The organism is Burkholderia sp. Bp9142, assembly GCF_003853415.1.
In the GTDB taxonomy this organism is placed as follows: Bacteria; Pseudomonadota; Gammaproteobacteria; order Burkholderiales; family Burkholderiaceae; genus Burkholderia.
Genome location: NZ_QTPP01000001.1, coordinates 287,782 through 343,618, shown reverse-complemented (window position 1 = coordinate 343,618; position 55,837 = coordinate 287,782). Strand labels below are relative to the sequence as shown.

Sequence of the window (55,837 nt, the reverse complement as noted above, 5' to 3'; positions counted from 1 at the left end):
GCTTCCTGCCGATGGCGTTCGCGACCGGCACCGGCGCCGAGGTGCAGCGCCCGCTCGCGACGGTCGTGATCGGCGGTATCCTGTCGTCCACGGCGCTGACGCTGCTGGTGCTGCCGGTGCTGTACCGTGTCAGCCATTCGGTATCGTGGCGCACGGCGCTGCGCGGCGGGTTCGGCGCGGGCGTGCTGCGCCGGCTGGGTTTCTTCAAGGGTAATGCGTGATGCGGATTCTGATTGTCGAGGATGAACCGAAAACCGGCGCCTATCTGCGCAAGGGCTTGACCGAGGCCGGCTATGTCATCGACTGGGTGGAGGATGGCATCACGGGGCAGCACCAGGCCGAGACCGAGGAGTACGACCTGCTCGTGCTCGACGTGATGCTGCCGGGCCAGGACGGCTGGACGCTGCTGCAGAACCTGCGCCGCAGCAAGTCGACGCCCGTGCTGTTCCTCACCGCGCGCGACGACGTCGGCGATCGCGTGAAAGGGCTGGAGCTCGGCGCCGACGATTACCTGGCCAAGCCGTTCGACTTCGTCGAGCTGACCGCGCGCATCAAGTCGATCCTGCGGCGCGGCCAGCCGCGCGATTCGAACACGCTGCGCGTGGCCGATCTCGAACTCGACCTGACGCGCCGCAAGGCCACGCGGCAGCGCGACACGATCCTGCTGACCGCGAAGGAGTTCGCGCTGCTGTGGTTGCTGATGCGTCGCGAGGGCGAGATCCTGCCGCGCGCGACGATCGCGTCGCAGGTGTGGGACATGAATTTCAACAGCGATACGAACGTCGTCGATTCCGCGATCCGGCGGCTGCGCTCGAAGATCGACGACGCGTACGAACCGAAGCTGATCCACACCGTGCGCGGGATGGGCTACGTGCTCGAGGCGCGCGACGGCGCGGCGAAATGATCGCGCGCCTGCTGCCGCGCACGCTGCGCGGACGCCTGACCGCGCTGATCATCCTGTCGACGTCGGTCATCCTCGCATCGAGCGGCGTCGCACTGTACGAAGCGCTGAGCAATCGCATCGAGACGACGGCGGCCGAGCAGATGGCCGGCATTTCCGCCGCGCTGGGCATGCATCTGGCCGAAGCGCGCTCGACGGCCGATGTCGCGCGCAACACCGATATCTGGGTCGACCAGTTGCATGGTCATCCGAACATGGATCTCGCGATCTACGATGCGGCCGGCACGCGCATCGTCGGCACGCCGGGGTTTCGCACCTATGCGCCGTTGCTGTCGACGGACGCGGGCCGCATTCCGGTGTTCGTCGCGCCGCCGCACGCGCGGCACCAGTATCTGGTGATGACCGTGCCGCTCGCTGGCGCCGGTGCGCCCGTCGTGCGCGTCGCGGTGCAGTACGACCGCAGCGCCGACGTGCTGCTGCTGCGCACGCATGCGTACACGATCGTCGTGATCGAGGTGTTCGGCGTCGTGCTCGCCACCGCGATCGCATACGGCATCGCGGCGCTCGGGTTGAGCCCGCTGCGGCGTTTCGCGGCGCGGGCCGAGCAGATGTCGACGAGCCGGCTGGCCCATCCGCTGCCGGAACTCGATACGTCCGGCGAGCTGAAGGAACTGGAACATGCGTTCAACGGGATGCTCGCGCGCCTGAACGACTCGTTTACGCGGCTGAGCCAGTTCTCGTCGAATCTCGCGCACGACATGCGCACGCCGCTCACGAACCTGCAGGCGGCCGCGCAAGTCGTGCTGTCGCAGCCGCGCAGCGCGGATGAATACCGGAACGTGATCGAGTCGAGCATCGACGAATATCAGCGCCTGTCGCGGATGATCGAGGACATGCTGTTTCTCGCGCGCTCGGAGCAGGCCGGCACGTCGATCGACGTGCGGCGGCTCGATGCGGCCGAGGAAGCCGCGCGCGTCGCCGGCTACTACGAGCCGCTCGCGGAGGATGCGGGCGTGTCGGTGAAGGTCGACGGGTATGCATGGGTCGATGCGGATCTCACGCTGTACCAGCGTGCGTTGAGCAACCTGCTGTCCAATGCACTGGCTTATGCGCCGCGCGGCAGCGTCGTGACGATCGATTGCTCGGAGCAGGGCGGCGCGACGACGATCGCCGTGTCGGATACGGGGCCGGGCATCGACGCGCAGCATGTCGCGCGGATTTTCGAGCGCTTCTATCGCGTCGATCCGTCGCGGCACAATTCGGCATCGGGGACGGGCCTCGGCCTCGCGATCGTCCGGTCGATCATGGACAACCACGGCGGCGAATGCGGCGTCGACAGCGATCCCGGCCGGCGCACGACATTCTGGCTGCGCTTCCCGCAGCGGGCGCCGGTCGCGCCGAAGGCCGTGCCGGCTGCCCACGCGTGAGATCGCGGCCATCAGGCACGGCCGCACGTTCGCTGCGATGACGTGGCGAGCGCCACGCTGCCCGCGATCGACGGGCAGCGCACGCGCCTGGCCGGCATCAGCGGGTCGCGAGGCTGTCGTGATTGTCCGCCCGCGGTGCCTTCTCGCCGGCATGCACCGTGATCCCGTGAAGCTCCTTGTTGCGCGCGACGATCTCGCCGGTCGGCGGGTACTGCGTCTTGCTCGTCGGCACGACGCCGTCGTGCTGCGCCTGCTTCAGTTCGTTGACGACTTCGGTGCGGGTCTTGCCCTGCGTTTGCGTTTGTGCGAATGCCGCTTGCGTGGCGATGCCGAGCGACAGCGTGGCGGTGACGAACAGGGCTGCGAATTTTGCTGTTTTCATGGAGCTCTCCTTGATGAGGCCGCCGGGTGGCGATCCATGAATCCAGTATGCGAAAGCAGCCGGGCGTGACCGTGATCGCAAGATGAAAAATGCGTCAGATTGCGGGGTGGCGCGTACGACGTGCGGGTCCGGTCCGCATGACGCAATCGTCATGTTCGGGTCATCGATGCGATGAGCGGGAAACGGAACATGCGATTTGCCGATGGCGACGTGGCCGACGGCAGTCGCTTCGTTTCGCCGTGGCAGCACGGAAGGCGGGACGATCTCGTTTCCACTTTCATTCCGGACCAAACAGTGCATCGTCCCGTCATTCGCCTGTCGTTGATCGCAGTTCTGATCGTCCCGTTGTTCGCCGGTTGCGTATCGACGCGCTCCGACACCGGCGCGGCCGTGCCGGCCGCCGCGCGCGAGCCGGCGCAGGCCGACCTGATGCCCGGCGAGCAGATCGATTACGCGGGGCATCGCTGCGGCAACCCCAACCTCTACGTGAAGACACATCCGTGTGTGTTCCCGAAGCGCAACGTCATGCCCTGATCGCCGTACGCACGAAAAAAAAGCCCGGCGCTGACAGCGTCCGGGCCCAACGCGTGGTCGTGTCATGCGACAGCGATACGCTTGCGTGGATTGCAACGGGCGTCGCCCGTCACGTGTTCAATCGTAGCGATACGATCCGCCGCGAACCTGATCGGAACATGAAATTTTCGTCATGTGCGTATCCGTATGCCGCCGCTGTCTCGATCAGAAGCGATGACGCAACCCGAGATTGACGATTCCCTGCGTACGCGTGCCGCCGTAGCCATAGGAGCCGATCGACGCCTGCGCCGTTTGCGTGCCGCCTTCGCGTGTGCGCTGTTTCCCGTTCGCACGTTGCCATGCACCGACCGCGTAGAGATCGGTCCGTTTCGACAGCGCGTAATCGGCGCCGGCGGACACCTGGTGATAGGTCGCGCTCGTATCGCCGCGGGCTTTCGTATAGCTGTAGCCGACGCCGACGAGCAGGCTCGGGCTCGCCTGATAGTTGAAGAAGCCGCGTGCGGTATCGTACTTCTGCGTCGCGCGGAACGATGACATCGCATCGGCCTTGTATTGCGCGTTGCTGTAGTCGACGCCGACCGCGAATGGCGCGAAGCTGTAGCGCAGCGCGCCGCGTGCAATGCCGATCGACTTCGCCGAGATGTAGCCGCCATTGACCAGCGATCCATCGAACGTACCGTCGGACGTGCCGTTCCATCCAGTGCGGATGCCGTTGGCGAGCGGCGATTTGTTGGCCGCGTGATAGTAGCCGCCCGCGACATCGACCGGACCGTTGCTGTATGAAAGCCCGGCCGACCAGGTTTGCCCGGCGCCGCGCTTGCCGGCCACGCCGCCGAGCGCATACATGCCGACGAACTGGAATCCGGCGATCACGGGCGACGTGTACTTCACCGCGTTGTCGGTTCGCGACGACGTGTCGTAATTGTCGACGTCGCCGGGCGTTGCATAAACGCTGCCGAAGTAGAAGTCGCCGGTCACCGGCCACGCGACGTCCGCGAGCGCGTCGTACTGGCGGCCGAGCGTCAACGAACCCCAGCGCGCGCTGTCGACACCGACGAACGCCTGCCGGCCGAACATCCGGTTGCCTTGCCCGAGCGCGCCGGTATTCGGATTGAAGCCGTTCTCCAGCGTGAAGATCGCCTTCAGCCCGCCGCCGAGATCCTCCGAGCCTTTCACGCCGAAGCGGTTGCCGAGCAGGTTGCCGTTGCCCAGGCCGACGAGATTCCCGCCGTCCGCATTGGCGTTCCATACATAGGTCAGCGACGTATCGAACAGGCCGTAGAGGCTGACTTCGGACGCGTGAGCCGCATGGGCGGTCGTGAGCAGCGCACCCGACAACATGACGAGCCGAACTGGAGTTTTCATGGTGTGTCCCTGAAGTTCAAGATGATCGTTTCGTGCGCCAGTCGATGCGCCGCGCCGCGTCTTCTGTGTGCGGGCGACGAATGTCGTGAGCGCGCTGGCGATTCTGGGAACCGTTCGAATCGTGGAGGTGAGGGACAAATGAGAAGCACGTCATCGGCGTGTCATGAATGCTGAAAAGCAACGCGCATCGATTCATGCGGCGATGCGGGCCCGCCCGGAGCGATGACGAAACCGTCATCCGTTGGTCACGCTTGCGCACCGCCACCGTATCAATCTTGAGGCTCGACTCTTCGATTTCGAACAAGGAGCCAACCACATGAACATTTCTCGGCCGCTGATTTCCATCGTCGTTGCCGTGCTGTCGATCGCAGCCTTCTCGCAGTCCGTCGCTTCGCAGGCCAGGACCCGACAGGAAGTGCGCCAGGAATTGCTGCGCGCCCGCCACGACGGCATGATCCCCAGTCCGAAGCACGACTACCCGCCGAGCCCGGCCACCATCGCACGCAATCAGGACATCCATCGTTCGACGGTGCATCGCGGCGAATCGGCACCGCTCGTCGATGCGCACGACAACCGCTTCGCGATGCGTTGATCTTTTCGAGGAGGGACGGGCGATGCGCAACAGGATGAAAGCGATCGTACTGGCTGCGTGCCTGACGTCGACGGCCGCGATGGCGGCCGGCTGGCCGGAGCGTGCGCTGTCGCATGCGCCGGAGCACGACGCCGGCCGCCGCGCGAGCGAACGGATGCGCTGCGAGTTCGCGGCCGTGCCGGCAGGCGCGTGGAGCGCGACGTTCACGCGCGGGCAATGCGAGGTCGGGAACGGACAGTTGACGTTCGTGCCTGCCGATGCGGCAGCCGCGTCGGAGCGCCTTGGCGGGCAGCACATCATGCTCCGCGAGGTCCGTACCGCGTCGCATCAGTCACGCAAGCTGAAGGAGCAACTGCAACTGACCACGCGCGACGAAGTGATCGCGCTGAACGTGCTGACCGACGACGGCAGCCGCAAGTCGCGCGAACATGCGATCGACCTGTGGGCCGCGTTGCGCGACGAGGGCGTGACCCCCGTGAACGGCACACGCATCGTCGATACTTATCCGACGGCCGCGACGACGTGGTGACAGTCGTGCGTCAACCGGCCTTCACCGAGCCTTCGATCAGGAAGAACGCGATGCCGCTGGTGAAATGCTGGATGACGCTCGAGGTTTTCGGGCACGGCGCGCACCGGCGAGCCGGCGCGCCCGTTCCGGTCACAGCCGCGCGAGCGCCTGGTCGAGATCGGCGAGCAGGTCGTCGATATGCTCGATGCCGATCGACAGCCGCACCGTTTCCTCCTTCACGCCGGCCTTCGCGAGTTCGGCCGGCGACAGTTGCCGGTGCGTCGTCGAGGCCGGATGCGTGACGAGCGACTTCGTGTCGCCGATGTTGACGAGCCGCGTGAACAGCTTCAGCGCGTCCTGGAACTTCGCGCCGCCGGCGCGGCCGCCCTTCACGCCGAACGTCAGGATGCCGGGCGCGCGGCCCGACAGGTAGCGCGCGACGAGCGGATGGTCCGGGTGATCGGGCAGTCCCGCGTAGTTCACCCATTCGACGTGTTCATGGCGTGCGAGATGCCGCGCGATCTTCAAGGCGTTGTCGCTGATGCGCTCGACGCGCAGCGCGAGCGTCTCGATGCCTTGCAGGATCTGGAACGCGTTGAACGGCGAGATTGCCGCGCCCATGTTGCGCAACGGCACGACGCGCGCGCGGCCGATATACGCGGCCGGCCCGAACGCTTCGGTGTAGACGACGCCGTGATAGCTGACGTCGGGCTCGTTGAGCCGCCTGAAGCGGTCCGCATGCTGCGCCCACGGGAACTTGCCCGAATCGACGATCGCGCCGCCGAGGCTCGTGCCGTGGCCGCCGAGATACTTCGTCAGCGAGTGCACGACGATGTCCGCGCCGTGCTCGAACGGGCGCAGCAGGTACGGCGACGGCACCGTGTTGTCGACGATCAGCGGGATCCCGTGGCGATGCGCGATGTCGGCGAGCGCGGCGATGTCGGTCACGTTGCCGAGCGGGTTGCCGACCGATTCCGCGAAGATCGCCTTCGTGCGCGCGTCGATCAGCGGCTCGAACGATGCGGGGTCGCGCGGATCGGCGAAGCGCGTCGTGATCCCGTATTGCGGCAGCGTATGCGCGAACAGGTTGTAGGTGCCGCCGTACAGCGAACTGGCGGACACGATGTTGTCGCCGGCTTCCGCGATCGTCTGGATCGCGTACGTGACGGCCGCCTGGCCCGACGCCAGCGCGAGCGCGCCGATGCCGCCCTCGAGCGCGGCGATCCGCTGCTCGAGCACGTCCGTCGTCGGGTTCATGATCCGCGTGTAGATGTTGCCCTGGACCTTCAGGTCGAACAGGTCCGCGCCGTGCTGCGTGTCGTCGAATGCGTACGCAACGGTCTGGTAGATCGGCACCGCGACCGCGCGCGTGGTCGGGTCGGGGCGATAGCCGCCGTGCACGGCGATGGTTTCGAGGCGCCAGTTCGAAGAGGCCTGATCGGTCATGGGTGCTCCGTCTGTTGTTGTGATGGTCGGCCGATTATAGGAGTACGTGCGCCGCTTTCTTTAGAACGAATGGTTTGTTGCTTATGGGGGCGCGGCGCATGGAATGCATTTTCCCGCAGGCGAAAGGTGCGTGATGGATCAGGACCAGTGGAACAAGGTGGATACGTATTTCTCCGCGACGCTCGTGCCGTCCGCCGCCGCGCTCGCGGCGAGCGCCGCCGCCGGGCGGCCGGCTCGTGACGCAGAACATCGCGCGCGCGACGCCTGCGGGCATCGCGCCGTTCGTTCGTCAGCGGGCGTCGATGGCTCGACTACGTGATGCCCGCTATCCTTTCACGCACACCACCTGACGCAGCGTGTGCACCACTTCGACGAGGCTGCGCTGCGCCGCCATCACCGCATCGATGTCCTTGTAGGCCATCGGGATCTCGTCGATGACGCCCGCGTCCTTCCGGCATTCGACGCCGCGCGTCGCTCGCACCTGGTCGTCGACCGTGAAGCGGCGCTTCGCCTCGGTCCGGCTCATCGATCTGCCGGCGCCGTGACTGCACGAACAGAAGCTCTCCGGATTGCCGAGCCCGCGCACGATGAAGCTCTTCGCGCCCATCGAGCCCGGAATGATCCCGAGCTGCCCCTTCTGCGCGGACACCGCGCCCTTGCGGGTCACGAGCACGTCCTCGCCGAAGTGGCGTTCGCGCTGCACGTAGTTGTGGTGGCAGTTCACCGCGTGCTCGTCGACCGAGAACGGCTGCGCGATCACGCCGCGCGCCGCGCCGATCACCGCGTCCATCATGGCCTGCCGGTTGCGGCGCGCGTAGTCCTGCGCCCAGCCGACCGCTTCGACGTAATCGTCGAAGTGCCGGCTGCCCTCGGTGAAGTACGCGAGGTTGCGATCCGGCAGGTTCGCGATGTGCTGCCGCATGTCGGCCTGCGCGAGTTCGATGAACAGGCTGCCGATCGCGTTGCCGACGCCGCGCGAGCCGCTGTGCAGCATGAACCACACGCGCTCCGCTTCGTCGATGCACACCTCGATGAAGTGGTTGCCCGTGCCCAGCGTGCCCAGATGCGCGTAGTGGTTCGTCCTTTCCAGCTTCGGATACTTGTCGACGATCCGCTGAAAACCCGGCAGCAGCGACTTCCACGACTCGGTCACGGCGGCCGGCGTGCGATTGCCCCATGCACCCGGATCGCGGTGGCCCGGCGCGCGGCCGTGCGGCACCGCGCGTTCGATCGCGCTGCGCAGCCCGCCGAGCGAGTCCGGCAGGTCCGCTGCCGTGAGCGTCGTGCGTGCTGCCATCATCCCGCAGCCGATGTCGACGCCGACCGCGGCCGGGATGATCGCGCCCTTCGTCGGGATCACGCTGCCGATCGTCGAGCCCTTGCCGAGGTGGACGTCCGGCATCACCGCGACGTGCCTGAAAATGAACGGCATCTGCGCCGTGTTGCGCAATTGCGTGCGCGCGTCGTCCTCGACCGCGACGCCTTGCGTCCACATCTTCACCGGCTTGCCGTTCGCCAGTTCCATTACCTGAAAATCGTCGTCGGTCATTTGCTTCACCTTCGTCCGCTCCTTCATTCGTTCGGCGCGATCCTTTGACTGCATGGTGCTTCCATCTATTGTTGTCCTTTTCTTCAATAGCCGCCGGGCGACCTGCGTCGTCCGAATCGGGGTGCGACTCGATCGCGTTCAGGCTCGATTGGCAGGGCGCTCGGCGCGCTGTAGTCACGCAGGCGCGGTGCTCTACCGCTCACGCGCGGCAGATCGCGATGATCTCCGCGCTGGCCGCGTCGTCGAACGGCGCGCCTTGCCAGTCGCCGCACCAGTCCGCCGACGAGAAGCCGGCGGCCGCCACGCGCGCTTGCAGGTCGGGCTGCGCGATGAAGTGCAGCCGGCTCGCGTTCTTCACCTGCGTAGCGTCACGGTGAAAGCGGTAGACCGTGTCGAACGACACGATCGGACCGTCGACGGCAGTCACCGCGTGGTGGAGTTCGACGATGCCGAATTCTGGCGAATCGATACGGGAGGTGGACGCTTGCGGCGTCCAGCCAAGCCACGGCTCGACGCGCGGATTGCGGGTCTCGAACAGGAAGCGGCCACCGTCCGCGAGCACGCGCCGCACGCCGCGCAGCGTCGCGTGGATGGCCGCGTCGGTCAGCAGGCACTGGAACGCGTGCCCGGTCATCACGACGGCGTCGAACGGCGCGCCGCGCGGCAGGCCGTCGAGATCGCACGCGAACCAGCGTACCGCGCCGGCGCCCGGCTGGCGCCGCGCATGGTCGATCATCGCGGGCGCGGGATCGATCGCGACGACGTCGTGCCCGGCCGCGGCGAGCCGGCGCGCGAACGTGCCGGTGCCGCAGCCGAGATCGAGGATCCGTTGCCGCGCGGCGCCGATGCGCGACGCGTAGAACGCGAAGTCGCGATCACCCACGTTGAACCGGTCGTAGACCGCGACGAGGCGCGGGTCGGCATAGAGGATTTCGCCGGCAGGCGCGGCGCCGGACGTCATGCGAAACGTGCGCGTCAGCGTTGCTGTACCGCGACGCGCAGCCCGAGCGCGATGAAGATCGAGCCGATGATCTTCCCCTGCCAGCGCGTGAGCCACGCGAGCCGCTTCACGACGCGGCCGAGCGGGCGGACCGAGCAGGCGATCAGCGTCGTGTAGAGCGAGCTGAGCACGACGAAGATCAGCCCGAGCACCGCGAACTGCACGAACGTCGAGCCGCGTTCCGGATGCACGAACTGCGGCATGAACGCGAGGAAGAACAGCGCGGTCTTCGGGTTCAGCACTTCGGCGGGAATCGCCTGCAAGTACGCCTTCAGCGGCGTGACGGGCGACACCGTCGGCAGCGACGGATCGGACGGCCGGTCGAGCAGCGCGCGCACGCCGAGGTAGATCAGGTACGCAGCGCCGACCAGCTTCACGACGTTGAACGCGAGGGCCGACGTCATCAGCAGTGCCGACAGCCCGACGGCCGCGAACAGCGTATGCACGAAATCGCCGCTCGCGACGCCGAGCCCGGTCACGATGCCGGTCTTGCGGCCGCCCTGCACGGTGCGGCTCAGCACGAGCAGCACGGCGGGGCCGGGGATCAGGAACAGGCCCAGGACGACGGCCGTGAAGGTGGTCAGCGTGGTCAGGTCGAACATGGCGGCTCCGGCAAGGTGGGCGCAGCGGCGGGGGATCGACGCATTGTATTCGGATCGGCGCGCGGCTGCCGGCGCGGGCCGGGAACCGCGCAGCCGCGCCGGCGCCTTTCTGGTATAAGCACGAAAGGCCGCACGGGCATGCCGTCGGCCGCCTCCAACGCCCTTGCTCCATGCGCAACCTGCCGCCCGTGACCGATCCCGCTGCCGACGCCGACGTGTATCACGTGCCGCGTCCGCTCGTCGTGTTCGGCGGCTCGGTCGTCGAGCCCGAATGGCGGCTCGAACGGCACAGCCATCCGCAGGCGCAACTGCTGTACACGTTGAGCGGCGTCATCTATTGCGAGATCGACGGCGGCGTGTGGAGCGCGCCGCCGCACTGCACGGTATGGATCCCGGGCGGCGTCACGCATTCGGCGCGCGGCTCGGCCGGCGCGACGTTCTACGCGGTGCTGGTCGAACCCGATGCGGCGCCCGACCTGCCGACGCGCTGCTGCACGCTCGGCATGTCGCCGCTGTTGCGCGAGCTGCTGCTGAAGGCCGCGAGCTTCCCGAGCCTGTACGACGTCGACGGCCCGCAGGGCCGGCTGATGGCGACGCTGCTCGACGAGCTCGTCGCGGCGCCGGTCGAGGACCTGTACCTGCCGATGCCGGCCGATCGCCGGCTGCGCAAGCTGATCGATCACCTGCTCGACGATCCGGCCGACAAGTCGCCGCTGTCCGAACTCGCGCGCCGTGCCGGCGTCAGCGAGCGCAGCCTCACGCGGCTCGCCGCGAAGGAACTCGGCATGAGCCTCGGCGACTGGCGCCGGCGGCTGCACGTCGCGCTGTCGCTGCGGATGCTGACGGCGGGCCGCCGCGTGCACCAGATCGCGATCGATCTCGGCTACGAGAGCGCGAGCAGCTTCGTGACGATGTTCCGCAAGGCGACCGGCAAGCCTCCGACCCAATACCTGACCGACCGGCAGCGCTGAGTGCGCGATCCCGTGCCGGACCGGCGCGCACGGTTGGCCGGATCGAACAAGCGGTTGGCCGGCACGACACATGACGCGACGGACGCCGACCTCTAACATGAGAATCATTCTCATCTGGAGGTCGACATGCAGATCGTCACGACTGAATTCCCGCTGGTGTGGTTGCGTTACGCGCGTTCGCCGTCGAGCGATCCCGCGCGCTTGCTGGCCGAACTCGACGCATTGCTCGCGCGCCGCGAACGTTTCGTGTTCCTGACCGATGATGCGCCGTCCGGCGACGATCGCGATGCGCAGGATCACGAGATGCGCAAGCAGCTCGCAAAGTGGAGCAAGGCGAATCGCGCGCAATCGCGCGCATGGATTCCCGCGATGATCGCGGTCGAGCCCGACGCGCAGCGGCGCGCGGCGCTCGATGCATTCTCGGCCGCGTTCGAGAAGGTCTGGGGTTATCCGCTGAACGCGGCGGCGAATCGCGACGAGGCGCTCGCGCTGGCACGGCGGCTGCTTGCCGCACCGGCCCGCGCGAGCGCGGCCTCGCACGACTGAACCGGTCGCCGCGCCGGCGGCGCGGCTTTCTCACTGACAGGCATGCACCGCATCGTGTTCGCGAGGGGCGTCATGCCGCATTCCGCGGGAGTTTCCGGTGGACAATCCGATTCGCGCGATGCGCATCTTCACGCGCATCGTCGAGATGAACAGCTTTACGCGCGCGGCGCAGTCGCTCGGCATTTCACGCGCAACCGCGACGCGCACCGTGCAGGAACTCGAGGCGGCGCTCGGCATGCCGTTGCTGGTGCGCACGACGCGCGCGCTTCGTGCGACGCCGGAAGGCGACGCGTATTACCGGCGGTGCCAGCGCATCACCGCGGACGTCGACGAGCTCGAGGCGAGCCTGCGCAATGCGGCGCGGCATCCGAGCGGGCCGCTGCGCGTCGAGTTGCCCGGATCGGTGGCGGGCGCGATCGTGCTGCCTGCACTTGGTGCGTTCCACGCGCGTCATCCCGAGCTCGTGCTGATGCTGGGTGTGTCCGGACGCGCGGCCAACCTGATCGGCGATGCGGTCGACTGCAGCATCCGGCTTGGCGCGCTGCCCGATTCGTCGCTGGTTGCGCGAGCGCTCGGCGCACTCGAACGCGTGACCTGCGCGAGCCCTGCGTATCTCGAGCGCTGCGGCGTGCCGGGTTCGCTCGACGCGCTCGCCGGGCACCGCGCGGTCAACGGAGCGTCCGCATCGAGCCAGCGCGCGGCCGAACTCGAATTCGCGATCGACGGCGCGGTGCGCAAGATCCGGCTCGACGGGATCGTCAGCGTGGACGACGAGCGTGCGTATCTGGCCTGCGGCGTGCATGGCCTGGGGCTGATCCAGCCGCCGCGCGTCATCGCGCAGCCGCTGATCGACGCAGGGCAGTTGCGGGAAGTGCTGCCGCGTTGGCGACCGGGCGCGGTGTCCGTATCGGCCGTCTATGCGAAGCGTCGGCACGTGTCGCCGGGTGTGCGCGCGTTCGTCGACTGGATCGCGGAGCGCTTCGCGGATGCGGCTCAGAACGGGGCGGGCGTGAGCGTGCCCGGGGCAGCGCTGCGGCAGGTGGCGGCGACGGCAATCGCTGCGTGCGAGCCCGACGGCAGGCTGGCGGCAGCGGCGTGACGGCGGCGCTTCGCAAGTGCGCGCCGTCGGCAGGCGATGCAGGGGAAGTCGTCGGTGTCTTGTGAAGGTGTGCAAATATTCTGGCGATTCTTGAGCCATTTTCGCCAGGATATTGGCATTCAGCCGGCCGATGCGTCGTCAGGTAGAATCAGCCAGCGGCCCGGGTCCTGCAATGTGCGCCGGCACCCGTCCGCCCGCACCCCGTCACCCGCCCAGTTCCCCCGCGAGAAACTCCACGAACGCCCGTATGCGCGCGGACATCTGATGCCGCTGCGCATACACCGCATAAATATCCGCGCTCGGCGTCTCGTACTCGGGCAGCACGACGACGAGTCGCCCGTCGGCCAGGTAGTCGCGGATATCCCACTCGGCGCGCATCAGGATCCCGTGTCCGTCGAGCGCCCACTTCACCGCGATCTCGCCGTCGTTCGTCGTCAGGTTGCCGTTGATCCGCACGGCTTCCGTGTTGCGCGCCGCGCCGCGTCCGCTCGTCAGGCGCCAGATCCCGTAGCCTTCGTCGCCCTGCCGGATGCCGATGCAGTTGTGCCGCGTCAGCTCGTGCGGCGTGCCCGGCGTCCCGTGCCGCGCGAGATACGCGGGCGCCGCGCACAGCAGCCGGCGGTTCGCCGCGAGCCGCCGCGCGACGACGCGCGTATCGGGCGGCTCGCCGAAGCGGATGCAGACGTCGAACGCGTCGTCGGTGAGCGGCGGCGGCATCACCGACAGCTGCAACTGCACCGACACCTCCGGATAGCGCGCGACGAAGCGCGAGATCGCCGGGCCGACGTGGCTGCGCCCGAAGCCGAGCGTCGCGTTCACGCGCAACAGGCCCTTCGGGCGCTGCTTCGCGCTGCCGAGCAGTTCGCCCAGCTCGTCCATCTGATCGAGGATCCGGCGTGCGTAGTCGAGATACACGTCGCCTTCGGGCGTCAGCATCATGCGGCGCGTCGTGCGGTTGACGAGCGTCACGCCCGCGCGCCGCTCCATCTGCGTGAGCCGCTTGCTGACGGCCGCCGCGGTCAGCCCGAGTTCGCGCGCGGCCGCGCTCAGGCTGCCCGACGCGGCCAGCGTCGAGAAGAAGCCGAGATCGGCCGGCTGGACGGTATCCGCCATGACGGGATTCATGAATCAAAGTTAAAGATGCTTTGAGTCTAGCACCGGTTCCTGCACTTCCGGTTCGGTAAAGTGCCTTCACGCTCACGATCAATCGAGGATGTCAGCATGAAGACCTACCGTATCGCGACCATTCCCGGCGACGGCATCGGCAAGGAAGTGGTGCCGGCCGGCAAGCAGGTGCTGGAAGCGCTGGCTCGCGGCAGCGACCGCTTTGCGTTCGAGTTCGAGGATTTCGACTGGGGCGCCGATTACTACCGCCGGCACGGCGCGATGATGCCGGCCGACGGCCTCGACGCGCTGCGCGGCAAGGACGCGATCCTGTTCGGCTCGGCGGGCGACCCCGACGTGCCCGACCACGTGACGCTGTGGGGCCTGCGCCTGAAGATCTGCCAGGGCTTCGACCAGTACGCGAACGTGCGCCCGACGCGCATCCTGCCCGGCATCGACGCGCCGCTGAAGCGCTGCGGGCCGGACGACCTGAACTGGGTGATCGTGCGCGAGAACTCGGAGGGCGAATACGCGGGCGTCGGCGGCCGCGTGCACCAGGGTCATCCGATCGAGGCCGCGACCGACGTGTCGATCCTCACGCGTGCCGGCGTCGAACGCATCATGCGCTTCGCGTTCCGGCTCGCGCAGTCGCGTCCGCGCAAGCTGCTGACCGTCATCACGAAGAGCAACGCGCAGCGTCACGCGATGGTGATGTGGGACGAGATCGCGAGGCAGGTCGCGCAGGAATTTCCCGACGTCACGTGGGACAAGGAACTCGTCGACGCCGCGACCGCGCGCATGGTGAACCGCCCGGCGTCGCTCGACACGATCGTCGCGACGAACCTGCACGCGGACATCCTCAGCGATCTCGCCGCCGCGCTCGCCGGCAGTCTCGGCATCGCGCCGACCGGCAACATCGATCCCGAGCGCCGCTATCCGTCGATGTTCGAGCCGATCCACGGCTCCGCGTTCGACATCATGGGCAAGGGCCTCGCGAATCCGGTCGGCACGTTCTGGTCGGTCGTGATGCTGCTCGAGCATCTCGGCGAGACGCAAGCGGCCGCGCGCGTGATGCAGGCGATCGAGGCCGTGACGGCCGATCCGTCGCTGCATACGCGCGACCTCGGCGGCAGCGCGACGACCGCGCAGGTGACGGCCGCCGTCTGCGAGCGCGTCGCGAACGCGGCGGTCGCGGCCTGACGGCAACGAGGACGGTGACGGCCGCGTGCGCAGCCGTTCGCCGTTGATTCACCGCCCTCGAATTTTCTGCCCGCGACTCGCGCATTCGATGCGAGCCGGGCGCCGGCGTACACGTTTCGCCGTGACGCCGGCCGGCACCCACCGAGCACGCGCGCACAGCGCACGGCTCGACCTCGAAGGAGGAGACACATGCAAGCGGATCTGGAAACCCGCGTCGCGCGGAAACTGATGTGGCGCATCATTCCGTTCGTGATGCTGCTTTACTTCGTCAGCTTTCTCGATCGCGTCAACGTCGGCTTCGCGGCGATGACGATGAACAAGGCGATCGGCCTGTCGCCGACCGCGTTCGGACTCGGCGGCGGCCTGTTCTTCATCGGCTATTTTCTGTTCGAAGTACCGAGCAATCTGATACTCCATCGCGTCGGCGCACGCATCTGGATCGCGCGCGTGATGGTCACGTGGGGCATCGTGTCGGCGGTGTCCGCGTTCGCGGCCGGGCCGACGAGCTTCTACGTGCTGCGCTTCCTGCTCGGCATGGCCGAAGCCGGATTCTTCCCCGGCATCATCCTGTACCTGAGTCTGTGGTTTCCCGCGAAGCAGCGCGCGGTGGCCGCCGCGTGGTTCATGGCGGCCGCGCCGATCTCGACCGCGATCGGTTCGCCGCTGTCGGGCGCGATCATGCAGATGCCGCCGATGTTCGGGCTCGCCGACTGGCAGATGCTGTACATCGTCGAGGCGCTGCCCGCGGTCGTGCTCGGCTTCGTCGTGCTGAAGTGCCTGACCGATGCGCCGTCGAAGGCCGCGTGGCTGCAACCGGACGAGCGCGACTGGCTGATCGCGAAGCTGAAGTCCGAGGCCGACGCGCGGCACACGCATGCCGGGCACACGGCCGGCGCGTGGCAGGCGCTGCGCGACCCGCGCGTGCTGGCGCTCGCGCTGATCTACTTCGGCACGTCGGCAGGGCTCTATACGCTCGGCCTGTGGGCGCCGCTGATGGTCAGGCAGTTCGGCTTCAGCGCGTTGCAGACGGGCTTGCTGACCGGCATCCCGAGCATTGCCGCGGTCGTCGCGATGATCGGATGGGCGCGGCATTCGGATCGCACCGGCGAGCGCACGTGGCACGTCGTGATGCCGTGCGTGCTGGCCTGCATCGGCTTCGTGTTCGCGGGGCAGGCGAGCACCGCGCTCCTGACTGTGCTCGCGCTGGTCGTCGTCAACATCGGGATCAGCGCCGCGAAGGCGCCGCTGTGGGCGATGCCGAGCGCGTTCCTGTCAGGCGCCGGCGCGGCCGCGGGGATCGCGATGATCAATTCGATCGGCAACCTCGGCGGCTTCGTCGGGCCGTTCGCGATCGGCTGGCTCAAGCATGTGACGGGCGGGTATGCGGCCGGGCTATACGTGGTGGCGGGCACGCTCGCGGTGTCGGCGGTCGTCACGCTGATGCTGAGCCGCAAGGGCGCGCGCGAGCGGGTCGCGTCGGGCGTGATGCGGTAGCGGGGGAAAGCAGGAAGGGGAGAAGCCGGGGGAGGAACGGCAGGCCGCGCATGCGACGTCGCATACACGGCCTGCCCGGCCGGGGCGCGTATCGGCTACGCGCCCCGGCTTCGAACGAAGCGGCTTACTGCTCGCCGTCGCCCTTGATCTGCGGCAGCGCCGACGATTCACCCGGCGTCAGCAGACCGACTTGCGTGTAGACGCGCAGCTTGTCGCGCGTGTCGGTGATGTCGAGGTTGCGCATCGTCAGCTGGCCGATCCGGTCGCGCGGCGAGAACGTCGACGCCACCTTCTCCATCGACAGGCGTTCCGGCTGGTACGTGAGGTTCGGCGACTTCGTGCTCAGGATCGAGTAGTCGTTGCCGCGGCGCAGTTCGATCTTCACTTCGCCGGTGATCGCCCGTGCGACCCAGCGTTGCGCGGTTTCGCGCAGCATGATCGCCTGCGGGTCGAACCAGCGGCCCTGGTACAGCAGGCGGCCGAGACGGCGGCCGTTCTCGCGGTACTGCTCGATCGTGTCTTCGTTGTGGATGCCGGTGACGAGGCGCTCGTAGGCGATGTACAGCAGCGCGAGGCCCGGGGCTTCATAGATGCCGCGGCTCTTCGCCTCGATGATGCGGTTCTCGATCTGGTCGCTCATGCCGAGGCCGTGGCGGCCGCCGATGCGGTTCGCTTCCAGCAGCAGCTCGACCGGGTCGTTGAACTCGACGCCGTTCAGCGCGACCGGCTGGCCGGCTTCGAAGCGCACCGTCACTTCCTCGGCGGCGATCTTCACGTCGTCGCGCCAGAACGCGACGCCCATGATCGGGTTCACGATCTTGATGCCGCTTTCGAGGCTTTCCAGGTCCTTCGCCTCGTGCGTCGCGCCGAGCAGGTTCGAGTCGGTCGAATACGCCTTCTCGGCCGACATCTTGTACGCGAAGCCGGCCTGGTTCATGAATTCGGACATTTCGGCACGGCCGCCGAGTTCGTCGATGAACGTCTGGTCGAGCCACGGCTTGTAGATCTTCAGGTCCGGGTTCACGAGCAGGCCGTAGCGGTAGAAGCGCTCGATGTCGTTGCCCTTGTACGTGCTGCCGTCGCCCCAGATGTTGACGCCGTCTTCCTTCATCGCGGCGACGAGCATCGTGCCCGTCACGGCGCGGCCGATCGGCGTCGTGTTGAAGTACGTGACGCCGGCGGTCGTGATGTGGAACGCGCCGCTTTGCAGCGCGGCGATGCCTTCGGCGACGAGCTGCGCGCGGCAGTCGACCAGGCGGGCGCCGGCTGCGCCGTATTCGATCGCGCGTTTCGGGATCGCGTCGTAATCGTCTTCGTCGGGCTGGCCGAGGTTCGCCGTGTAAGCGTACGGGACGGCGCCCTTCAGTTTCATCCAGTGCAGCGCGGCGCTGGTGTCCAGGCCGCCGGAGAAGGCGATACCGACCTTCTGGCCGGTCGGGAGGCTTTCGAGAATCGTGCTCATAGGAATTACCGTGGATTGAAGCCGGTGGGATCGTATTTCGCGGAATATGCGAGTATCGGCTGTCCGGGAAGTTGGGGCAAGACCTGATTTGCGCGCCAATGCGTCTTCAGGCCTGTCGCGGCGGGCCTGGCGGGCGGTTAACCGGCCGGAGAATCCGCCGCGAACCGGCCCCGCAAGGTGGTCGAAACCGGCGGGAACGCGCCGTCACGCAAGCCCGGTTGACAGGGCCGGATCGGCCGGAGGGTGCGGCCGATGTCGTCAGGATGCCGGCCTGCCTTGATGAAAGGGGTGTGAAAGATTTTCCGGCGCCATCCGGAACCCGCCGGCCTTCAGATATTCCACGCCTGCGCGGTATCGAGCAGTTTCTCGCGCAACTGGTCCACTTCGCCGGCCAGCTTGGCCGTGATCGACACGTAGCCCGACAACGGCGGCGGCGCGTCGTGCGGCGGATCGGCCGGCCGGCGGCGCGGCGCGAGCCGGCTCGGCGTGCCGAACTTGAGCGCGCGGCTCGCCCGGACGAGCGTGTCGCGGATGCGCCGGTTCACGGCCTTCATCCCGGTTCGCATGTATTCGCGGGCGGCGAGGTCGTCGCGGGCCGGCACCATGCTCGACAGGATCTCCAGGTAGCCGATGCACAGGCGCAGGCTGCGCTGGATCGCCTCGAGGTGCGTGACCGAGATCTCGCATTCCTTCGACACCGACGGCATCAGCGAACGCAGCTGCACCAGCAGCGCGCTCAGCGCGGCCATTTCCTTCAGGTGCGCGTCGTCGCTCACGTGGCGGTCGCCCGCGAGCCGCGCGTGCACGGCCGCGCACGCGCGCAGCGCGTCGGCGAGCTTGTAGCGCCACGAGTAGGTCGCATAGAGCGGCAGCGCGAACGAGAACGCCAGCGCGATCGCGATGCCGGCCAGCACGTTGACCGCACGCCACAGGCCGTCGACGATCTCGTTGTCGCCGTGTCCGGCGACGATCACCATCGTGATCGCCGACAGCAGCGCGATATAGCCGGCCTTGCCGATCGCGTGATACGCGCAGATCCCGCACGCGATCGCCATCAGCAGGTAGATCGCGAGCGGCGCGTGCAGGACGGAGTAGAGCAGGATCAGCCCGAGCCCCGCGAGCGCGCCGATCGACGTGCCGAGCGCGCGCTCGGCCGCCTTCTTGCGGATGTTGCCGTGATGCTGCAGCCCGCCGACGACGATCAGCACGGTGATCGTCGACCATTCGCCGTGCGGCACGCGCAGGCCGGTGGACAAGGCGATCGACACGAGGATCGCGAGCGCGACGCGCGCCGCATGGATCAGCTTCGCGTGCCGGTAGCGGCGGTACGGGTCCAGCAGTGGACGGAGCGCGTGACGCAGGAGCGGCGGCAGTCGGGCGGGGAGCGAGGCGGTCATGACGGAGCGGGGGTGGCAGGGACACGCGCGGGCGGCCCGCGCGGGCCGGCGCCGCGCCGCACGCGCAGCTGACGTAACGCTAGCCGAACGCGCGCGGGCTGTCCATGGCGCGGCAGCGCGGCGCGGCGCGGCCGGCCGCGGCGTCACGCGTCGGCCGTGTTCGCCGCGGCGTCCGACACGCGATTGCGGCCGCCCGACTTCGCGCGGTACAGCGCCTCGTCGGCCAGCCGCAGCAGCGTCGCGGCGTTCACGCGCCCGGTGGCGGTCGCGCTGCCGATGCTCGCCGTCACGTGCCCGTACGGGCTGCGGCCGTGCGCGATGTCGAGCCCGGCGATCGCGCGGCGGATCGCTTCGGCGACGGTCGCCGCGCCCCGCGCGTCGGTGTCGGGCAGCGTGACGACGAATTCCTCGCCGCCGTAGCGCGCGACGTGGTCGCTGTCGCGGCGCAGGCAGCGCGACGCGGATTGCGCGACGCGGCGCAGCACGTCGTCGCCGGCGAGGTGGCCGTAGTAGTCGTTGAACGCCTTGAAATGATCGACGTCGACGAACAGCACCGACAGCGGGCGGCCGCTGCGCGCCGCGCGCTGCGCTTCCTTCGCGAGCACCGCATCGAATGTGCCGCGGTTGTCGAGGCCGGTCAGCGAATCGGTGTGCGCGAGCCGGTACAGCTTCGACTCGGCGATCTGCCGGCGCGCGAGTTCGCGCGACAGCGCGAGCGAGCCCCCGGCGATGAACGCGGTAAACAGGCCCATCAGCACGACGGTCCAGATCGCGCGATGGCGCCACGATGCGTAGATGTCGATCTCGGCGGGCGCGACGTCGACGATGAGCGGGAGATGCGCGAGATGCTTGTAAACATAGACGCGGCGCACGCCGTCGATCGCGCCGACGCCCGTCAGCGCGCCTTCGCTGCGGCGCTGTGCCTCGATGAAGAGCGGGGCGCCGTGAAGGTCGAGGCCGACCACGCGCGCATCGTACGGCAGGCGGGACACGAGCGCGCCGTTCTCCTCCACGATCGCCGCGCTGCCGTGCTTGCCGACCGCGAGACCGTCGAGCAGCGCGCGGAAGTAGTCGATGCTGAGCGTGCCGACGACGATCCCGCCGAACGAGCCGTCGGCCAGCGTGATCCGGCGGCTGAGCGCGATCGTCAGCGCGCCGCCGCGCAGCCGGGACGCATACGGCCGGCTGATGTAGAGGCCCTGGGCAAGCCGGTCGCGATGCACGGTGAAATATTCGCGGTCGGCGAAATTGCCTTGCCGCGGCGGCGCCGAGCCCGAATCGATCACGATATTGCCGTGCGGATCCATCACGAAAATGGCGCCGAGATAGGCGCCGCTGGCCGCGCGGTCGAACAGCAGCCGGTGGCGCTGGTTCGGCGGCAATGCCGCCAGTTCCGGATCGGCGAGACCGTCGACCACGTTTTGCAGCGACAGATCATACAGTTCGATATTGCGGGAAATATCGCGCTCGATCAGCAGCATCAGGTTGCGCGCATTTTCGACCGCATGGTCATACGCGTCGTGGCGTGCCTCGATCAAAAGCGACGTGGAGAGTCCCCAACTGAACAGAAGCAGCACGATGCCCGCGACGAGCACGCCGCGGGGCGACAGAATGCGTGCCACGGCCGACGCGGTAGGGCGGCGCAGCGCAGCGAGCAGCGGGTGTGGCTTCATCCTCGGGGGCGATATTCACGTCGTCGACGGCTCCGACGCGCTGATTATTTCGAATTAATCGGTATTATCTCGCGAATTCCCGAATTTGGTCGCGAAGATGCAAAACATGCATGCGCATAAGGCGATGCGGAACGATTACGCATCGTTACCGGATATGTCCGATTTGATTTGAATCAATTATGGAGCGCGTTTCGTCTGATTATTGACGTAAATGGCGATCGATCTGTCGTTTTAAGGCGGCATTGCCGGAACGATTACGTATCGGTGAACCGGGTATCGCCGGATAACCGCTCCACATGCATGGTTTGGGGGCGCGGTGCACGGCCGCGCCGGCATGTCGTCGCCCCATGCCGCATCCAACTCGTTGATTCCGCGGCGTCCGGACGGGTTGGCACGGGCGCCCGGACCTGAGCTTGTCTGTCCGGCGAATCAGGTAGAATCCGCGCTTCGCCGCAGGCGCCCGGCGCGCAACGCGTATCGGGGCCGTATCGAATGCATCGCAGGCGGCGCGCCGCGCCCCGATCCCGCGTGCGCCGGCTCCGGATGCCGGCCCGTTCAACGTTCGTCTCGTTTATGTCCGTAATTCCGAATTCCGACCCACCCGGTTCGTCCGCGAACCCACCCAAGCTTCATCGCGCGCTGAAGGCGCGCCACCTGACGATGATCGCCATCGGCGGCTCGATCGGCACGGGCCTGTTCGTCGCGTCCGGCGCGTCGATCTCGCAGGCCGGCCCCGGCGGCGCGATGCTCGCGTACATGCTGATCGGCCTGATGGTCTACTTCCTGATGACGAGCCTCGGCGAAATGGCCGCGTTCATGCCGGTGTCGGGCTCGTTCGCGACCTACGGCGCGAAATACGTCGACGAAGGCTTCGGTTTCGCGCTCGGCTGGAACTACTGGTACAACTGGGCCGTGACGATCGCGGTCGAACTCGTCGCCGCGCAGCTCGTGATGCACTACTGGTTCCCGGACGTGCCGGGCGTCTGGTGGAGCGCCGCGTTCCTCGGCGTGATGTTCCTGCTCAACGCGCTGACCGTGCGCGGCTTCGGCGAAGCCGAATACTGGTTCGCGCTGATCAAGGTCGTCACGGTGGTCGCGTTCATCGGCGTCGGCCTGCTGATGATCTTCGGCATTCTGAAGGGGGCGCCGGGCAACGGCTGGGGCAACCTGACGATCGGCGACGCGCCGTTCGCGGGCGGCCTGCCGGCGCTGATGGGCGTCGCGATGATCGCGGGCTTCTCGTTCCAGGGCACCGAGCTGATCGGCATCGCGGCCGGCGAATCGGAGCACCCGCGCACGACGATCCCGCGCGCGGTGCGCCAGGTGTTCTGGCGGATCCTGCTGTTCTACGTGCTGGCGATCTTCGTGATCGGCGTGCTGATTCCGTACACCGACCCGAACCTGCTCAAGAGCGACGTGACCGACATCGGCGTGAGCCCGTTCACGCTCGTATTCCGCCACGCGGGCCTCGCGTTCGCGGCCGGCGTGATGAACGCGGTGATCCTGACGGCCGTGCTGTCGGCCGGCAACTCGGGCATGTACGCGTCGACGCGGATGCTCTACAACCTCGCGACGGAAGGCCGCGCGCCGAAGCTGTTCGCGAAGCTGTCGCCCGGCGGCGTGCCGCGCAACGCGCTGTACGCGACGACCGCCGTCGGCGCGCTGTGCTTCTTCACGTCGCTGTACGGCGACAAGACGGTGTACCTGTGGCTGCTGAACACGTCGGGCATGACCGGCTTCATCGCGTGGCTCGGCATCGCGATCAGCCACTACCGGTTCCGCAAGGGCTACGTGAAGCAGGGCTACGCGGTCGACCAGCTGCCGTACCAGTCGAAGTGGTTCCCGTTCGGCCCGATCTTCGCGTTCGTGCTGTGTCTCGTGATCGCGCTGGGGCAGGACTATCAGGCGTTCCTCGCGAACCGGATCGACTGGGCGGGCGTGACCGCGACCTACGTTGGCATCCCGCTGTTCCTCGTCGTGTGGCTCGGCTACCGGCTCCTGTACAAGAGCCGCTTGGTGCGCTACGAGGACATGGAGATCAAGCCGTGGGTCGCCGCGAACCGCGGCGCGCAGATGCCGCGCGTGACGAACCGCGAAACCGCGGGCTGATGCCGGTGCGGCCGGCTGCCGCGGGATGCGCAACGAAGACGGGAAGCCCGCGGGCTTCCCGTTTTTTTTGTCGGCTTTGCCCTGCACGGGGTCAAAGCCGGTTATATTTCCCGACCCTACCGGGCCACGGCCCGGCCGGCGCGACGCGCGCGGCGCGGATCGGGCATCCGGCGCGCGCCTGTTGCGGCGGCCGGCGGCGCCCGGCGTTTTCATCGTTCCGCCGGGGCCGGCACGGCCCCGCGCGCGGAGCGCGCAACCCAGAGGAATCCATGAGCGCATCACCCGCCGAGCGGAAGGCCGGACCCGTTTCCATCGTGCGAATCGAAGCCGCGATCAACGCGTGGCGCGAAGTGTATCCGCCGGCGCCGGACGGCGAGGACGGCTACGCGCTCGACGCCGGCAGCAACTGCCTGGCCGAGCTGTACGGCGCGATGATCTGCTATCGGCTGCCGGACGTGCCGCTCGATTCGCTGAGCGACGCGCAGCGCGATGCGCTGTACGCCACCGAGGCATGACGCGCGGGACGATGCCGCGACGCGGCGTCGATGAAGCAACGGGAAGCCTGGCGGCTTCCCGTTTTGCTTTGCGCGGTGCCGGACGCGGGTGCGAGCGCGACGCGGCTCGCACCGGTATCGGTGCGCCGTGAGGTATCGTCATGGCATCGGGAGCAGGCGATCACGGGACGACCGGCGAGGGACGTGTCCGCACGGGGCCGAATGAGCGTCCGTCGCCTGTCCGGGAGGGTTCGAAAATGGAGTTGAGACACCTCCGCTACTTCGTCGCGGTTGCCGAGGAGCGGAATTTCACGCGTGCGGCCGAGCGCCTGCACATCGCGCAGCCGCCACTCAGCCGGCAGATCCAGCAACTCGAGGAGGCGCTCGGCGTGCCGCTGTTCGAGCGCAACGCGCGGCCGTTGAAGCTGACCGACGCGGGGCGGTTCTTCTATTCGCATGCGGTGCAGCTGCTCGCGCAGACGACCGAGCTCGAATCCATGACGAAGCGGGTCGGCAAGATCGAGCGGAGCATGTCGGTCGGTTTCGTCGGCTCGACGCTGTACGGGATGCTGCCGAAGATCATCCGGCGCTTTCGCAGCGAGTATCCGGCCGTCGAGCTGAGCCTGCACGAGATGTCGACGATGGACCAGATCAAGGCGCTGAAGGAAGGGCGCATCGACGTCGGGTTCGGGCGCATCCGTCACGAGGATCCGAGCGTGCGGCGCGTCGTGCTGCGCGAGGAGCGGATGATCGTCGCGCTGCCGGTCGGTCATGTGCTCGACGGCGCGAAGCCCGTGCTGTCGCTGCACGATCTCGTGAACGACACGCTGATCATCTTTCCGAAGGCGCCGCGGCCGAGCTATGCGGACCAGGTCCTCGCGGCGTTCCACGATCGCGCGCTGCAGCCGCGGCGCATCTATGAAACGCGCGAGCTGCAGATCGCGCTCGGGCTCGTCGCGATGGGCGAGGGCGTGTCGGTCGTGCCGCACAGCGTGTACGGCCTGAAGCGCGACGACATCAGCTACAAGCCGCTCGACGATCCGAACCTCGTGTCGCCGATTATCATGAGCATGCGGATGCTCGACGAATCGGAGGACATCCGCGCGATGCAGGCGCTGATCTACCGGCTCTACGACGAGTCGCAGATGGAGTATCTGCCGCCGCAGCCCGAATGAACGCGCGGGCGGTGGGGGCTTGCTTGACGCCGCGCGCGTCGCCGGGCCACCATCGTCGGCATTCGCGGCGGCACGCGTGCATGCGGCCGCCTTCATGCAGACGACGACACACACATGACTGAAATCGTGACCGAGGAGACCTGGGTCGAGACGCCGCAAGGGCGCCTCTTCGCGAAGCGCTGGCGCGGCGCGTCCGCGCAGGCATTGACCGCGGATGAGCCGGCTGTGCGCGAGCCCGCGCCGATCGTGCTGCTGCACGATTCGCTTGGCTGCGTCGAGCTATGGCGCGACTTTCCCGCGGAACTCGCGCGCGCCACGCAATGCGACGTGATCGCCTACGACCGGCTGGGCTTCGGCCGGTCCGACCGTCATCCGGGGCAACTCGGCACGACGTTCGTGCGCGACGAGGCCGATCACGGATTCCGTGCGCTGCTCGAACGGTTCGGCATCGGTGCGTTCGTCGCGTTCGGGCACAGCGTCGGCGGCGGCATGGCGGTCGGATGCGCAGCCGCGTATCCGGCGCGTTGCCGCGCGCTGGTGACGGTCGCCGCGCAGGCGTTCGTCGAGGATCGCACCCTCGACGGCATTCGCGACGCGGGGCAGCAGTTCGACGCGCCCGGCCAGCTCGACCGGCTCGCGCGCTATCACGGCGACAAGGCCGAATGGGTGCTGCGTGCGTGGGTCGACACGTGGCTGTCGCCGGCGTTTCGCGGCTGGAGTCTCGACGACGGACTGCCGCGCGTGCGCTGCGCGACACTCGCGATTCACGGCGAGCAGGACGAATACGGATCGGACGTGCATCCGAAGCGGATCGCCGCGCGCGTCGCGGGGCCGTCGTCGTTCCTGCTGCTCGATGGATGCGGACACATGCCGCATCGCGAGCGGACCGGCGACGTACTCGCGGCGGTTGCCGCGATGTTGCGCGACGCGCACGCCTGAGCGCCCGGGTTCGATGCGGCCGGCGGGCCGAACCCGCCGGCGCTCAGAACGACAGCTGGATCGCGAGATCGATCGCGAGCAGCGCGATCGAGCAGCCGATCCCGAGGACCACGTTCGGCAGGCGGTGCTCGAAATCGCGATGGTCGCGGCGCATCGCGGCGCCGAGCAGGAAGATCGCCTCGACGATGATCTGCAGCCCGACGAACAGCAGCATCAGCAGATATTCGTAGCCCATCTGCTTGAACGCGGCGAATTGCATCCCGTGATCGCGGATCCACTGGCCGACGCGCAGCAGTTCGTATACGAACAGCAAGGCGGGAAACAGGTAGCTGATGAAGTACGTCGGCGCGGTGGCGTGCCGTAGTTCGAGGTGGAAGTGCTGATGTGTGGTAGCCATCACGAAGCCCTCCTTGCAACGCATGATTGCGGTCGCGACGGCCGCGCGACGACGTGCGGACTAAGGGATTGCCCGATGCGTCGGGGGCGGCCGTACGACACCAGCATACTGCTGCGCGGGAAATTTGGCATCCCGTCCGTGCGTTCGTTGTAAAAAACCCTGCGCATCGCGCGACGAAATCAGCGGTCGTCGCTCGCGCCACGCGATGCGTCGGCCGGCTGCGTGTCGCCCGCCGTGCCGGGCAGCAGCCATTCCGGATGGCGTTCCAGATCGCCGGCCAGCGCGCTCAGCGCGCGCGACGTGCGCGTGAATTGCGTCAGCGCGTGGTGCACGTTCGATGCGGACGCACCTTCCCCGAGCGTCGCCTGCGCGGCCGTGAACGCCTGTCGTGCGGCAACCAGCGCGTCGCGCGCATGCGGCGCGAGTTCGGTATCGAGCTGCGCGAACAGCCCGGCGGTGTGCGCGAGCGCTGCGTTCACGCGCATGCCCGCGCGATCGAGCGGCAATCGGGCCAGTGTTCCGGCGATATCGCCAATCTGTACCCGCAGCGCGTCGAGCGTACCGGGCACGGTCGGCAAGGCGATCGGCAACCGGTTGGTGTCGACCGATGCGGGCGGCGCGTTCGGGAACATGTCGAGCGCAACGTACGAGCGGTTCGCGATCACGTTGCCGACGCGCAGCTGGCCGCGCAGGCCGCGCGCGACGAGCGTGTGCAGCAGCGTCTTGCCGGCCTCGGAGTCGCCGTTGCCGAGCGCGTCGCGGTAGCGTTGTCCGAGGCGATCGGGATAGAGGGCCATCGTCACGCGCATCGTGACGTCGCCGCGTCGCGTGTCGTATTCGGTGTCGACCGCAGTCACGCGGCCGAGCTCGATGCCGCGAAAGTCCACCGGCGCGCCGACGTCGAGGCCGCGCAGCGAGCGGTCGAAGCGCATCACGACGGGTGCGGCGGGCGCGTTCGGCGTGCGCATCGCGTCGATCTCGTCGTCGGCCACGCGAAAGCGCGCGCCGTCCGGTGCCGCGACGATCGCCGTGCGTCCGGGCGGCGCCGCGAACGCGAGTCCGCCGGCGAGCATCGCGGCGAGCGACGGCGTGTCGAGTTTCATGCCGCCCGCATCGAGCCGCAGGCCGACGCCGCCCGCTTGCCACCAGCGTGCGTCGGCGTCGACGTAGCGATCGAACGGCGCGGCGACGAACACCGCGATCGACACGCCGCGCCCGTCCGGATCGAGCGCATAGCCGGTCACCTGGCCGACGCGCGCGCGCCGGTGGTAGACCGGCGAGCCGACCGCGACCGTGCCGAGCGCTGCCGCGCGCAGCGTGTAGCGGCGCCCGCGGCCGTCTTCGTCGGCCGGCGGCGCATCGAGCCCTGCGAAGGTCGTGCGCCGTTCGCCGGCGTTGCCGAGTGCGGCCGCGATATACGCGCCGGACAGCACGGTATCCAGCCCGGAGATGCCGGCGGGGCCGACGCGGGGCCGCACGATCCAGAAGCGTGTGCCGGCGCGCGCAAGCGCATGCGCGTCGGCGTTCAGCTGCACGTCGACGCGCACGCCTGCTTGCCCGCGCAACGCGCGAACCTGCGTGACGCGGCCGACCTCGACGTTGCGCAGCCGCAGCGTCGACCGGCCGGCTTCGAGCCAGTCGGCGCTCGCGAAGGTGATCGTGATGACCGGCCCGCGGTTGCCGAGCAGGGGGACGCCCCACGCGACGAAGCACGCCGCGGCCGCGAGCGGGACCAACCAGATCGCCGCGCGCGGCCAGCGGGCGCAGGCGCGTGCGACACGGGCGCGCGCGTCAGTCGAACTGCGCGACGAGCGCATCGGCGCCCTTGTCGATGCCGGTTTTCGCCGCGCTCAGCGCGCCGAAGCTCGCGCCGATGTTCATCGCGTTCGGATACTGCTTCGTCACGTACGCGTTGATCAGCCGGTTCGTCGCCGCGTCGCGGATTTCCACCGCATAGATGACGGAACCCGTGAATGCGCCTTCGCGCCCGCGTATCGCCTGCACGCCGTTGTAGAGGTTGCCCGCGAGGTCGAAATGCGCGAACGCGCCGGCGAAGGCCGTCGTCGTCACCGCGCCCGTCAGCGTCAGCTTCACGCGCAGCGTGTCGGGGGCGGGTGCGTTCGTCAGCTCGAAGCGCTTGCCGAGCTTTCTGGCGAACGTATCGCCCATGTAGGCGGCGAGCGTCGCCTTGTCCTGATCGCTCAGGTTGCCGAACTGATTGTCCGCGCCGCGGTACACGGCGACCGGATCGAGGATCAGCTTCCGGTAGCGATGCCAGTCGGCCGGCAGCGCGTAGCGATACGGGACGCGGCCGGACGTGTCCTGCGGATCGCCGCGCAGGTACGGGGAAGATTCGATGCCCGTATAGCGGGCGGGCTGGACGCCGGCGCATCCGGCGAGCGCGACGCAAAGCGCGATGTGGGTCAGGTGGCGGGAGGCGGTCGATCGGTTCATGCATATCTCCGGGTCGGGTTCGCGCCGGTGATCGGCGCGAAGGGGCAGCGTGTTTAAAAAAACCGGATAGGCGGTTTGTTTGTGGGGCGGAAATGCTCCATGAATTCGGGGCGCGACAGGGTATTGCGATGCCGGTCATCGGCCGGAAAGCCCTGCCACAGGCGGCGCTCGCGTGCCGATGGCCGGTCCGTGAAGCTGCCGCGTTGCGGCCACGGGCGACGCGGCAGCCGATCGTAGCACCGCCGTTTTAGGATGTAAACCGACCAGGCGGTTTGTTTGTGATAGACTCCGCGCACTTCCTGCATGCGGCCGCGCCGGTTCGGCGCCGCCGCATCGCGTCACTTCATAGCGGGGAAAGGTCATGGACAATCCGACGCGTTCCGGGCGAACGCGCACGGCCGCGATCCAGGCGGCGCTCGCGATTCTCGAGCGCGACGGCCCGGGCAAGCTCACGTTCGATGCGATCTCGCGCGAAAGCGGCATCAGCAAGGGCGGGCTGATGCATCAGTTCCGCACGAAAGGCGACGTGCTGAACGCGCTGATGGAGCATCAGCAGGACTACTACGAACGATTCCAGCGCGACTACCTGGCCGCGCGCGATCCGGACGAAGCGCAGCCGACGCTGTCCGCGCAGATCGCGACGATGCGCGAAGTGATCGACCAGCAGCCGTCGGCGGCGCTCGCGATCATGGCGGCACTCGTCGAGAATCCCGAGCCGTTGCAGAAGGTCCGCGACACCGATGCGAAGAATGTGCAGCGCATCGCCGCCGAATCCGACGATCCCGATCTGGCGCTGCTGCGCTGGAAGGCGGCGTGGGGCATCGCGCTGTCGGCGATGTTCGGGCTGTGCCCGCTGTCGGCCGACGAGCGCGCGCGCCTGTTCGACCGGCTGCTCGACGAGACGCAATGGCCGGCCCGCGGCGCGGAGACGGCGAAGCGCCGTGCATCGGCGGCCAGGACGTCGAGGAAGCCATGAAGCGCACGTTCGTTGCATGCGGCGTGGTGCTCGCCCGCTTCAGGCGCACGCTGCTTGCGGTCATACTCGGGCGGCTCTGAGCGCCGGACAGGCGCCAGCGGCCGTTCACGGCTTCGCTTGCGCGCCTTCGACGAACAGCCTTGCGACCGACTGGAACTCCCGCTTCAGCGACAATCCCGGCACGGTCAGCCAGCGCAGCATCGCCGCGAGATACAGGTGATGGAACCACGTGGCGAGCTGGTCGGCCGCCAGTGCCGGGTTCAGTTCGCCCGCCTGCTGGCCGGCCGCGATCAGCTGCTGCCACATGAGCGCGATGTCGCCGCCGTTTTCCTTTCCGCCTTCCGCTTGCACCGCGCCGATGCCCAGGAACCGATGCCGCAGGTACGCGAGCAGATGCACCGGATGCTGTTCGCACCACGCGGCCGACGCATCGAGCACGCAGGCGATCCGCGATGCGAAGGTTTTCCGTCGCGCGACGTCGCGCTGCAGATGGGCGAGATCGCGCGCGAGTTCCCCTTCGAGCCAGTGCGCAAGCACGGCTTCCTTTGTCGGGAAGTGGTTGTACAGCGTACGTTTCGCGACGTCGGCCTGCGCGGCGATCTGCTCCATCGTGACGGCATCGTAGCCGTGCGCATTGAACAGGCGTGCGCCGGTAGCGGCGAGATGCGCGAGCATCTGGATGCGCTTGCGCGCGCGGCGGCCCGGATCGTCGGTCGTCATCGGCATGCCCCGGGGATTGACGGAAAGTGTACGAATTGCATTAGTATACGACGTGCATTTTTTGGAATCCACTCGCTTGCATTGTGCACGAGGAGTCACGCATGAAGCTCGTCATCGCCACCTACGGCACCGAAGGCGACACGCGCCCGCTCGCGGCGCTCGGCCGCGCGCTGCGGGATGCCGGCCATGAAGTCCGGTTGCTGGCCGACGCCGCGACGCTCGCTTCGACCGCCGCGCTCGGCGTGCCGTCCGCGCCGTTGTCCGGCGATATCCGCGCGGCGATCGCCCCCGAGGGCGCGTTGTCCGATGCGGTGCGTGGGCGCGGGGGCTTCAACGACACGTCGAAGGCGCTCGCGGCGATCGCGAATGCGAACACGGCTGCGTGGATGCGCGAAGTCGCGGACGCGTCGGCCGGTTGCGATGCGATCCTCGTGTCGGGGCTGGCGTCGTTTGTCGGGTTGTCGGTTGCCGAGTATCGCGGCGTGCCGGCAATCGGCACGGGGATGATCCCGATCACGCCGACCGCCGCGTTCGCGTCGCCGTTCCTGCCGCCGGCCAAGGTGCCGCGCTGGCTGAATCGCGCCAGTCACCGGTTCGTGAACGCGCTGCTGTGGCACGCGTTCAGCAAGGCGACCAATGCGGCGCGCGCCGGCGTGTGCGGATTGCCGCCGCGCCGGCGCGTGTGGACCGATCATCCGATGCTGTACGGCGTGTCGCCGGTGCTGCTGGCCGATCCGGCCGACTGGCCGTCGAATGTGCTGGCATGCGGTCAGTGGCGCATCGACGCGCGGGCGTGGACGCCGCCGCCCGCGCTCTCGGCCTTTCTCGAGGCGGGCGATCCGCCCGTGTACATCGGTTTCGGCAGCATGGCCGGGTTCGACCGGGCCGCGCTGGCCGACGCGCTGGTGCAGGCGCTCGATGGCCGGCGTGCGTTGTTCCAGCCGGGCTGGAGCGGCATCGACGCGTCGATGCTGCCGGCGCACGTGTGCGTGATCGGCGAGGCGCCGCACGACCGGTTGTTTCCGCATACGTCGATGGCGATCCACCACGGCGGGTCGGGCACCACGCATTCAGCCGCGCGGGCGGGCATTCCGTCGGTCGTCGTGCCATTCGCGGGCGACCAGTTCTTCTGGGCGAACCGGCTGCAGCGGCTCGGTGTGGCCGATGCGCCGGTGGCGGGGCGCCGCGTGGACGCCGCCGCGCTGGCACGCGCGATCGCGTTCGCGGCGCGTGCCGACACGCAAGCGCGGGCCGCCGAACTCGGTGCGCGGATCGCGCGGGAGGACGGGTTGCGTCTCGCGGTCGACGCGATCGAGCGTTCAGGGCGCCCCGGCGTGCACTGAACGCGCCCGGCGCGTCAGAAATGGCCGGTGAACCGGTAGCGGCTGCCCGGGTGCCACAGATTGGCGACCGACGCGACCATCCCCTGCGACCACGTGCGCCGATGCAGCAGCAGGCAGGGCTCGCGTTCGTCCATCGTCAGGTGACGGCGCGTTTGCGCATCGGGCATCGCGGCCTCGATCCGGTATTCGACACGCTGCAGCGGTGCGACGCGCGTGAGGTACTGGTTCGGCGTCGTCGTCGTGAAGTCCTGCAAGGCGTATTCGGGCGCGCAGACCGGATTGACCCAGCGTTCCTCGAGCTGCACGGGCGTGTCGTTCTCGAAGTGCAGCACGCGCGAATGGAAGATCGGGCTGCCGGTGTCGAGCCGCAGCTCGTCGGCGAGCTGCGCGTCGGCGACGGCCGCGCCGACCTCCAGCACCTGCGCACGATACGCATGGCCGCGCGCGGCGACTTCATCCGAGATGCTGCGGATCGCGACCAGCGTCGATTCGTATTTCGGCGACGCGACATACGTGCCGGAGCCGCGCGTGCGCGTGAGCACCTGCTCGGCCGTCAGCTCGCGCAGCGCGCGGTTGACCGTCATCCGCGCGACGTTGAACTCGCGCGCGAGCTCGTTCTCCGACGGCACCTGGTCGCCTTCCGCCCACTCGCCCGCATGAATGCGCGCGAGGATGAAATCCTTGATTTCCTGATAGATCGGTGTGGTCATTGCATTGCTGTTCAAGAGACGGCGGCCGTGTGCCGTCGCAGGCCGGCCTTCGTGCGGTGTCCGGGCGGAGTGTACCGGGTTCGACGCCGCGCGGGCCCGGCTGTCGGCTGGCGATTCGGGTTATTCCCGCCTGGATCCGGACCGCGGCCGCCGCGCCGGCCGGCGCGGCAAACGAAAAAGTATAGACAAATGCATGCGCGACGATGGCGTGCCGAACCCACGCAGAAAGCTGGATTTCAACTGCATGTAATGGTTAGCGAATTGAAATATAAGGGAAATTCGCTCATGGAAACAATCCGCCGACAATTAGAGATAAACACGGATTGCTCGGGGTGCCCTGGAAAAGGCAAAGTTGTATGTACAACTTCGGGGTCGCCGGACGGGCGGCTTCCGGGTTGAAAGGGTCGCGGCGGCGACGCCCGACGGGACCCGCGCCCAGTTCGCCTATGACAGGAACGCCATGAAGAAACTCGCGCTCAGTATTGCCCTTGCCTGCATCGCGGTCGGTGCCCACGCCAAGGATTGGTCGACGATCCGGTTCGGCGTCGACGCCAGCTATCCGCCGTTCGAATCGAAGGACGCAAGCGGCAAGGTCGTCGGCTTCGACGTCGATCTCGGCAACGAGATCTGCGCGCGCCTGAAGGCGAAATGCGTGTGGATCGAGAACGACTTCGACGGGATGATCCCGGCCCTGAAGGCGAAGAAGTTCGACGGCGTGCTGTCGTCGATGTCGATGACGCCGGCGCGCGCCGAGCAGATCGCGTTCTCCGACAAGTTGTTCAACACGCCGACGCGTCTCGTCGCGAAGAAAGGCGCGAACCTCCAGCCGACGGCCGAGTCGCTGAAGGGCAAGTCGGTCGGCGTCGAGCAGGGCACGATCCAGGAAACCTACGCGAAGACCTACTGGGCGCCGAAGGGCGTGCAGGTCGTGCCTTACCAGAACCAGGACGGCGTGTACCAGGACCTGATGTCCGGCCGCCTCGACGCCGCGCTGCAGGACGCGGTGCAGGCCGAACTCGGCTTCCTGAAGACGCCGCGCGGCGCAACCTTCGAATTCGCGGGCAAGGACATCGACGATCCGAAGACCCTCGGCAACGGCGCCGGCATCGGGCTGCGCAAGGACGACGCCGACCTGAAGGCGAAGATCGACCACGCGATCGCCGACATCATCAAGGACGGCACGTACAAGAAGCTCGAGAAGAAGTACTTCGCATTCGACGTCTACGGTGGCTGACCGTCCATGCGGCGCGCATCGGCTGTGGCGCGCGCCGCGTCTGTTGCCGGGTGCAACCCGCTTCGCGTGATGCGTCTGGCTTGATGAGCAGGTTGCATCAAGTCGTGCGCAGATATCGTTTGATGCGCGGTTAATGGCTATTGACAATCCAGCCACATCGATCTGGATCCCTTATATGATCTTCCAAGGATTTGGCCCGCTGTTGTGGGCCGGCACGGTCGAGACCGTGAAGCTCGCGGTGCTGTCGCTCGCCGCGTCGCTCGTACTGGGCCTCGCGGGCGCGGCCGCGAAACTGTCGACCAACCGGGTGCTCAGGTCGACCGGCACGTTCTATACGACACTGATCCGCGCGGTGCCCGATCTCGTGCTGATGCTGCTGCTGTTCTACGGGATCCAGATCCTGCTGAACGACGTGACCGACGTGCTCGGCTGGGACCAGATCGACATCGACCCGTTCGTGGCCGGCGTGATCACGCTCGGCTTCATCTACGGCGCGTACTTCACCGAGACGTTCCGCGGCGCGTTCCTCGCGGTGCCGCGCGGCCAGCTCGAAGCGGGCTTCGCATACGGGATGAGCGGCTGGCGCGTGTTCCACCGGATCCTGTTCCCGCAGATGATGCGCTTCGCGCTGCCGGGCATCGGCAACAACTGGCAGGTGCTCGTGAAGGCCACCGCGCTGGTGTCGATCATCGGCCTCGCCGATGTCGTGAAGGCGTCGCAGGACGCCGGCAAGAGCACGCTCGATTTCTTCTTCTTCACGCTCGCGGCGGGCGCGATCTACCTCGCGATCACGACGGTGTCGAACGTCGTGCTGCACCACCTCGAGAAGCGTTATTCCGTCGGCGTCCGGAGGCTTGCACTGTGATCGAACTCATCGGCCAGTACTGGCAAAGCTATCTCTACACCGACGGCTACCGCTTCAGCGGCCTCGCGATCACGCTGTGGCTGCTGGTCGTGTCGATCGCGCTCGGTTTCGCGCTGGCCGTGCCGCTCGCGATCGCGCGCGCGTCGTCGAACCGCTGGATCTCCGGCCCGGTGTGGCTCTATACGTATGTGTTCCGCGGCACGCCGCTCTACGTGCAGCTGCTGATGTGCTACACCGGCATCTACAGCCTGCAGGTCGTGCACGACCACGTGCTGCTCGACACGTTCTTCCGAAACGCGATGAACTGCACGCTCCTCGCGTTCGTGCTGAACGAATGCGCGTATGCGACCGAGATCTTCGCGGGCGCGATCAAGGCGACGTCGGCCGGCGAGATCGAGGCCGGGATGGCGTACGGGATGTCGCGCTTCAAGCTCTATACGCGCATCATCCTGCCGTCCGCGCTGCGCCGCTCGCTGCCGAGCTACAGCAACGAAGTGATCCTGATGCTGCACGCGACGACGCTCGCATTCACCGCGACCGTGCCCGACGTCCTGAAGGTCACGCGCGACGTCAACTCCGCGACGTACATGTCGTTCCAGGCCTACGGCATCGCGGCCGTGCTGTACGCCATCGTCGTGTTCGCGCTCATCTGGGCGTTCCGCAAGCTCGAGACGCGCTGGCTCGCGTACCTCTCGCCGCGCAGCCACTAATTCGCAAGGAAGGACCAAGCATGTACAAGCTCACCGTTGAAAACCTCCACAAGAAATTCGGCGACAACGAGGTGTTGAAGGGCGTGTCGATGAAGGCGAAGGCCGGCGACGTGATCAGCATCATCGGCTCGAGCGGCTCCGGAAAGAGCACGTTCCTGCGCTGCATCAACTTCCTCGAGCAGCCGTGCTCGGGGCAGATCACGATCGGCAGCGAGCCGATCGAGACCACGCGCGAGCGCAACGGCTCGCTGCGCGTGGCCGACCAGAAGCAGTTGCAGCGGATGCGCACGAAGCTGTCGATGGTGTTCCAGCACTTCAACCTGTGGGCGCACATGACGGTGCTCGAGAACGTGATCGAGGCGCCGATGGCCGTGCTCGGGATCGGCAAGGAAGAGGCCATCGCGCGGGCGCGCAAGTATCTGGAGAAGGTCGGTCTCGCACCGCGTGTCGAAGGCATGTATCCGTCGCACCTGTCCGGTGGCCAGCAGCAGCGCGTCGCGATCGCGCGTGCGCTCGCGATGGAACCCGAGGTGATGCTGTTCGACGAGCCGACGTCGGCGCTCGATCCGGAACTCGTCGGCGAAGTGCTGAAGGTCATGCAGAAGCTCGCCGAGGAAGGGCGCACGATGGTCGTCGTCACGCACGAGATGGGTTTCGCGCGCAACGTGTCGAACCATGTGATCTTCCTGCACCAGGGGAAGATCGAGGAAGAGGGCGATCCGCAGGAGATTCTCGTCAATCCGAAGAGCGAGCGGCTCGGGCAGTTCCTGTCGGGGCGGTTGAAGTAAGCGGGCGCTGCTGCAACCTGGAACGCGAAATGCTTGTCCCGGACGACTCTTTCGATCGAGGAGCACCGCGATGAGCACGTCGACCCCTACCGCGTTTTCCCACGTGAAGCCGCAGGACACCGCGTATCAAGGCGAAGGCCTGCGCGACTTCTTCCTGTATCGCGATCTCGGCATCGCGGCCGCGACGAACGGCAAGGTCGTCGCGCAACTCGTCAGGGCGAATCATGCACCGACGGCGGGCACCGGCTGGCACCGTCACGAGGCCGAGTTCCACATCGTGATCATGCTGAAGGGCTGGGCGCGCTTCATGTACGGCGACCGCGAGACGCTCGTGAACGCCGGCGACTGCGTGCACCAGGCGCCGGGAATCGTGCATTACCTGTTCGACTACTCGCCCGACATGGAGTATCTGGAGATCGTCGGGCCGGCCGATTTCAAGTCGATCGACGTCGAAGGGCCATGCGAAGTGCCTGCGCCGACGCCGTGGGGCGACGCGGGCGCGTAGCCCCCGGTCGTTTCGGACGCGAGGCATCCGCGTGCCTCCGACAGACCGCCTTCGGGCGGTTTTTTTGTTGGTCCATCTCGGGCATCTTGTCCTGCTTCAGTCATTCGACATCCGAAGCATTTTCCGCGTAAGCAAATCGAAAAAACAGACGGCAGTTTGTCAGCCTCGCGTGACGTTTCGTTACACGGTGTCAAAGATCGTCAATTCGAGGCAGGTGCGGTGCACGGCGTGCCGGCGACCGGCGTTAAGGGGGGAACAGCCGGACCACCGGCTGACCTACCCAGGAGAATGTCATGACCCGCATCGCGAAGATCCTGACCGTGACGGCCGTCGCCTGCGCCGTGCTCGTACCGGCGCTGGCCGAAGCCCATTCGCACCGCGTGTGCCATTTCGATCACCACCATCACCGCGTGTGCCGCTGGGTACGTTGACCCGCGGCGCGGTATTCCCGGCGTATCGTCGGGACGCCTTCACCATTCAGGCCAATCAGGAGAGGACCATGAAAAAGACGATGTTGATCGCCGCGCTGGCTGCCGGCATGGGGTTGTCGATCGGTGCGTTCGCACAGGTTCCGGCCAGCGCGCCGGCGGGCACGACCGGGCTGTGCAAGGACGGGTCGTTCTATTCGGGCGCGTCGAAGAAGGGCGCCTGTGCGGGGCACAAGGGCGTGAAGACCTGGTACGGCGCGTCGGCTGCTGCCGCGGCCAGCGCACCGGCCGCGGCGCCGGCGACGGCGGCATCCGCCGGCGCAGCATCCGGCACCGCGCCCGCGAAGGGCGCGCCGTCGACGACCGCGGCTGCGGCGCCCGGCGGCGGCGCGGGCAAGGTGTGGGTCAACGACAGCACGAAGGTCTATCACTGCTCGACCGACAAGTACTACGGCAAGACAAAGCACGGCAGCTATATGCCGGAAGCCGATGCGAAGGCGAAGGGCTACCACGCGTCGCACGGCAAGGCCTGTCCGTAAGCCGGCGGAACGCGCGAGCCTTGCCGCTCGCGCACTGCCCGAAATCGCGCCCCGCCACCCAGGCGGGGCGAATTATTTGCAGCGCCGATCTGCCGCGCCGATCATTGCCCTGCCGCGCGGGTTCCGTGCACGTAATCGGATTACGTCGCGGTCGTCGCCGCATCGTGACAGGCCGCGCGCGCGTCGAGCAATGCCCGCAGCGTCACGTAGTGCGCGCCGTTCGCTCCGCCGTCCGTATCGGCGGTGCGATCGTATGGCTCGTTGTCATGGATCGTCGCACGGACGATCGGATAGATCTGTGTTTCCCAGCGGCTGCCGTTGAACACGCCGTAGTGGCCCGCGCCCGTCTGCACATGGTGCGTTTTCAGGTACGGCGGCAATCCCGAACACAGCTCCTGCGCGGCCACCGTCTGGCCCACGGCGCAGATGTCGTCCTTCTCGCCTTCGATCGTCAGCAGCGCGGTGCGGTGGATCGCGGCCGGTTCCACCAGCCGGTCGCCGATGGTCAGCTCGCCGCGCGCGAGCGCGTATTGCTGGAACACTTTCTCGACCGTTTCCAGATAGAACTCCGCGGTGAGATCGGCCGTCGCGAAGTATTCGTCGTAGAAGTGACGCAGCGCGTCGGCCTTCGCGGGATCGCCTTTCGCACGTTCGTAGTACAGGTCGGCAAACGAAGCGGCATGGCGGTCGGGATTCATCGACATGAACGCGCCGACCTGCACGAAGCCCGGATACACGCGACGCTGCGCCCCGACGAAGCCGGCCGGCACCACGCTGATCAGGTTGCGCGCGAACCATTCGATCGGCCGGCTCGTGGCGAGCGCGTTGACCTTCGTCGGATTCACGCGGCAGTCGATCGGCCCCGCCATCAGCGTCAGGCTCGCGGGTTGGGCCGGATCGCCGGCGGCGGCCATCAGCGCGACCGCCGAAAGCGCGGCGACGGTCGGCTGGCAGATCGCGAGCACATGCGCGTCCGGGCCGATCTGCCGAATGAAATCGATCACGTGCTCGACGTATTCGTCGAAGCCGAAGCGCCCGGCCGAGAGCGGGATGTCGCGTGGGTTGTGCCAGTCGGTGATGTACACGTCGTGATCGGCAAGCATCGTGCTGACCGTGCCGCGCAGCAGCGTCGCGAAATGCCCGGACATCGGCGCGACGATCAGCACGCGCGGCTGACGCGCGACCGGCCGCGCCTTGCGGAAATGCAGCAGCGTGCCGAACGGCGTGGCCTGCGCGGCTTCCTCGACGATCGGCACTGATTCGCCGTCGACGACGATCGACGCGATGCCGAACGGCGGGCGCCGGTGCGAGAACGCGCAGCATTCGAGCAGTTCGCACAGCGCGTCGACCGTGCGGCCCGTTGGCGTCGACGTGACGGGCGGCCACAGCGACATCGTCGCGCGTGTGGCGGCCGCCCATGCGCGCGCCGGGCGCAGGCATTCGGCAGACCATTGGTAGAACGGATAGGCAAGCAGGTTCATGGCCGTCACTCGTTGCGTCACGTTGTGTCGAACGAGGCAAACCGTGTGCCAGCATGCGGCTGGCACGCGCGTTGCACGCGGTTGGCAAACGCGGCGATACGCACGGCGGTTCATGTGGCACATGCAGCCGGACGACCGAACGCCATGCGCCGCCGCCGCGGCTCGGCGCACTGGCCGTGCCGAGGGTGCGACGCTGCGCCAGTTCGGCGAATACGTCGCACCGGCGCGGTGCGGTTCGCGTGGCGCCGCGTGCGCTTTCGGTGCAGGGGCACGAACGGCAATCAGCAGGGGAGCGACATGGAATCTACCGGACAAACGAAATTGACCATCAGCAGCCGCAATTACTCGTCGTGGTCGATGCGCGGCTGGCTGCTCGCGAGGCTGAGCGGGCTCGCGTTCGAGACGGTCAGCGTGCCGATCGATGCGGCATCGCGCGCGGAGCTGCTGCTGCTGTCGCCGTCGATTCTCGTGCCGTGCCTGACGCACGACGGCAGCACGGTGTGGGACACGCTCGCGATCGCCGAATACCTGAACGAAATCCGGCCGCAGGCGCGGCTGCTGCCCGACGACCGGCATGCGCGCGCGCATTGCCGGTCGATCTGCGGCGAGATGCATTCCGGTTTCAGCGCGCTGCGCTCGGCGCTGCCGATGAACCTGCGTGCGCACTTTCCCGGTTTCCGGATCTGGTCGCGTGCGCAGCACGACATCGAGCGCATCGTGACGATCTGGCGCGAGTGTCTGGCCGCGTACGGCGGCCCCTGGCTGTTCGGCGAGCAGATCGGCATCGCCGATGCGATGTACGCGCCGGTCGTCACGCGATTCCTGACCTACGACGTGAAACTCGAGCCCGAGATCGCCGAGTACTGCATGCGCGTGCTCGCGCATCCGTTCGTTGCGGAGTGGATCGATGCCGCGAAAGTGGAGCACGAAGACATCGACGAACTCGACATGGAGTTCTGACGCAAGGCCCCGCCGGGCTTTCAATCGGGCTACGGACACGCGCATCGAAACGAACCGCCGGTGCGACCGCGCAATCCGCAAACGTTTCACGTCGATTTTCGCTGGAAACGAGTACGAATTCCCTAAAGGATGCGGGTGCCGATGACGTTAAACGGGCACGGGGATGACTGTCGATCGCATGCATGCGACATGCGACGTGCAGTCCGCAACAACCAGCGCAGCAGGGGAATCGACTTGAACCGTCAGCAATCGTGGACGCGCACGGCCGCGCCCGGCGAAATCATCTATTCGGAGGGCTTCGCCGGCGAGCCCGTCATCTTTCTGATCGCCGACGGCAAGATCGAGCTGTCGACGCGCTGCGAAGACAAGCGCGTCGTCGTCGCGACGCTCGGGCGCGGCGAGTTCTTCGGCGAATCGGCACTGCTCGCATCCGAGCCGCGCGCGCATACCGCGAAGGCGCTGTCGTTCTGCCAGCTCACGGTCGTGCCGGCCGCGCTGCTCGACGAGGAAATCGAGCACGTGTCCGCGCTGCTCCGTCATATCGTGCGCACGATGATCCGGCGCGTGAAGCGCAAGGACGACCAGCTCGCGACCTATACGCACGCGGACTTCATGCCGGGCGTGCTGTCGTATGCGCATGTATTGTCGCTGATGGCGGGCACCGACACGCGCGGCGCGGACGACGCGTGGTCGCGGCGGCCGATGCAGACGCACGCGGCGGAGACGTCGGTGCCGCTTGCGGACGTGATTCGCCGCTGCCGCGCGATCGCAGGCCATTCGCGCCCGCACGTGCTCGCGATGCTGCGCCGCATGGAGAAGCTCAATCTCGTCACGATCGAAGCCGCGCAGGCCGACCATGCCGGCGGCGCGGCCGATTACGCGGCTTCGCCGGATGCGCGCCAGGTCGTCACGTTCGATGCGGCGCGCGTGATCGATCGCGCGCAGCAGGTCGCCGATCACGATCTCGACCTGTCGATCAACAGCGAGCTGGAGCTGATCGAGCTGGCCGATCTCGAGGCGCTGATCGGTGTCGACCGGAAGCTGCTGCTCAACAAGCTGTCGCACGGCGAGATCGCCGACGAGGTGTTCGCGTTCCGCAAGTCGAAGGTGCTCGGTTACGTCGAGCAGAAGGGCGTCGCGTATTTCTCGCGACGCAGCCCGCGCGCCGGCGGCGACGTGCGCGCGCTCGAGGATATCGTGTGGGTCGATCAGCGCACGCTGTTCGACGTGATCAGCGCATTCGATACGTACGACCTCGCGAAGCTGATCGCGAGCCTCGACGATCGCGCGGTGGCCGACAAGCTGTTCTCCGTGATGACGGAGGCGCGGCGCAACGAGGTGTCGTGGGTGATGCGTCGCGAGCTCAAGCCCGATCCGATCGAGATCGAGGAAATCGAGCGGCGCGTGCTCGATGCCGTGCGCATTGCCAAGGCGCCGGTGGCATCCGCGCCTTTGGCTTCATCCGACGCGTAACGCACGATCCGACGGAGACGCATATGGACCTGTTGACCCTGGTCGGCGCGATACTCGGCGGCGCGGCCATCGTGTTCGGTTTCGCGCTGGAAGGCGGGCATTTCTCGATGCTGTTCCAGTTCGAAGCGCTCGTCATCGTGCTCGGCGGCACGCTCGGCGCGGTGATGATCCAGAACACGTGGGCGCGGTTCTTCGATGCGGTGAAGCAGTTGCGGCTCGCGTTCGTACGGGCGCAGGAAGTCGATCGCAAGCACCTGGCCGACCTGCTGGAGTGGGGCGATCGCGCGAAGCTCGACGGATTGCTCGCCTTCGAATCGATGGACGTGAGCGGCATTCATCCATTCGCGCGACGTGGGCTCGAACTGCTCGCGAACGGCGTGTCGACCGCGGTGCTCGAGGATGCGCTGCAGCGAGATCTCGACGCATACGAGCGCAGCCGGCTCGCGGCCGCGCGCGTGTGGCACCAGGCCGGCGGCTATGCGCCGACGTTCGGCATTCTCGGCTCGGTGCTCGGGCTGGTCCAGGTGACGAGCCATATTCTCGAACCGGCGCAGCTCGGCCCGGGCATCGCGGTCGCGTTCATCGCGACGCTCTACGGCCTTGCGTTCGCGAACCTCGTGTTTCTGCCGCTCCACGGCAAGCTGCGCGCGCAGATCGACAGCGAGCTGCGCTTTCGCAAGCTGTATCTCGACGGCCTGCTCGCGATCTCGCGCAAGGAATCGCCGCATACGATCGAAACGCGGCTGACCGGCGACGTGCGCGGCCGCGCGGCGGAGTCGCTCGCATGACGTACCGGGAGCCTGGCCATGACGGCACGAACTGACGGCGCGCGAGCGGGCTCGTCCGCCGCCGGGCGCGACGACGATGATGCCGAAGGCACGCAGTCCGGACGCTGGCTGATTTCCTACGCGGACCTCATCACGACGCTGATGGTGCTGTTTCTCGCGCTGTACGTGCTGCAGCTCGCGAAGTACCACGCGCTCGACGCGCGGTATCAGACGCTCGCGCGGCGCGGCGCAGGCGCGGCAAGCGCGAGCGAAGCCGCGATGCCCGATCGCGCGCCGGCATGGCTGGCATCGCTCGATGCGCTGAAGACGAACGGTCGCATCTCGCTCGTGCGGGCGCCGCACGGCATCGAGATCGGCATCGACGCGAAGATCCTGTTCAACGTCGGCGACGCGCGTTTGCTGCCCGACGCGACGCCCGTGCTGAGCCAGATCGCGCGAGCGCTGAGCGAGCATGCGACCGGCGACATTCTCGTCGAAGGGCATACCGACAGCGTGCCGATCGCGAACGCGAAATACGAATCGAACTGGGAGCTGTCGTCCGCGCGGGCGGGCAGCGTCGTGCGCTATCTGGCCGATCGCGGCGTCGCGCCGCACCGGCTCGCGGCGATCGGCCGGGCCGACACGCAGCCGCTCGTCGCGGGCGACGATGCGGCCGCGCGGGCGCGCAACCGGCGGGTGACGATCTTCGTCGCGTATTGAGCGCGCGAACCTCGGCGGGCACGCGACGGCCGCCCGTCAACGACATGTCGGATCCCGCATGACGAACATGTGAAATCAGCGATGCGCTTCCGCGCGCGCCTGCCGATAACCCAAACTGGCTCAGACCGAGCGGTTATCGAGGGTTTCCCATGCATTTCTGGCGCAAGCTGTCCATTCAGAACAAGCTGATTCTCAGCATGACGAGTTGCCTGCTGGTGTTCGTCGCAATTTCGAGCGGGTTGAGCGTCCGCCTGATCGGCGACGCCGTACGCGATCGCGTCGTCCGCGAAGCGCTGCCGACCGCCGTGAACGGCATCCGCGCCGACGTGCAGCGGCAGATGGCCGGACCGATCGCCGCGTCGCGCATCCTCGCGCGCGATGCGTTCCTGCTGCAATGGGAAGCCGACGGCAAGCCCGATGCCGGCACGCGCAACTGGATCCGGCTTGCGAACAACGTGAAGGACGAGCAGAAGGCGGCGTCCGTGCAATGGGTGTCGGCGAAGAGCGGCAACTACTACAACGAAGCCGGCCTGCAGCGAAAGGTCAGCGACAAGGATCAGTGGCTGACGAACTTCCTCGCGTCGGGCAAGACCTACGACGTGAACATGGATCGCGAGGTCACGCTCGGCGGCTATATGATGTTCATCAACAGCCGGGTGGAGCTCGACGGCGCGCCGATCGGCGCGGCCGGCCTGAGCCTGTCCGTCGATGCGCTCGCGAAGGGCATCGCCGCGTACCGGATCGGCGACACCGGGTTCGCGTATCTCGTGCGCCCGGACGGCGCGATCATGATGCATCGCGATACGGCGCTGATCGACGGCAGGCATTTCCTGAAGGACGAGCCGGGCCTGCCTGGCGATGCATCGTCGACGCTGCTGGCCGGCAAGCCGTATGCGTACCTGAGCTACGCCGGCGACGGCGGCCCGCGCTTCATTGCGACGTCGTTCATTCCGGAACTGAACGCATACGTGGTCGTGGCAGTGCCGCAGGCCGAACTGCTCGGCCCGGTGACGCGCGCGATTCGCAGCGCGGCGCTGGTCGCCGCGGTGGTGGGCCTTGGCGTCGCGCTGATCGTGATCTGGCTGGTCGGGCGCGCGATCGCCGCGCCGATCCGCCGCGCCGCGCTGCTGCTGTCGGAAATCGCGAGCGGCCAGGGCGACCTGACGCGCCGGATGACGGTCGAGAGCCAGGACGAGATCGGCCAGTTGTCGGACGCGTTCAACCGCTTCGTGTCGTCGTTGTCGACGCTCGTCCGCCGGATCCGCGCGGCGTCCGCGTCGATCGCGACCGGGTCCGCACAGATCGCGACGGGCAATGCGGATCTCAGCGAGCGCACCGAAGGGCAGTCGGGCAACCTGGAGCGGACGGCTTCGTCGATGGAGGAAATCACGGCGGTCGTGCGCAACAACACTGAAACCGCGACGACGGCCGCGAAACTGATCACCGGCGCATCCGATACGGCGACGCGCGGCGGGCAGGTCGTCGGCGAAGTCGTGACCACGATGGAGCAGATCAGCGACGCGTCGCAACGGATCTCCGAGATCATCGTGATGATCGACAGCATCTCGTTCCAGACGAACATCCTCGCGCTGAATGCCGCGGTCGAAGCGGCACGGGCCGGCGAGCAGGGGCGCGGGTTTGCGGTCGTCGCTTCGGAAGTGCGGAACCTCGCGCAGCGCAGTGCGCAGGCGGCGAAGGAGATCAAGGCGCTGATCGAGCACAGCGCGGGCACGGTGCACACCGGGTCGCGGCTCGTCAGCGAGGCCGGGAAGGTGATGAGCGATGTCGTGTCGCGGGTGCAGGGCGTCAGCGCGATGATGAGCGAGATCGCCGAGGCCAGCCTGGAGCAGAGCGCGGGCATCGACCAGATCGGCGACGCGGTGCAGTCGCTGGATCAGATGACGCAGCAGAATGCGGCGCTGGTCGAGGAAAGCGCGGCGGCCGCGGAAAGCCTGAAGCAGCAGGCGGCGGAACTGACGCGACTGGTATCGGCGTTCAAGGTAGATGACTAATGCCTGCGCGACGTTAGAATGATGCGTCTCTGAGGGACGGCTGCCGTGGGGGCACGGCAGCCGTTTTCGCTGTCGGCGCGGGATTCGGTAACGTCATAAAAATGAAGCGCATATCAAAACTGAAGGTCGGGGTGGGGGCGGTGGTGGTCGCGGCGGTGCTCGCCGCGGTCGGGGCGACGGTGATCGCATCGCCGGCGGATTCGTATCTTGCGTATCGGAAAAAGGCCGCGGCGGCCCTGGCGGCGGCCCGGGTGGAGGATCAGGCGGGCCTCGACAAGCAGTACACGGCCGACGTGAACGCGCGGCTCGCGAAGCTGATCGGCCCGGTCCGGGCAAGAGGGTTCGTCGCGAAGGCGGAGGGCACCGTGCAGAGCGTCGGCCCCGTCGACGGGATGCCGCCGGGGCCGGACGGGGTGTCCTTCAAGTCGGACGACGGCAAGACGAATCTCGTCGTGACGACGGTGCCGTTGCTGAAGGCCTGGGCGAGTACGGCGGATGCGGGCATCAAGCCGACCGATGACGTCGCCGCGATGTTCGACAATGAAACGCTTTACACGAACGTGTTCAGCGACGATGCCGCGGCATTTCGCTTCGCCGAGTTGCCGGTCAAGCGGCAGCCGGCCGACGGCGTCGTGAAGGCGTGGCTGCTGGGCGAAAGCCAGGACGGCGTGCCGGACGGGCCGAACACGCTGGCCGTGTCGGTCCGGCAGGGCAAACGGGTCTACATCCTGTGGAAGAACGTGACGCTGCGCCCGATCGCGGCGTGCAGCGCGGCGCGCGTGCCCGAGGATGCGCGGCAGGCGTGTTTTGCCAGACAGGTCGTGTCCCAGCGGATCTACCCGCGGCTGGTCGCGCAGGCGCAATCGATGGCCGATGCCGTGGTCCGATAGCGGGCGGCGGCGGGCAGCGAGCAGCGACACCGCGCGTCGCCGCCCGTCGGGACACCGTCGGACGGATGGCCTTCAAGGCGAGCGCAACGCCTGCAGCCCCAGCGTGAGCGCGTTGAACGGCATCTCCGCGGCGCCCATCGAGAAGATCGTCGCATTCGCGGCCGCCCCCGGCGTATGCAACAGCGCGTGAACGATCCGCTCGCTCGCATGGCCGTCGCCGTACGGATTGCTCGCGCGCGACATTTCCTCATACGCGCTCTCGCTGTCGAACAGCCGCGACGCCTCCCAGATGATCCGCTCCGGGTCGGTGCCGACGAGCCGTGCGGTACCGGCCTGGATTGCTTCGGGCCGCTCGGTCGTCTCGCGCGTGACGAGCACCGGCTTGCCGAGCGCTGGCCCTTCCTCCTGGATGCCGCCCGAATCGGTGATGATGAAATGCGCGTGTGACATCAGGAATACGAATGAAAGATATTCCTGGGGTTCGATCAGGTAGATGTTCGGCACGCTGCAGAGCAGCGCGCGCGCCGGCTCGCGCACGTTCGGATTCAGGTGCAGCGGATAGATGAACTGCGCATCGCGATAGCGGTTCGCGAGCGTGCAGAGGGCCTCGCAGAAATGCCGGAACGGCTGGCCGAAGCTCTCGCGGCGATGGCCGGTGATCAGCACGATGCGGCGCGACGGTTCGATGAACGGAAAATGCGCGGCGACCTTGTCGTTGAGCGCGCTATCGTGGTCGAGCATCCGTTTGACGTCGTGCAGCGCATCGATCACGGTGTTGCCCGTCATCACGACCGCGCCGACCGGCACGCCCTCGCTGAACAGGTTGTCGCGCGCCTGGCCGGTCGGTGCGAAATGCCATGACGACACCGCGTCGGTCACGCGGCGATTCAGTTCCTCCGGCCACGGCGACCAGATGTCGCCGCTGCGCAAGCCCGCTTCCACGTGTCCGACCGGCAGATAGCGGTAGAACGCCGCGAGACTGACCGCCAGCGTCGTCGTCGTATCGCCGTGCACCAGGACGACGTCCGGACGCAAGTCGTCGAAGACCATCCCGATCGCCTGAAGAATGCCGGTCGTCACGTCGGTCAGCGTCTGGCTCTGACGCATCAGATTGAGATCGTAGTCGGGCTTGATGTCGAACAGCGTGAGGACCTGATCCAGCATTTCCCGATGCTGGGCGGTGACGCAGACCCTGGCGTCGACATCCTTGCACGCCTTCAGCGCGCGGACGAGCGGCGCCATCTTGATGGCTTCCGGCCGAGTACCGAACACAAGCAAGATCTTTTTCATCGTTGTCCTCGTTGAGCTTCTTCGTGCCGGCAGACCCGGCACCTGGCGCCAAGCATGGTTGCAGACGACCCGTCCCGTCCCCGCATGCGGCCACGCCGGCCGGCGCCGGCCGCGACATGCAGCGGTGTTGCGGAGCGCGCGCACCGTTTTTGTCCGCGCGGTCTCCGCCACGCAATCGTCGGACTACGGCCGTCCCCTTGCATCTGGTCAATCACGTCATGAGCGCTCCTCGATGTATCGATCGCCACGCCGTTCCGTCACACGGTTCGCATCGCGACGCGGCGGTGCACCCGGCAGGTGATCCCGTTCTCGATACAGCAATATTCAAACCAGCGTCCCTGCTGGCCGGGTCCGATTCGCGCGTCGCGCGCGGTTTGCTACGGAACGTTTCACAACTGCTACGGACGCCATATCGGCGGGTGGGCGCGATGCAGATAAACGTGCAGCCGTTCGCGCGATCGATCCGGTCGTGTCATTCGATGAGCGGCGATGCGGGTCGAGCATCGGTTGCCTGTCAATCGGCATGCATCTTTCGAAGTGCATTGAATCGCTTCGCTATGCGAATTTTGTCTGGGCAATGAACGACATGTCATTGCCCGTCCGGTTCCGGTCGCGCACGCATGATTTTCCCGCCGTGCCGCATCGCTCGTGTTGCCCGGGTCGACAGGCTCGAAACGTTGCGTATCTGTAACGCACGGCCGGAATGCGGTGCCAGTACCCGCATCATGGCCATCCGATGCATGCGGCAGCGGGCACTGTTCACGCTTGCCGGCCGCGGTCCATGCAGCGGCGATTCGCGATGGACCGCGTCCCGAAGTCGTGTCGTGCGGGGCGACACGTGCGCGATGAGCAGACGATTTGCCGCCCGATGCGAACGGGGCGCGAGGCCGGTCGCGCGAGTCGCGCCAAAGCTGATTCGTCGGTGAATCAAAAACACCCGGCCGCCACCCCGATCGCGCTCGCCGCGTGCTCACCGGCCCTTGCCGCACGAGGCGCGGCGGCCGATGGCTCGCCGCTTGCTTGTTCTGGCTAGACAGGCGAGCTCCGACATGTTCGAACGACAGCACACGGGGAGGGACGCCAAAGCAACGAATCCGGAAAGCGGCACGACATGCTCGTCCGGCGCGGAAGACGGCCGCGCTCGCACGACGAACGTGCGGCCGCTTCCCATTGACATCCGCGCGATCGACGGCCCGGGCTCAAGCGCTCCGCGGCCGCCGTCGCCGGCACCGGGGCCGGGACATGAAGAACCGTCGGTTGATGTCACTCTGCGTCGAAGGCATCCTGCTGCTGATCGTGCTGGCTTGCTCGCAGACCGTGCGCGACACCGCAACGCGGCCGGTCGCCGAAGCGGTGCGTGTCAGCATCCCGGCCGCCGATGCGGCGGAGCGCGACACAGCCTATCCCGGTGCCGCACCGCTCGCGGTGCGCGCGTCGACCGGCGCGGACGCGCCGTTCGAACCGGCGCCCGCCGACGCCGCGTGGGTCACGTTCGATCCCGACACGCTGGTGGTTCCGTGCGTCGCGTACCTGTGGCTGTTCACGCTGCTGACCTGCGTCTACGCCGCGCGGCATTACGTATTCAGTCTCGACCGCCTGTTCAAGCCGCAGCACGCGCCTTATCAGACGATTACCCACGGTGAATGGCCGCGGCTCACGGTGTTCGTCGCCGCGCACAACGAGGAGGCCGTCGTCGTCGATTGCCTGATGGCGCTGCTCTCGACGACCTATCCGCGCGACCGGCTGACGATCATTCCGGTCAACGACCGTTCGACCGACAACACGCGTGCGCTGATCGACGGAGTGCAGGCGCTGGCGCCCGAGCTCATCAAGCCGTTTCACCGCGAGAGCGGCAAACCGGGCAAGGCCGCCGCGCTGAAGGACGCGTTGCGCTTCATCCGCGGCGACATCATGGTGGTGTTCGACGCCGACTACCTGCCGCGCCCCGGGCTGCTGAAGGAACTCGTCGCGCCGTTCTTCGATCCGGAAGTCGGCGCGGTGATGGGCCGCGTCGTGCCGCAGAACGCCGACAGCAACCTGCTCGCGCGGCTGCTCGATCTCGAGCGCGCGGGCGGCTATCAGGTCAACCAGCAGGCGCGCAACAACCTGAACCTGGTGCCGCAGTACGGCGGCACCGTCGGCGGTATCCGCAAGGGTGCGCTCGACGCGGTCGGCGGCTGGTGCGACGACACGCTCGCCGAGGATACCGACATGACCTACCGCCTGTTGATGAGCGACTGGCGCACGGTCTACCTGAATCACGCCGAATGCTACGAGGAAGTGCCCGAGCGCTGGGCGGTGCGCGCGCGGCAGCTGACGCGCTGGGCGAAGGGCCATAACCAGACCCTGCTGCGCTATTTCGGCCCCGTGTTGCGCAATCCGCTGATCTCGCGGCGCTGCCGGCTGGACGGTGCGCTGCTGCTCGGCGTGTTCCTGATGCCCGCGCTGCTCGCGGTCGCATGGGGAACCGCGATCACGCTCTACCTGCTCAATGGCGTCAACTCGACGGCGCTCGGCTTGCTGGTGTCGCTGTTCGCGCTGTTCGCGTTCAGCACCTTCGGCAACTTCGGCGTGTTCTTCGAGATCGTCGTCGCCGCCCGGCTCGACGGTCGCGCGACACGACTGCGGCTCGTACCGGTCAACGTGGTCGGCTTTTGCGTGACGATCGCGGCAGTGGTCTCGGCGCTGTGGGGGCTCGCGCTCGACGCCGCGTTGCGCCGCGAACTGAAATGGGACAAGACCGAGCGCTTTCGCCGGCAACTGAAACCGGGGCGATGAACGATGACGACCTTCAATGTGATGGTGCCGGTGGCCGGGGTGCTCAGCCTGCCGTTCCTGCCGTTGCTGCATGAACTGATCCGGCGCAGCGACGTGGCGGCGCTGCCGATCGGCGACGGACCGTTCGTCGATCAGGCGCTGCTCGCCGCCCGCTGGCGCGATGCGCTGCGCATGCACGCCGGCGGTGTGGAGCCGGGCGATCCGTCCGCCGTGCCGCCGTGGCACGCGCTGGGGCTCCTGGTGCGGCACGACGACGAGATCCGCGTCGTGCGCGACGAGCATTGCGACGACGTGCTGTATGCGGATCGTGCGATCACGCTCGACCGCGGCGCGCGGGCAGCGTATGCGTTCGCCGAGCAGCGCATCGAGATTCACGCCGGCGCGACGATCGGCATGCTCGCGCACGCGTCGCACATCGACGTCGAAAGCGCGGTGCTGCGCGGCGTCGTGGTCGGCGGGACGATGCACCTGCACGGCGCCGGCGGCTTCGCGTGCCTGTACGGCGAGCCGATCGTGTTCGGCAAGGCAGCGAGCGTGCCGCCCGACCATGCGGCCGGTGCGCCGCGCCGCGCGGTCTCGCTGACGCGCCATTTCGCGAAGCTGCCGCATCGCTACGTGCACGGCCGCTACCTGCTGCCCTGCGACGTGCGTCTGCCCGCGCACACGGTCGTGCAGGGCAACCTCGTGGTGGACGGCACGCTGGTGCTCGGCGACGGCTGCGTGCTGCGCGGCAGCGTCAAGGCGCATCGCGTCGAGCTCGAACGCCACGCATTCCTGCACGGCGCCGTGTTCGCGCGGGACGACGTGCTGCTCGCCAGCGGCAGCTGCATCGACGGCGTCGTGTCTGCGGGCGGCCTGCTGCGCCTGAGCGGCGGGCGCATCGGCGTCGCCGGCCATCCTGTCAGCGCATGCGCACGCGACGTCTCGGTCATCGGCCACGCCTGCGTGTACGGCGACCTCGTCGCCTGCCGCAGCGGCTGGTTCCACGCATCCCGTTAAGGAGCGCCTTCATGTCCGATCGTTCCAGCCGTCGCGGCTCGCGCGCACCCGTCGCCGCACTGGCGGTGCTGTGCGGCGTCGCCGTCGGCCCGCTCCCGGCGCTCGCGGTGCAGCCTGATGATGCCGGCGTGCCGGCGCCCGCACAGTCGCCCGACGTCGCCGCGCCCGTCATCGTGCCGCGCGCGCTCGACGCGCCCGCGTTCGTGCGCGTATCCGCCGACGGCCTGCCGGACGGCACGCCGCTCGCCGAATTCTCGCCTGACGACACGAACCGGCCACCGTTGCCCGACGCGGTGATCGCGCACGTGCAGGCGCCGCGCGAACGGCATGCCGAGATGTCGCTCGGCGTGTCCAGCGCGCACCTGACGCACGGGTATGGCGACTGGTACGGCGTGCATTTGCGCGGCGTCTATCAGGACGGCGGCCGCACGATACTCGGCGAGCTGGCGCAGCTGCACCGTTTCGGCGAGAACACGCAGCTCGGCTCACTGACGTATGTGCAGGACATGGGACCGGACTGGTTCGGCGGCATCGGCTTTTCCGGCACCACGTCCGGCACGATCCTGCCGAGCGCGCGCGTCGACGTGTCGATCAACCGCAAGCTGCTGTCCAACCGTTCGCTGATCGTGTCGCTCGGCGCCGGCTACGCGTGGAACCGCAGCGGCCACAAGGATCAGCTGTATCACGGCGGCTTGATCTGGTATGCACTGCCGAAGTGGATCTTCGAGGCGGGCGCGAACTATACGGTCGATTCGCCGGGGTCGGTGAAGGCGCCCCAATACTACGGCGCCGTCACCTACGGCGAAGTCGGGAAGAGCGTGATCGTGCTGCGCGGCGGGTTCGGCCGCGAGGCGTACCAGGTCACCGGCTCCGGGTCGCAGATCGCCGACTTCCGCAGTCACGAAGTGATCGCGAAGTGGCGCTACTGGTTCACGCGCAAGTGGGGTACGCAAGTCGAGTTCGATTACTACCATAACCCTTACTACTCACGGATCGGCGGCGAGCTGAGCGTGTTCTATCGCTGGTAGCGGGGGCGGGTGCCATGCAGACGCATCCCGTCCGTCCCGGCGTCGACCGCTCGCTGCGGATCCACCCGCATCCGCAGCGCTGGCTGCTGTCGATCGTGCTGCTGACACCGACGCTCTATGCGTTGCTGTGGTTCGGCCTGCCGCTCGCCTGGCGCTACTGGCGCGCGGTCATGGAGTGGGGCGCGTACCAGATCGATCCGGCGCTGCACGTGATCGTGATCGGCTACCCGCCCGATGCGCCGCGCGTACCGCTGCTGTCGATCGATCTCGCGGCGCGGATGCCGAGCGGGACACTGCTCGCCGTGACCGCGGCGCTGTGCGCGGTTGGCTTCGCCGCGTCGTTCTTGCGGCGTACGAACTGGTTGCCCGTTGCATATCTGTTACGTATCTCGAGCTTCACGCAGCTGCTGATTTGCGCGTATTTCTGGCTGGCGCCGGGCGCGTTCCCGTATGTGCCGCTGCTGCATCTGCGCGACATGTTCGTGCTGCACGGCGCGGCGATCACGCTGATTCCGCTGGTGATGGCGGTGCTTTACTACCCGCTCGACTTCACGCTGCTGCAAAAGATTTTTGCATCGGTGCTCGTGGTCGGCTATTTCGTGTTCGCGCTGCCGTTCGTGATGCTGCTGCACGCGGTCGTCATCCATCACGGCTCGCTGCTGTTTTTGCCGTTCTGCTATTTCCTGCTCGGCGGCCCGCTGCTGATCGGTCTGCTGGTCACGCTCTACACGTACTGCGCGAGCTGGCCCGGCTCGCTGACGATTCCGTCTGATCAGTCGCGCTGAGTCGCGTTCAACCCCTGCCGTATCAACGATGAAACGATTCGGCCGCGCTTTTCGCCGAGCCGCCCGGCGCCCGGCGCATGGAGCGAGCACGACCGGGCCTCCGGGACCAATGGCACGTTGTTCGCTTCTCTCAATGCGTCGCATCGATTCGTTTTCAACGGGCAAAACGGCGCGGGATGCCGGGACAGGTTCGCTGGTCCCGGCCGTTCGATGCTCGACGAAACTGGGCAGCCTCACACATCCACCGGGCAAGGTTGGTTGACCTGGCGGCACGCGCATCGCTGCTGCCGCGCGCCAGCCATTCCTTAAGCGAGGAGCACACCATGTTGGCAAAGTCAGGCAAGTTCTTGCGGATTCTGTTCGCGTTGTTCGCACTCGCGATCGCATTCAGTCCGGGCGGGGTTCAGGCGGCCACCAACCAGCTCCTCCTGTTGGTGCCCGACACGCTGACGCTGCCCGATTCGCGTGTCTCCGCGTGGCTCGATACCGCGCAGGAGGAAGGGCTGCAGATCAAGGTGATGACCGACAGCGAGTTCATGGCCGCCGGTTCGTCGCTGTCGCAGTACCCGGGCCTGATCCTGCCGGACCAGGTTCATACGACGGCCGACGATACGCTCGTGACGGCGATCCAGAACTACGCGCTGAACGGCGGCAAGGTGATGCTCGTCTACGATTTCGGCGTGCTGAATTCGGCCGGCTTCTACGTGAGCCCGAAATCGCGCTTCAGCAACATGGCGGGTGTCGATTACGTGCTGTATGACCAATACGGCGGCAACATGATCGGTCTCGGCAACGTGACCGGCATGAGCAGCTGGCTGCGCACGCTGCAGGTGCCTCCGGGCAAGTCGATGGCATGGACCTCCACTTCGTCGACCACGACCACGACGACCGCGAGCTCGCTCGCGTCGACGAGCAGCGCCGGCACGTCGACGACGTCGGCATCGACGTCCGGCTCCGCGCTCTTCCTGTCCGCCAGCCCGTCGAACCCGGGCGGCCTCGCCAATTACAATCACCAGGCATGGTTCCAGTACGCGACGGCGCCCACGGGCAGCGGCGTGCTGAGCCAGACGCTCCCGAAGCTGACCGGCACCGTGACCGGCAAGCTGAAGAAGACGACCACGTACAGCGCCGGTTCGCTCCTGAGCACCGCGACCGGCACCACGGCCAATACGCTCGCTTCCACGCTGGCGACCACCACCGATACGCTCGAGGGGATCTCCGGCTATGTATACGGTTTCCTGACCTACCCGAGCTTCGTCACGCAGGGCACCTATGCCGGCACGACGATCCTGACCTCGCCGAATTTCGGGCTGGTGTCCGGCTACAACACGTACGGCAACGGCGGCGTGCTGTTCGTCAACCTGCCGCTGGCCTACCTCGACGGCCAGACCGACGGCATGCTGATCCACGGCTACCTGCATTACTTCGGCACCCAGATGCTGCACCTGGCGTCGCTGTCGCCGCTGCCGAAGGCGCAGGCCGGGCTCGTGTTCAACTGGCACTTCTGCGCGGGCGACCAGATCCAGCCGGCGCTTTACCTGAAGAGTCTCGGCGTATGGAACAACGGGCCGTTCTCGCTCGTGATGACCGCTGGCCCGGACGAGGCTACTTTCGGCGACGGCGACGGCATCAATCTCGCCAACAACCCGACGGCGCAGAATTTGCTCAAGTACTTCGTCACCAAGGGACATCGCGTCGGCAGCCACGGCGGCTGGATCCACGACTACTGGGGCGCGAATGCGAGCGAAACGAACGCGAGCACGTTCACGCAGTATCTGGTGATGAACCACCAGGCCGTCCAGGCCGCGACGGGCCTGCCCGATGTCGAATACGCGGCACCGGAAGGCAACACGCCGACCTGGTCGGTGAACTGGCTCGAAAGCAACGGCTTTAACGGGTACTACTTCACCGGTCATACCGGTTCGGCGCCGACCCGCGCATACCGCAACGGCGCGATGCTGAACCCCGGCCTGTGGGCTTACCCCGTGATGCCGTTCGGCAAGTACGCGACGTTCGAGGAGTTCCAGCAGTATGCGGTGCCGACGACCGACGTCAACAACTGGTACGCCGCGCTGATGAACTGGGTCGTCGCGAACCGCACGAGCCGGCTGATCTATGCGCACCCGTTCGGCGCGTCGTCCTATACGTCGACGCTGTCCGCGATCTTCTCGCAAGCGAATACGCTGAAATTGCTCGGTCAGTTCAGGTGGTACACGATGACCGACATCACGGCGTTCGACCGGTCGCGCCTGAACGTCACGTGGTCGGCCACCGATACGGGCAGTGGCTGGGCATTCTCCGCCAGTCACCCGGCCAGCCTGGCGAACATGACCTGGCTGCTGCCGAAGGCAGCGTATGCATTGCCGATCATCACGCAAGGCAGCGGCAGTGTGAACATCACCGACTCGACCTACTGGCTCGTGACAGCGAACAGCGGAACCAGCCTCAAGTTCACCAGCGCCAAGGTGCACTGAGCCATACCGTCGACACGTTCGCCGGGCGCGACGCGGCCAACGCCGCGTCCGGCGACGATTGCGCAGGACTACCGCGCAGGAGCCCCCGATCATGAACCGGCCCGCGCTTTTCCCGGCTGCACGCGCATGCGTGGCGGCCACCGTCAGGCGGTGCCACGCGTGGCGCGTTGCCTGCTGCGTCGCCGCGTGCTGCTCCGTGCTGCATGCGAGCGCCGCCGAACTCCAGCTCAACGGCTTGTACCAGCGTCCCGACGGAGCGATCACCGTGCGCCTGAACGGCGCCGGCATCGATCCTTATTTCGCGGCGAAGGCCCTGCTTGCCGCTGCCGATACCCAAATGAATGCCCGCCAGGCGGCACTTGCGTGGATCGCATGGGTGTTGCCGCGCCAGCGTCCCGACGGCGGTTTCGATCGTTACTGCGTGAAGGGCGGCCAGACCAGCCCGTGCGCGGAAGCCGACGCGGACGACGCAATGATGGCGACGTGGATCGAGCTGCTCGCGCGCTTCGCGCCGCCCGACGGGATGCCGGCCGCGTGGGAAC

The 55,837-nt window shown here is 67.4% G+C and carries 54 protein-coding genes and 1 pseudogene (2 of these 55 running past the window's edge); 37 read left to right on the top strand and 18 right to left on the bottom strand.

What is annotated here, in order from left to right; translation table 11 throughout:
- The 3 genes in view from DIE22_RS01575 to DIE22_RS01565 are tightly spaced (each overlapping or abutting the next) and all read left to right on the top strand, a layout consistent with a single transcriptional unit that may run on beyond the window.
- A protein-coding gene (locus DIE22_RS01575; RefSeq protein ID WP_124604210.1) for an efflux RND transporter permease subunit crosses the window boundary here: on the top strand, positions 1 to 221 show its end. Its footprint begins 2,992 nt before the window's first position; only the last 221 of its 3,213 coding nucleotides appear in the window; the start codon falls outside the window, past its left edge; its stop codon occupies positions 219 to 221.
- Positions 221 to 904 (top strand): heavy metal response regulator transcription factor IrlR, encoded by a 684-nt coding sequence (irlR, locus tag DIE22_RS01570; protein WP_124604208.1) that lies wholly within the window; start codon positions 221 to 223, stop codon positions 902 to 904. Before DIE22_RS01575 ends, irlR begins: the two co-directional genes overlap by 1 nt.
- On the top strand, positions 901 to 2,328 hold the full coding sequence (locus DIE22_RS01565) for a heavy metal sensor histidine kinase (protein ID WP_124495907.1): 1,428 nt from the start codon (positions 901 to 903) through the stop codon (positions 2,326 to 2,328). Before irlR ends, DIE22_RS01565 begins: the two co-directional genes overlap by 4 nt.
- Before the next feature lie 97 nt (positions 2,329 to 2,425).
- Here DIE22_RS01565 and DIE22_RS01560 read toward each other — a convergent pair whose 3' ends face one another.
- On the bottom strand, positions 2,426 to 2,710 hold the full coding sequence (locus DIE22_RS01560) for a DUF4148 domain-containing protein (RefSeq protein WP_124495905.1): 285 nt from the start codon (positions 2,708 to 2,710) through the stop codon (positions 2,426 to 2,428).
- A 210-nt stretch (positions 2,711 to 2,920) separates the two neighbouring features.
- Here DIE22_RS01560 and DIE22_RS01555 point away from each other — a divergent pair, with 210 nt between their 5' ends.
- Entirely contained in the window at positions 2,921 to 3,244 is a 324-nt protein-coding gene (locus tag DIE22_RS01555) for a hypothetical protein (protein WP_260426582.1), read from the top strand.
- A gap of 204 nt (positions 3,245 to 3,448) precedes the next feature.
- Here the strand turns inward: DIE22_RS01555 and DIE22_RS01550 are convergent, their stop codons facing one another.
- Entirely contained in the window at positions 3,449 to 4,609 is a 1,161-nt protein-coding gene (locus DIE22_RS01550) for a porin (protein WP_124604206.1), read from the bottom strand.
- Positions 4,610 to 4,850: 241 nt separating this feature from the next.
- Between DIE22_RS01550 and DIE22_RS01545 the strand changes: the two genes are divergently transcribed.
- Together DIE22_RS01545 and DIE22_RS01540 are read left to right on the top strand one after the other, a co-directional pair.
- Positions 4,851 to 5,201: a DUF4148 domain-containing protein gene (locus tag DIE22_RS01545; RefSeq protein WP_260426581.1), complete on the top strand. Its 351-nt coding sequence runs from the start codon at positions 4,851 to 4,853 to the stop codon at positions 5,199 to 5,201.
- A 34-nt stretch (positions 5,202 to 5,235) separates the two neighbouring features.
- Positions 5,236 to 5,730 carry a hypothetical protein gene (locus DIE22_RS01540; RefSeq protein ID WP_260426580.1) on the top strand — a complete coding sequence of 165 codons (495 nt, stop codon included), beginning with the start codon at positions 5,236 to 5,238 and terminating at the stop codon, positions 5,728 to 5,730.
- 129 nt (positions 5,731 to 5,859) lie between these two features.
- Here DIE22_RS01540 and DIE22_RS01535 read toward each other — a convergent pair whose 3' ends face one another.
- Positions 5,860 to 7,155: an O-acetylhomoserine aminocarboxypropyltransferase/cysteine synthase family protein gene (locus DIE22_RS01535; protein ID WP_124495900.1), complete on the bottom strand. Its 1,296-nt coding sequence runs from the start codon at positions 7,153 to 7,155 to the stop codon at positions 5,860 to 5,862.
- Positions 7,156 to 7,288: 133 nt separating this feature from the next.
- On the opposite strand from DIE22_RS01535, the pseudogene DIE22_RS39145 reads away from it, so the two are divergent.
- Positions 7,289 to 7,390, top strand: a pseudogene (locus tag DIE22_RS39145) (methyltransferase); the annotation flags it as partial.
- A gap of 90 nt (positions 7,391 to 7,480) precedes the next feature.
- Here DIE22_RS39145 and DIE22_RS01525 read toward each other — a convergent pair.
- The 3 genes from DIE22_RS01525 to DIE22_RS01515 form a co-directional block, all read right to left on the bottom strand.
- On the bottom strand, positions 7,481 to 8,704 hold the full coding sequence (locus tag DIE22_RS01525; RefSeq protein ID WP_124495898.1) for an RtcB family protein: 1,224 nt from the start codon (positions 8,702 to 8,704) through the stop codon (positions 7,481 to 7,483).
- A 199-nt stretch (positions 8,705 to 8,903) separates the two neighbouring features.
- Positions 8,904 to 9,665 carry a bifunctional 2-polyprenyl-6-hydroxyphenol methylase/3-demethylubiquinol 3-O-methyltransferase UbiG gene (locus DIE22_RS01520; protein ID WP_124604204.1) on the bottom strand — a complete coding sequence of 254 codons (762 nt, stop codon included), beginning with the start codon at positions 9,663 to 9,665 and terminating at the stop codon, positions 8,904 to 8,906.
- Positions 9,666 to 9,679: 14 nt separating this feature from the next.
- Positions 9,680 to 10,306 (bottom strand): LysE family translocator, encoded by a 627-nt coding sequence (locus tag DIE22_RS01515; RefSeq protein WP_124604202.1) that lies wholly within the window; start codon positions 10,304 to 10,306, stop codon positions 9,680 to 9,682.
- Between the two features lie 170 nt (positions 10,307 to 10,476).
- Here DIE22_RS01515 and DIE22_RS01510 point away from each other — a divergent pair, with 170 nt between their 5' ends.
- From DIE22_RS01510 to DIE22_RS01500, 3 genes are all read left to right on the top strand, one after another.
- Complete coding sequence (locus DIE22_RS01510; RefSeq protein WP_124495892.1) at positions 10,477 to 11,277, top strand: helix-turn-helix domain-containing protein; 801 nt, start codon at positions 10,477 to 10,479, stop codon at positions 11,275 to 11,277.
- 126 nt (positions 11,278 to 11,403) lie between these two features.
- Positions 11,404 to 11,823 carry an ATP--cob(I)alamin adenosyltransferase gene (locus DIE22_RS01505; RefSeq protein WP_124495890.1) on the top strand — a complete coding sequence of 140 codons (420 nt, stop codon included), beginning with the start codon at positions 11,404 to 11,406 and terminating at the stop codon, positions 11,821 to 11,823.
- A gap of 97 nt (positions 11,824 to 11,920) precedes the next feature.
- On the top strand, positions 11,921 to 12,922 hold the full coding sequence (locus DIE22_RS01500; protein WP_124604201.1) for a LysR family transcriptional regulator: 1,002 nt from the start codon (positions 11,921 to 11,923) through the stop codon (positions 12,920 to 12,922).
- Between the two features lie 204 nt (positions 12,923 to 13,126).
- Here DIE22_RS01500 and DIE22_RS01495 read toward each other — a convergent pair whose 3' ends face one another.
- Positions 13,127 to 14,035, bottom strand: coding sequence for a LysR substrate-binding domain-containing protein (locus DIE22_RS01495; RefSeq protein WP_124495886.1), 909 nt, complete (start codon positions 14,033 to 14,035; stop codon positions 13,127 to 13,129).
- Positions 14,036 to 14,143: 108 nt separating this feature from the next.
- Between DIE22_RS01495 and DIE22_RS01490 the strand changes: the two genes are divergently transcribed.
- Positions 14,144 to 15,226 (top strand): tartrate dehydrogenase, encoded by a 1,083-nt coding sequence (locus DIE22_RS01490; RefSeq protein WP_124495884.1) that lies wholly within the window; start codon positions 14,144 to 14,146, stop codon positions 15,224 to 15,226.
- 189 nt (positions 15,227 to 15,415) lie between these two features.
- Complete coding sequence (locus tag DIE22_RS01485) at positions 15,416 to 16,720, top strand: MFS transporter (RefSeq protein WP_124604199.1); 1,305 nt, start codon at positions 15,416 to 15,418, stop codon at positions 16,718 to 16,720.
- Positions 16,721 to 16,844: 124 nt separating this feature from the next.
- Here DIE22_RS01485 and argG read toward each other — a convergent pair whose 3' ends face one another.
- The 3 genes from argG to DIE22_RS01470 all read right to left on the bottom strand — a co-directional run bounded on the left by argG (position 16,845) and on the right by DIE22_RS01470 (position 21,252).
- The gene (argG, locus tag DIE22_RS01480) at positions 16,845 to 18,182 is read right to left on the bottom strand and encodes an argininosuccinate synthase (RefSeq protein WP_124604197.1); all 1,338 of its coding nucleotides are present in this window, start codon (positions 18,180 to 18,182) and stop codon (positions 16,845 to 16,847) included.
- Between the two features lie 329 nt (positions 18,183 to 18,511).
- On the bottom strand, positions 18,512 to 19,579 hold the full coding sequence (locus DIE22_RS01475; protein WP_124604195.1) for an FUSC family protein: 1,068 nt from the start codon (positions 19,577 to 19,579) through the stop codon (positions 18,512 to 18,514).
- Positions 19,580 to 19,722: 143 nt separating this feature from the next.
- Positions 19,723 to 21,252 (bottom strand): sensor domain-containing diguanylate cyclase, encoded by a 1,530-nt coding sequence (locus tag DIE22_RS01470; RefSeq protein WP_124495876.1) that lies wholly within the window; start codon positions 21,250 to 21,252, stop codon positions 19,723 to 19,725.
- Between the two features lie 573 nt (positions 21,253 to 21,825).
- Here DIE22_RS01470 and DIE22_RS01465 point away from each other — a divergent pair.
- The 4 genes from DIE22_RS01465 (at position 21,826) to DIE22_RS01450 (ending at position 25,969) form a co-directional block, all read left to right on the top strand.
- Entirely contained in the window at positions 21,826 to 23,361 is a 1,536-nt protein-coding gene (locus tag DIE22_RS01465) for an amino acid permease (protein ID WP_124604193.1), read from the top strand.
- Positions 23,362 to 23,630: 269 nt separating this feature from the next.
- Entirely contained in the window at positions 23,631 to 23,876 is a 246-nt protein-coding gene (locus DIE22_RS01460) for a DUF3717 domain-containing protein (protein WP_006761486.1), read from the top strand.
- 236 nt (positions 23,877 to 24,112) lie between these two features.
- A complete protein-coding gene (locus tag DIE22_RS01455) occupies positions 24,113 to 25,030 on the top strand; it encodes a LysR family transcriptional regulator (protein WP_012365478.1) in 918 nt (305 codons plus the stop codon).
- A 114-nt stretch (positions 25,031 to 25,144) separates the two neighbouring features.
- Positions 25,145 to 25,969, top strand: a complete 825-nt coding sequence (locus DIE22_RS01450) for an alpha/beta fold hydrolase (protein WP_124604191.1) — start codon at positions 25,145 to 25,147, stop codon at positions 25,967 to 25,969.
- A 43-nt stretch (positions 25,970 to 26,012) separates the two neighbouring features.
- Here the strand turns inward: DIE22_RS01450 and DIE22_RS01445 are convergent, their stop codons facing one another.
- The 4 genes from DIE22_RS01445 to DIE22_RS01430 form a co-directional block, all read right to left on the bottom strand.
- A complete protein-coding gene (locus DIE22_RS01445) occupies positions 26,013 to 26,366 on the bottom strand; it encodes a hypothetical protein (RefSeq protein ID WP_124495870.1) in 354 nt (117 codons plus the stop codon).
- Positions 26,367 to 26,545: 179 nt separating this feature from the next.
- The gene (locus DIE22_RS01440; protein WP_260426578.1) at positions 26,546 to 28,102 is read right to left on the bottom strand and encodes an intermembrane transport protein PqiB; all 1,557 of its coding nucleotides are present in this window, start codon (positions 28,100 to 28,102) and stop codon (positions 26,546 to 26,548) included.
- Positions 28,103 to 28,157: 55 nt separating this feature from the next.
- Entirely contained in the window at positions 28,158 to 28,820 is a 663-nt protein-coding gene (locus DIE22_RS01435; protein ID WP_124495866.1) for a DUF3313 domain-containing protein, read from the bottom strand.
- A gap of 53 nt (positions 28,821 to 28,873) precedes the next feature.
- A complete protein-coding gene (locus DIE22_RS01430; RefSeq protein ID WP_124604185.1) occupies positions 28,874 to 29,125 on the bottom strand; it encodes a hypothetical protein in 252 nt (83 codons plus the stop codon).
- Positions 29,126 to 29,181: 56 nt separating this feature from the next.
- Here DIE22_RS01430 and DIE22_RS01425 point away from each other — a divergent pair, with 56 nt between their 5' ends.
- Complete coding sequence (locus DIE22_RS01425) at positions 29,182 to 29,796, top strand: TetR family transcriptional regulator (RefSeq protein WP_124604182.1); 615 nt, start codon at positions 29,182 to 29,184, stop codon at positions 29,794 to 29,796.
- A 105-nt stretch (positions 29,797 to 29,901) separates the two neighbouring features.
- Here the strand turns inward: DIE22_RS01425 and DIE22_RS01420 are convergent, their stop codons facing one another.
- A complete protein-coding gene (locus DIE22_RS01420) occupies positions 29,902 to 30,522 on the bottom strand; it encodes a TetR/AcrR family transcriptional regulator (RefSeq protein ID WP_124604180.1) in 621 nt (206 codons plus the stop codon).
- Positions 30,523 to 30,617: 95 nt separating this feature from the next.
- Here DIE22_RS01420 and DIE22_RS01415 point away from each other — a divergent pair, with 95 nt between their 5' ends.
- A complete protein-coding gene (locus DIE22_RS01415; RefSeq protein WP_124604178.1) occupies positions 30,618 to 31,859 on the top strand; it encodes a glycosyltransferase in 1,242 nt (413 codons plus the stop codon).
- Positions 31,860 to 31,873: 14 nt separating this feature from the next.
- On the opposite strand, the gene hutC is transcribed toward DIE22_RS01415, so the two are convergent.
- Entirely contained in the window at positions 31,874 to 32,569 is a 696-nt protein-coding gene (gene hutC, locus DIE22_RS01410; protein WP_124495858.1) for a histidine utilization repressor, read from the bottom strand.
- 460 nt (positions 32,570 to 33,029) lie between these two features.
- Between hutC and DIE22_RS01405 the strand changes: the two genes are divergently transcribed.
- The 7 genes from DIE22_RS01405 to DIE22_RS01380 all read left to right on the top strand — a co-directional run bounded on the left by DIE22_RS01405 (position 33,030) and on the right by DIE22_RS01380 (position 37,638).
- On the top strand, positions 33,030 to 33,803 hold the full coding sequence (locus tag DIE22_RS01405) for an ABC transporter substrate-binding protein (protein WP_124495856.1): 774 nt from the start codon (positions 33,030 to 33,032) through the stop codon (positions 33,801 to 33,803).
- Positions 33,804 to 33,978: 175 nt separating this feature from the next.
- Complete coding sequence (locus tag DIE22_RS01400; RefSeq protein WP_124495854.1) at positions 33,979 to 34,668, top strand: ABC transporter permease; 690 nt, start codon at positions 33,979 to 33,981, stop codon at positions 34,666 to 34,668.
- On the top strand, positions 34,665 to 35,378 hold the full coding sequence (locus tag DIE22_RS01395) for an ABC transporter permease (protein ID WP_124495852.1): 714 nt from the start codon (positions 34,665 to 34,667) through the stop codon (positions 35,376 to 35,378). Before DIE22_RS01400 ends, DIE22_RS01395 begins: the two co-directional genes overlap by 4 nt.
- Positions 35,379 to 35,398: 20 nt before the next feature.
- Positions 35,399 to 36,166, top strand: a complete 768-nt coding sequence (locus DIE22_RS01390; RefSeq protein WP_124495850.1) for an ABC transporter ATP-binding protein — start codon at positions 35,399 to 35,401, stop codon at positions 36,164 to 36,166.
- Positions 36,167 to 36,236: 70 nt separating this feature from the next.
- On the top strand, positions 36,237 to 36,671 hold the full coding sequence (locus DIE22_RS01385) for a cupin domain-containing protein (protein WP_124495848.1): 435 nt from the start codon (positions 36,237 to 36,239) through the stop codon (positions 36,669 to 36,671).
- 293 nt (positions 36,672 to 36,964) lie between these two features.
- Positions 36,965 to 37,102, top strand: a complete 138-nt coding sequence (locus tag DIE22_RS38015) for an HHHH-motif protein (protein WP_174908495.1) — start codon at positions 36,965 to 36,967, stop codon at positions 37,100 to 37,102.
- A gap of 68 nt (positions 37,103 to 37,170) precedes the next feature.
- The gene (locus DIE22_RS01380; protein ID WP_124495846.1) at positions 37,171 to 37,638 is read left to right on the top strand and encodes a DUF3761 domain-containing protein; all 468 of its coding nucleotides are present in this window, start codon (positions 37,171 to 37,173) and stop codon (positions 37,636 to 37,638) included.
- 140 nt (positions 37,639 to 37,778) lie between these two features.
- On the opposite strand, the gene DIE22_RS01375 is transcribed toward DIE22_RS01380, so the two are convergent.
- Positions 37,779 to 39,119 carry a polyhydroxyalkanoate depolymerase gene (locus DIE22_RS01375; RefSeq protein WP_124604177.1) on the bottom strand — a complete coding sequence of 447 codons (1,341 nt, stop codon included), beginning with the start codon at positions 39,117 to 39,119 and terminating at the stop codon, positions 37,779 to 37,781.
- A gap of 297 nt (positions 39,120 to 39,416) precedes the next feature.
- Between DIE22_RS01375 and DIE22_RS01370 the strand changes: the two genes are divergently transcribed.
- From DIE22_RS01370 to DIE22_RS01345, 6 genes are all read left to right on the top strand, one after another.
- Positions 39,417 to 40,079, top strand: coding sequence for a glutathione S-transferase family protein (locus DIE22_RS01370; RefSeq protein ID WP_124495842.1), 663 nt, complete (start codon positions 39,417 to 39,419; stop codon positions 40,077 to 40,079).
- Between the two features lie 234 nt (positions 40,080 to 40,313).
- On the top strand, positions 40,314 to 41,552 hold the full coding sequence (locus DIE22_RS01365) for a Crp/Fnr family transcriptional regulator (protein WP_124604175.1): 1,239 nt from the start codon (positions 40,314 to 40,316) through the stop codon (positions 41,550 to 41,552).
- A 23-nt stretch (positions 41,553 to 41,575) separates the two neighbouring features.
- Positions 41,576 to 42,340, top strand: a complete 765-nt coding sequence (locus DIE22_RS01360; protein WP_124495838.1) for a flagellar motor protein — start codon at positions 41,576 to 41,578, stop codon at positions 42,338 to 42,340.
- 18 nt (positions 42,341 to 42,358) lie between these two features.
- A complete protein-coding gene (locus DIE22_RS01355; RefSeq protein ID WP_124604173.1) occupies positions 42,359 to 43,039 on the top strand; it encodes an OmpA family protein in 681 nt (226 codons plus the stop codon).
- Positions 43,040 to 43,188: 149 nt separating this feature from the next.
- Positions 43,189 to 45,051 (top strand): methyl-accepting chemotaxis protein, encoded by a 1,863-nt coding sequence (locus DIE22_RS01350; protein WP_124604171.1) that lies wholly within the window; start codon positions 43,189 to 43,191, stop codon positions 45,049 to 45,051.
- Between the two features lie 101 nt (positions 45,052 to 45,152).
- Positions 45,153 to 45,941: a hypothetical protein gene (locus DIE22_RS01345; RefSeq protein WP_124495832.1), complete on the top strand. Its 789-nt coding sequence runs from the start codon at positions 45,153 to 45,155 to the stop codon at positions 45,939 to 45,941.
- A 72-nt stretch (positions 45,942 to 46,013) separates the two neighbouring features.
- On the opposite strand, the gene wecB is transcribed toward DIE22_RS01345, so the two are convergent.
- Positions 46,014 to 47,231, bottom strand: a complete 1,218-nt coding sequence (gene wecB, locus DIE22_RS01340) for a non-hydrolyzing UDP-N-acetylglucosamine 2-epimerase (RefSeq protein WP_124495830.1) — start codon at positions 47,229 to 47,231, stop codon at positions 46,014 to 46,016.
- Between the two features lie 1,242 nt (positions 47,232 to 48,473).
- Between wecB and DIE22_RS01335 the strand changes: the two genes are divergently transcribed.
- From DIE22_RS01335 to DIE22_RS01310, 6 genes are all read left to right on the top strand, one after another.
- Entirely contained in the window at positions 48,474 to 50,009 is a 1,536-nt protein-coding gene (locus DIE22_RS01335; protein WP_124604169.1) for a glycosyltransferase family 2 protein, read from the top strand.
- 3 nt (positions 50,010 to 50,012) lie between these two features.
- Positions 50,013 to 51,008: a polymer-forming cytoskeletal protein gene (locus tag DIE22_RS01330; protein WP_124604167.1), complete on the top strand. Its 996-nt coding sequence runs from the start codon at positions 50,013 to 50,015 to the stop codon at positions 51,006 to 51,008.
- A gap of 11 nt (positions 51,009 to 51,019) precedes the next feature.
- Positions 51,020 to 52,036, top strand: coding sequence for a YaiO family outer membrane beta-barrel protein (locus DIE22_RS01325; protein ID WP_124495824.1), 1,017 nt, complete (start codon positions 51,020 to 51,022; stop codon positions 52,034 to 52,036).
- Positions 52,037 to 52,050: 14 nt separating this feature from the next.
- Positions 52,051 to 52,821, top strand: a complete 771-nt coding sequence (locus DIE22_RS01320; RefSeq protein WP_124495822.1) for a hypothetical protein — start codon at positions 52,051 to 52,053, stop codon at positions 52,819 to 52,821.
- 323 nt (positions 52,822 to 53,144) lie between these two features.
- Positions 53,145 to 55,295, top strand: coding sequence for a hypothetical protein (locus tag DIE22_RS01315; protein ID WP_124495820.1), 2,151 nt, complete (start codon positions 53,145 to 53,147; stop codon positions 55,293 to 55,295).
- A 91-nt stretch (positions 55,296 to 55,386) separates the two neighbouring features.
- Positions 55,387 to 55,837, top strand: partial view of a hypothetical protein gene (locus DIE22_RS01310; RefSeq protein ID WP_124495818.1) — the 5' end (the start) only. 638 nt of this gene lie beyond the right edge of the window; the window shows 451 of its 1,089 coding nt (coding positions 1-451); its start codon is at positions 55,387 to 55,389; its stop codon lies off the right edge, out of view.

Excerpts from the sequence above, each read along its gene's own strand:
- DIE22_RS01460 (WP_006761486.1), top strand. The coding sequence starts at position 23,631 with ATGAGCGCATCACCCGCCGAGCGGAAGGCCGGACCCGTTTCCATCGTG.
- DIE22_RS01435 (WP_124495866.1), bottom strand. The coding sequence starts at position 28,820 with ATGAACCGATCGACCGCCTCCCGCCACCTGACCCACATCGCGCTTTGC.
- DIE22_RS01430 (WP_124604185.1), bottom strand. The coding sequence starts at position 29,125 with ATGCAGGAAGTGCGCGGAGTCTATCACAAACAAACCGCCTGGTCGGTT.
- DIE22_RS01320 (WP_124495822.1), top strand. The coding sequence starts at position 52,051 with ATGCAGACGCATCCCGTCCGTCCCGGCGTCGACCGCTCGCTGCGGATC.
- DIE22_RS01390 (WP_124495850.1), top strand. The coding sequence starts at position 35,399 with ATGTACAAGCTCACCGTTGAAAACCTCCACAAGAAATTCGGCGACAAC.
- DIE22_RS01325 (WP_124495824.1), top strand. The coding sequence starts at position 51,020 with ATGTCCGATCGTTCCAGCCGTCGCGGCTCGCGCGCACCCGTCGCCGCA.
- DIE22_RS01330 (WP_124604167.1), top strand. The coding sequence starts at position 50,013 with ATGACGACCTTCAATGTGATGGTGCCGGTGGCCGGGGTGCTCAGCCTG.
- DIE22_RS01540 (WP_260426580.1), top strand. The coding sequence starts at position 5,236 with ATGAAAGCGATCGTACTGGCTGCGTGCCTGACGTCGACGGCCGCGATG.
- DIE22_RS01475 (WP_124604195.1), bottom strand. The coding sequence starts at position 19,579 with ATGACCGCCTCGCTCCCCGCCCGACTGCCGCCGCTCCTGCGTCACGCG.
- DIE22_RS01515 (WP_124604202.1), bottom strand. The coding sequence starts at position 10,306 with ATGTTCGACCTGACCACGCTGACCACCTTCACGGCCGTCGTCCTGGGC.
- DIE22_RS01370 (WP_124495842.1), top strand. The coding sequence starts at position 39,417 with ATGGAATCTACCGGACAAACGAAATTGACCATCAGCAGCCGCAATTAC.
- DIE22_RS01505 (WP_124495890.1), top strand. The coding sequence starts at position 11,404 with ATGCAGATCGTCACGACTGAATTCCCGCTGGTGTGGTTGCGTTACGCG.
- hutC (WP_124495858.1), bottom strand. The coding sequence starts at position 32,569 with ATGACCACACCGATCTATCAGGAAATCAAGGATTTCATCCTCGCGCGC.
- DIE22_RS01550 (WP_124604206.1), bottom strand. The coding sequence starts at position 4,609 with ATGAAAACTCCAGTTCGGCTCGTCATGTTGTCGGGTGCGCTGCTCACG.
- DIE22_RS01490 (WP_124495884.1), top strand. The coding sequence starts at position 14,144 with ATGAAGACCTACCGTATCGCGACCATTCCCGGCGACGGCATCGGCAAG.
- DIE22_RS38015 (WP_174908495.1), top strand. The coding sequence starts at position 36,965 with ATGACCCGCATCGCGAAGATCCTGACCGTGACGGCCGTCGCCTGCGCC.
- DIE22_RS01495 (WP_124495886.1), bottom strand. The coding sequence starts at position 14,035 with ATGGCGGATACCGTCCAGCCGGCCGATCTCGGCTTCTTCTCGACGCTG.
- DIE22_RS01525 (WP_124495898.1), bottom strand. The coding sequence starts at position 8,704 with ATGACCGACGACGATTTTCAGGTAATGGAACTGGCGAACGGCAAGCCG.
- DIE22_RS01445 (WP_124495870.1), bottom strand. The coding sequence starts at position 26,366 with ATGGCTACCACACATCAGCACTTCCACCTCGAACTACGGCACGCCACC.
- DIE22_RS01315 (WP_124495820.1), top strand. The coding sequence starts at position 53,145 with ATGTTGGCAAAGTCAGGCAAGTTCTTGCGGATTCTGTTCGCGTTGTTC.
- DIE22_RS01350 (WP_124604171.1), top strand. The coding sequence starts at position 43,189 with ATGCATTTCTGGCGCAAGCTGTCCATTCAGAACAAGCTGATTCTCAGC.
- DIE22_RS01560 (WP_124495905.1), bottom strand. The coding sequence starts at position 2,710 with ATGAAAACAGCAAAATTCGCAGCCCTGTTCGTCACCGCCACGCTGTCG.
- DIE22_RS01470 (WP_124495876.1), bottom strand. The coding sequence starts at position 21,252 with ATGAAGCCACACCCGCTGCTCGCTGCGCTGCGCCGCCCTACCGCGTCG.
- DIE22_RS01355 (WP_124604173.1), top strand. The coding sequence starts at position 42,359 with ATGACGGCACGAACTGACGGCGCGCGAGCGGGCTCGTCCGCCGCCGGG.
- DIE22_RS01335 (WP_124604169.1), top strand. The coding sequence starts at position 48,474 with ATGAAGAACCGTCGGTTGATGTCACTCTGCGTCGAAGGCATCCTGCTG.
- DIE22_RS01375 (WP_124604177.1), bottom strand. The coding sequence starts at position 39,119 with ATGAACCTGCTTGCCTATCCGTTCTACCAATGGTCTGCCGAATGCCTG.
- DIE22_RS01385 (WP_124495848.1), top strand. The coding sequence starts at position 36,237 with ATGAGCACGTCGACCCCTACCGCGTTTTCCCACGTGAAGCCGCAGGAC.
- DIE22_RS01565 (WP_124495907.1), top strand. The coding sequence starts at position 901 with ATGATCGCGCGCCTGCTGCCGCGCACGCTGCGCGGACGCCTGACCGCG.
- wecB (WP_124495830.1), bottom strand. The coding sequence starts at position 47,231 with ATGAAAAAGATCTTGCTTGTGTTCGGTACTCGGCCGGAAGCCATCAAG.
- DIE22_RS01380 (WP_124495846.1), top strand. The coding sequence starts at position 37,171 with ATGAAAAAGACGATGTTGATCGCCGCGCTGGCTGCCGGCATGGGGTTG.
- DIE22_RS01415 (WP_124604178.1), top strand. The coding sequence starts at position 30,618 with ATGAAGCTCGTCATCGCCACCTACGGCACCGAAGGCGACACGCGCCCG.
- DIE22_RS01485 (WP_124604199.1), top strand. The coding sequence starts at position 15,416 with ATGCAAGCGGATCTGGAAACCCGCGTCGCGCGGAAACTGATGTGGCGC.
- DIE22_RS01420 (WP_124604180.1), bottom strand. The coding sequence starts at position 30,522 with ATGCCGATGACGACCGACGATCCGGGCCGCCGCGCGCGCAAGCGCATC.
- DIE22_RS01455 (WP_012365478.1), top strand. The coding sequence starts at position 24,113 with ATGGAGTTGAGACACCTCCGCTACTTCGTCGCGGTTGCCGAGGAGCGG.
- irlR (WP_124604208.1), top strand. The coding sequence starts at position 221 with ATGCGGATTCTGATTGTCGAGGATGAACCGAAAACCGGCGCCTATCTG.
- DIE22_RS01405 (WP_124495856.1), top strand. The coding sequence starts at position 33,030 with ATGAAGAAACTCGCGCTCAGTATTGCCCTTGCCTGCATCGCGGTCGGT.
- DIE22_RS01450 (WP_124604191.1), top strand. The coding sequence starts at position 25,145 with ATGACTGAAATCGTGACCGAGGAGACCTGGGTCGAGACGCCGCAAGGG.
- DIE22_RS01535 (WP_124495900.1), bottom strand. The coding sequence starts at position 7,155 with ATGACCGATCAGGCCTCTTCGAACTGGCGCCTCGAAACCATCGCCGTG.
- DIE22_RS01510 (WP_124495892.1), top strand. The coding sequence starts at position 10,477 with ATGCGCAACCTGCCGCCCGTGACCGATCCCGCTGCCGACGCCGACGTG.
- DIE22_RS01400 (WP_124495854.1), top strand. The coding sequence starts at position 33,979 with ATGATCTTCCAAGGATTTGGCCCGCTGTTGTGGGCCGGCACGGTCGAG.
- DIE22_RS01425 (WP_124604182.1), top strand. The coding sequence starts at position 29,182 with ATGGACAATCCGACGCGTTCCGGGCGAACGCGCACGGCCGCGATCCAG.
- argG (WP_124604197.1), bottom strand. The coding sequence starts at position 18,182 with ATGAGCACGATTCTCGAAAGCCTCCCGACCGGCCAGAAGGTCGGTATC.
- DIE22_RS01360 (WP_124495838.1), top strand. The coding sequence starts at position 41,576 with ATGGACCTGTTGACCCTGGTCGGCGCGATACTCGGCGGCGCGGCCATC.
- DIE22_RS01520 (WP_124604204.1), bottom strand. The coding sequence starts at position 9,665 with ATGACGTCCGGCGCCGCGCCTGCCGGCGAAATCCTCTATGCCGACCCG.
- DIE22_RS01345 (WP_124495832.1), top strand. The coding sequence starts at position 45,153 with ATGAAGCGCATATCAAAACTGAAGGTCGGGGTGGGGGCGGTGGTGGTC.
- DIE22_RS01465 (WP_124604193.1), top strand. The coding sequence starts at position 21,826 with ATGTCCGTAATTCCGAATTCCGACCCACCCGGTTCGTCCGCGAACCCA.